At 43.0% G+C, this 57,213-nt stretch carries 49 protein-coding genes and 1 tRNA gene; 45 read left to right on the top strand and 5 right to left on the bottom strand.

Features of this window, described 5'->3' with window-relative positions; translation table 11 throughout:
- The 5 genes from QZZ43_RS03105 to QZZ43_RS03125 all read left to right on the top strand — a co-directional run.
- Window positions 1–1,978 (top strand): endonuclease (locus QZZ43_RS03105; RefSeq protein WP_291856155.1); only part of this gene is annotated, 1,978 nt, incomplete at its 5' end.
- A 431-nt stretch (window positions 1,979–2,409) separates the two neighbouring features.
- A complete protein-coding gene (locus QZZ43_RS03110; protein ID WP_291856157.1) occupies window positions 2,410–3,189 on the top strand; it encodes an MBL fold metallo-hydrolase in 780 nt (259 codons plus the stop codon).
- 267 nt (window positions 3,190–3,456) lie between these two features.
- Window positions 3,457–4,314, top strand: coding sequence for a hypothetical protein (locus tag QZZ43_RS03115; RefSeq protein WP_291856159.1), 858 nt, complete (start codon window positions 3,457–3,459; stop codon window positions 4,312–4,314).
- A gap of 266 nt (window positions 4,315–4,580) precedes the next feature.
- On the top strand, window positions 4,581–5,108 hold the full coding sequence (locus QZZ43_RS03120; RefSeq protein ID WP_291856161.1) for a TlpA disulfide reductase family protein: 528 nt from the start codon (window positions 4,581–4,583) through the stop codon (window positions 5,106–5,108).
- A gap of 49 nt (window positions 5,109–5,157) precedes the next feature.
- Window positions 5,158–5,901: an NADPH-dependent oxidoreductase gene (locus tag QZZ43_RS03125; RefSeq protein WP_291856163.1), complete on the top strand. Its 744-nt coding sequence runs from the start codon at window positions 5,158–5,160 to the stop codon at window positions 5,899–5,901.
- Window positions 5,902–6,115: 214 nt separating this feature from the next.
- On the opposite strand, the gene QZZ43_RS03130 is transcribed toward QZZ43_RS03125, so the two are convergent.
- Window positions 6,116–7,192, bottom strand: a complete 1,077-nt coding sequence (locus QZZ43_RS03130; protein WP_291856165.1) for an Ldh family oxidoreductase — start codon at window positions 7,190–7,192, stop codon at window positions 6,116–6,118.
- A 305-nt stretch (window positions 7,193–7,497) separates the two neighbouring features.
- Here QZZ43_RS03130 and QZZ43_RS03135 point away from each other — a divergent pair, with 305 nt between their 5' ends.
- Window positions 7,498–8,712: a serpin family protein gene (locus QZZ43_RS03135; RefSeq protein ID WP_291856167.1), complete on the top strand. Its 1,215-nt coding sequence runs from the start codon at window positions 7,498–7,500 to the stop codon at window positions 8,710–8,712.
- 245 nt (window positions 8,713–8,957) lie between these two features.
- Here QZZ43_RS03135 and QZZ43_RS03140 read toward each other — a convergent pair whose 3' ends face one another.
- The gene (locus QZZ43_RS03140; RefSeq protein WP_291856169.1) at window positions 8,958–9,713 is read right to left on the bottom strand and encodes an SDR family NAD(P)-dependent oxidoreductase; all 756 of its coding nucleotides are present in this window, start codon (window positions 9,711–9,713) and stop codon (window positions 8,958–8,960) included.
- 273 nt (window positions 9,714–9,986) lie between these two features.
- Between QZZ43_RS03140 and purL the strand changes: the two genes are divergently transcribed.
- The 4 genes from purL (at window position 9,987) to QZZ43_RS03160 (ending at window position 15,409) form a co-directional block, all read left to right on the top strand.
- On the top strand, window positions 9,987–12,218 hold the full coding sequence (purL, locus tag QZZ43_RS03145; RefSeq protein WP_291856171.1) for a phosphoribosylformylglycinamidine synthase subunit PurL: 2,232 nt from the start codon (window positions 9,987–9,989) through the stop codon (window positions 12,216–12,218).
- A gap of 155 nt (window positions 12,219–12,373) precedes the next feature.
- Entirely contained in the window at window positions 12,374–13,075 is a 702-nt protein-coding gene (gene ubiE / locus QZZ43_RS03150) for a bifunctional demethylmenaquinone methyltransferase/2-methoxy-6-polyprenyl-1,4-benzoquinol methylase UbiE (protein ID WP_291856173.1), read from the top strand.
- A gap of 49 nt (window positions 13,076–13,124) precedes the next feature.
- The gene (locus QZZ43_RS03155; protein ID WP_291856175.1) at window positions 13,125–13,835 is read left to right on the top strand and encodes an outer membrane beta-barrel protein; all 711 of its coding nucleotides are present in this window, start codon (window positions 13,125–13,127) and stop codon (window positions 13,833–13,835) included.
- Complete coding sequence (locus tag QZZ43_RS03160; RefSeq protein ID WP_291856177.1) at window positions 13,835–15,409, top strand: NAD(P)/FAD-dependent oxidoreductase; 1,575 nt, start codon at window positions 13,835–13,837, stop codon at window positions 15,407–15,409. Before QZZ43_RS03155 ends, QZZ43_RS03160 begins: the two co-directional genes overlap by 1 nt.
- On the opposite strand, the gene QZZ43_RS03165 is transcribed toward QZZ43_RS03160, so the two are convergent.
- Complete coding sequence (locus QZZ43_RS03165; RefSeq protein ID WP_291856179.1) at window positions 15,387–16,145, bottom strand: RNA methyltransferase; 759 nt, start codon at window positions 16,143–16,145, stop codon at window positions 15,387–15,389. The genes QZZ43_RS03160 and QZZ43_RS03165 overlap by 23 nt on opposite strands.
- 91 nt (window positions 16,146–16,236) lie before the next feature.
- Between QZZ43_RS03165 and QZZ43_RS03170 the strand changes: the two genes are divergently transcribed.
- The 18 genes from QZZ43_RS03170 to QZZ43_RS03255 all read left to right on the top strand — a co-directional run bounded on the left by QZZ43_RS03170 (window position 16,237) and on the right by QZZ43_RS03255 (window position 37,497).
- Window positions 16,237–18,561, top strand: a complete 2,325-nt coding sequence (locus QZZ43_RS03170) for a BamA/TamA family outer membrane protein (RefSeq protein ID WP_291856181.1) — start codon at window positions 16,237–16,239, stop codon at window positions 18,559–18,561.
- A 160-nt stretch (window positions 18,562–18,721) separates the two neighbouring features.
- Complete coding sequence (fbaA, locus tag QZZ43_RS03175) at window positions 18,722–19,801, top strand: class II fructose-bisphosphate aldolase (protein WP_291856183.1); 1,080 nt, start codon at window positions 18,722–18,724, stop codon at window positions 19,799–19,801.
- A gap of 81 nt (window positions 19,802–19,882) precedes the next feature.
- Window positions 19,883–21,202 carry a sodium-dependent transporter gene (locus tag QZZ43_RS03180; RefSeq protein WP_291856185.1) on the top strand — a complete coding sequence of 440 codons (1,320 nt, stop codon included), beginning with the start codon at window positions 19,883–19,885 and terminating at the stop codon, window positions 21,200–21,202.
- An 82-nt stretch (window positions 21,203–21,284) separates the two neighbouring features.
- Window positions 21,285–22,232: a helix-hairpin-helix domain-containing protein gene (locus QZZ43_RS03185; RefSeq protein WP_291856187.1), complete on the top strand. Its 948-nt coding sequence runs from the start codon at window positions 21,285–21,287 to the stop codon at window positions 22,230–22,232.
- A 298-nt stretch (window positions 22,233–22,530) separates the two neighbouring features.
- Window positions 22,531–22,722, top strand: a complete 192-nt coding sequence (gene rpsU / locus QZZ43_RS03190) for a 30S ribosomal protein S21 (protein ID WP_291856189.1) — start codon at window positions 22,531–22,533, stop codon at window positions 22,720–22,722.
- A gap of 88 nt (window positions 22,723–22,810) precedes the next feature.
- Window positions 22,811–23,695: a tyrosine-type recombinase/integrase gene (locus QZZ43_RS03195; RefSeq protein ID WP_291856191.1), complete on the top strand. Its 885-nt coding sequence runs from the start codon at window positions 22,811–22,813 to the stop codon at window positions 23,693–23,695.
- A gap of 19 nt (window positions 23,696–23,714) precedes the next feature.
- Window positions 23,715–24,014: a ribosome-associated translation inhibitor RaiA gene (raiA, locus tag QZZ43_RS03200; protein WP_291856248.1), complete on the top strand. Its 300-nt coding sequence runs from the start codon at window positions 23,715–23,717 to the stop codon at window positions 24,012–24,014.
- A gap of 356 nt (window positions 24,015–24,370) precedes the next feature.
- Window positions 24,371–25,558: an elongation factor Tu gene (gene tuf, locus QZZ43_RS03205; protein ID WP_291856192.1), complete on the top strand. Its 1,188-nt coding sequence runs from the start codon at window positions 24,371–24,373 to the stop codon at window positions 25,556–25,558.
- A gap of 56 nt (window positions 25,559–25,614) precedes the next feature.
- Window positions 25,615–25,687: transfer RNA gene (locus QZZ43_RS03210), tRNA-Trp, on the top strand.
- Between the two features lie 49 nt (window positions 25,688–25,736).
- Window positions 25,737–25,931: a preprotein translocase subunit SecE gene (secE, locus tag QZZ43_RS03215; protein WP_291856194.1), complete on the top strand. Its 195-nt coding sequence runs from the start codon at window positions 25,737–25,739 to the stop codon at window positions 25,929–25,931.
- Between the two features lie 24 nt (window positions 25,932–25,955).
- On the top strand, window positions 25,956–26,495 hold the full coding sequence (gene nusG, locus QZZ43_RS03220; protein WP_291856196.1) for a transcription termination/antitermination protein NusG: 540 nt from the start codon (window positions 25,956–25,958) through the stop codon (window positions 26,493–26,495).
- A gap of 113 nt (window positions 26,496–26,608) precedes the next feature.
- The gene (gene rplK, locus QZZ43_RS03225; protein WP_291856197.1) at window positions 26,609–27,052 is read left to right on the top strand and encodes a 50S ribosomal protein L11; all 444 of its coding nucleotides are present in this window, start codon (window positions 26,609–26,611) and stop codon (window positions 27,050–27,052) included.
- A gap of 15 nt (window positions 27,053–27,067) precedes the next feature.
- Window positions 27,068–27,763, top strand: a complete 696-nt coding sequence (rplA, locus tag QZZ43_RS03230) for a 50S ribosomal protein L1 (protein ID WP_291856199.1) — start codon at window positions 27,068–27,070, stop codon at window positions 27,761–27,763.
- 31 nt (window positions 27,764–27,794) lie between these two features.
- Entirely contained in the window at window positions 27,795–28,313 is a 519-nt protein-coding gene (rplJ, locus tag QZZ43_RS03235) for a 50S ribosomal protein L10 (RefSeq protein ID WP_291856201.1), read from the top strand.
- Window positions 28,314–28,355: 42 nt separating this feature from the next.
- On the top strand, window positions 28,356–28,733 hold the full coding sequence (rplL, locus tag QZZ43_RS03240; protein WP_291856203.1) for a 50S ribosomal protein L7/L12: 378 nt from the start codon (window positions 28,356–28,358) through the stop codon (window positions 28,731–28,733).
- A gap of 106 nt (window positions 28,734–28,839) precedes the next feature.
- A complete protein-coding gene (rpoB, locus tag QZZ43_RS03245) occupies window positions 28,840–32,649 on the top strand; it encodes a DNA-directed RNA polymerase subunit beta (protein WP_291856205.1) in 3,810 nt (1,269 codons plus the stop codon).
- Between the two features lie 83 nt (window positions 32,650–32,732).
- Window positions 32,733–37,004: a DNA-directed RNA polymerase subunit beta' gene (gene rpoC / locus QZZ43_RS03250; RefSeq protein ID WP_291856208.1), complete on the top strand. Its 4,272-nt coding sequence runs from the start codon at window positions 32,733–32,735 to the stop codon at window positions 37,002–37,004.
- Between the two features lie 163 nt (window positions 37,005–37,167).
- Window positions 37,168–37,497 (top strand): DUF3467 domain-containing protein, encoded by a 330-nt coding sequence (locus QZZ43_RS03255; RefSeq protein WP_291856210.1) that lies wholly within the window; start codon window positions 37,168–37,170, stop codon window positions 37,495–37,497.
- Between the two features lie 362 nt (window positions 37,498–37,859).
- Here the strand turns inward: QZZ43_RS03255 and QZZ43_RS03260 are convergent, their stop codons facing one another.
- The gene (locus tag QZZ43_RS03260; RefSeq protein WP_291856212.1) at window positions 37,860–38,570 is read right to left on the bottom strand and encodes a helix-turn-helix domain-containing protein; all 711 of its coding nucleotides are present in this window, start codon (window positions 38,568–38,570) and stop codon (window positions 37,860–37,862) included.
- A 208-nt stretch (window positions 38,571–38,778) separates the two neighbouring features.
- On the opposite strand from QZZ43_RS03260, the gene QZZ43_RS03265 reads away from it, so the two are divergent.
- The 3 genes from QZZ43_RS03265 to QZZ43_RS03275 are packed head-to-tail and all read left to right on the top strand — an operon-like array spanning window position 38,779 to window position 42,308.
- A complete protein-coding gene (locus tag QZZ43_RS03265) occupies window positions 38,779–39,261 on the top strand; it encodes an NAD(P)H-dependent oxidoreductase subunit E (RefSeq protein WP_291856214.1) in 483 nt (160 codons plus the stop codon).
- Between the two features lie 55 nt (window positions 39,262–39,316).
- Entirely contained in the window at window positions 39,317–40,495 is a 1,179-nt protein-coding gene (locus QZZ43_RS03270; RefSeq protein WP_291856216.1) for an NADH-ubiquinone oxidoreductase-F iron-sulfur binding region domain-containing protein, read from the top strand.
- Between the two features lie 22 nt (window positions 40,496–40,517).
- Entirely contained in the window at window positions 40,518–42,308 is a 1,791-nt protein-coding gene (locus QZZ43_RS03275; protein WP_291856218.1) for an NADH-dependent [FeFe] hydrogenase, group A6, read from the top strand.
- A 29-nt stretch (window positions 42,309–42,337) separates the two neighbouring features.
- Here the strand turns inward: QZZ43_RS03275 and QZZ43_RS03280 are convergent, their stop codons facing one another.
- On the bottom strand, window positions 42,338–43,120 hold the full coding sequence (locus QZZ43_RS03280) for a hypothetical protein (protein ID WP_291856220.1): 783 nt from the start codon (window positions 43,118–43,120) through the stop codon (window positions 42,338–42,340).
- A gap of 140 nt (window positions 43,121–43,260) precedes the next feature.
- Here QZZ43_RS03280 and QZZ43_RS03285 point away from each other — a divergent pair, with 140 nt between their 5' ends.
- The 14 genes from QZZ43_RS03285 to hydG form a co-directional block, all read left to right on the top strand.
- The gene (locus QZZ43_RS03285) at window positions 43,261–43,521 is read left to right on the top strand and encodes a (2Fe-2S) ferredoxin domain-containing protein (RefSeq protein WP_291856222.1); all 261 of its coding nucleotides are present in this window, start codon (window positions 43,261–43,263) and stop codon (window positions 43,519–43,521) included.
- 17 nt (window positions 43,522–43,538) lie between these two features.
- Window positions 43,539–45,404: a [Fe-Fe] hydrogenase large subunit C-terminal domain-containing protein gene (locus QZZ43_RS03290; RefSeq protein WP_291856224.1), complete on the top strand. Its 1,866-nt coding sequence runs from the start codon at window positions 43,539–43,541 to the stop codon at window positions 45,402–45,404.
- A gap of 20 nt (window positions 45,405–45,424) precedes the next feature.
- On the top strand, window positions 45,425–46,618 hold the full coding sequence (locus tag QZZ43_RS03295) for a SpoIIE family protein phosphatase (protein ID WP_291856226.1): 1,194 nt from the start codon (window positions 45,425–45,427) through the stop codon (window positions 46,616–46,618).
- A gap of 344 nt (window positions 46,619–46,962) precedes the next feature.
- Window positions 46,963–47,307, top strand: a complete 345-nt coding sequence (locus QZZ43_RS03300; RefSeq protein ID WP_291856228.1) for a hypothetical protein — start codon at window positions 46,963–46,965, stop codon at window positions 47,305–47,307.
- Window positions 47,308–47,450: 143 nt separating this feature from the next.
- On the top strand, window positions 47,451–47,864 hold the full coding sequence (locus tag QZZ43_RS03305) for an anti-sigma regulatory factor (RefSeq protein ID WP_291856230.1): 414 nt from the start codon (window positions 47,451–47,453) through the stop codon (window positions 47,862–47,864).
- 9 nt (window positions 47,865–47,873) lie between these two features.
- The gene (locus QZZ43_RS03310; RefSeq protein ID WP_291856231.1) at window positions 47,874–49,262 is read left to right on the top strand and encodes a [Fe-Fe] hydrogenase large subunit C-terminal domain-containing protein; all 1,389 of its coding nucleotides are present in this window, start codon (window positions 47,874–47,876) and stop codon (window positions 49,260–49,262) included.
- A gap of 39 nt (window positions 49,263–49,301) precedes the next feature.
- Window positions 49,302–49,640 carry a DRTGG domain-containing protein gene (locus QZZ43_RS03315; protein WP_291856233.1) on the top strand — a complete coding sequence of 113 codons (339 nt, stop codon included), beginning with the start codon at window positions 49,302–49,304 and terminating at the stop codon, window positions 49,638–49,640.
- Between the two features lie 2 nt (window positions 49,641–49,642).
- The gene (locus QZZ43_RS03320) at window positions 49,643–50,410 is read left to right on the top strand and encodes a PHP domain-containing protein (protein WP_291856235.1); all 768 of its coding nucleotides are present in this window, start codon (window positions 49,643–49,645) and stop codon (window positions 50,408–50,410) included.
- 71 nt (window positions 50,411–50,481) lie between these two features.
- Window positions 50,482–51,003: an ATP-binding protein gene (locus QZZ43_RS03325; protein ID WP_291856237.1), complete on the top strand. Its 522-nt coding sequence runs from the start codon at window positions 50,482–50,484 to the stop codon at window positions 51,001–51,003.
- Between the two features lie 21 nt (window positions 51,004–51,024).
- Window positions 51,025–51,423, top strand: coding sequence for a (2Fe-2S) ferredoxin domain-containing protein (locus QZZ43_RS03330; RefSeq protein WP_291856239.1), 399 nt, complete (start codon window positions 51,025–51,027; stop codon window positions 51,421–51,423).
- Between the two features lie 227 nt (window positions 51,424–51,650).
- Window positions 51,651–53,444 carry an NADH-ubiquinone oxidoreductase-F iron-sulfur binding region domain-containing protein gene (locus tag QZZ43_RS03335; protein ID WP_291856240.1) on the top strand — a complete coding sequence of 598 codons (1,794 nt, stop codon included), beginning with the start codon at window positions 51,651–51,653 and terminating at the stop codon, window positions 53,442–53,444.
- Window positions 53,445–53,477: 33 nt separating this feature from the next.
- The gene (locus QZZ43_RS03340) at window positions 53,478–55,247 is read left to right on the top strand and encodes an NADH-dependent [FeFe] hydrogenase, group A6 (protein WP_291856242.1); all 1,770 of its coding nucleotides are present in this window, start codon (window positions 53,478–53,480) and stop codon (window positions 55,245–55,247) included.
- 53 nt (window positions 55,248–55,300) lie between these two features.
- The gene (locus tag QZZ43_RS03345; protein WP_291856244.1) at window positions 55,301–55,774 is read left to right on the top strand and encodes an NAD(P)H-dependent oxidoreductase subunit E; all 474 of its coding nucleotides are present in this window, start codon (window positions 55,301–55,303) and stop codon (window positions 55,772–55,774) included.
- Window positions 55,775–55,919: 145 nt separating this feature from the next.
- Window positions 55,920–57,213 (top strand): [FeFe] hydrogenase H-cluster radical SAM maturase HydG (gene hydG, locus QZZ43_RS03350; protein WP_291856246.1); only part of this gene is annotated, 1,294 nt, incomplete at its 3' end.

Genomic DNA, 57,213 nt, shown 5'->3' on the forward strand with positions numbered 1-57,213 from the left:
TCTTTTTATGAAGCAAATTTTACTTTTATTCGGGGCGTTGTGTTTTTCATTCTTTTCCCGGGCACAAATTGTTATCAACGAAGTTGATGCTGACAATCCAAGTTATGATTATGAGGAATACATTGAACTTAAATCTGATGCTCCCAATTTCCCTCTGGATGGCTATGTAGTAGTATTGTTCAACGGAAGTAACGACGAAAGTTATGATGCCTTTGATTTGGATGGCTATTCATCTGATGCTAACGGGCTGTTTGTCCTGGGGACTGAAGGAGTTTCTCCTTCCCCAGACCTGGTATTTTCCAGTACCTCCAATGTCATTCAAAATGGAGCTGATGCGGTAGCATTATATCAGGCCAATGCCAGCGATTTTCCTTCCGGAACTCCACCAACGAAAACAAACCTCATGGATGCCCTTGTGTATGACACGAATGATTCGGACGATAGCGGTCTCCTGTCCGGACTAGGGGAATCTATCCAATATAATGAAGGTGCAAACGGAGACAAAGACAATCATTCAAATCAAAGAAAGGATGACGGAACTTATGAAGCAAAGGAACCCACTCCCGGAAAATTAAACTCAGGAGGTGGGATTCAACTTCCATCTGTGTCCATTTCAACCGAGCAAACTTCCTATACAGAAGGTGAAACATTTGATATTACATTTACCATATCCGAAAGTGTATCGGAAGATCTGACAATCAACTTCAGCCTGACCAATGGGAGTTTTGACCAAAACGATTATTCAGGAAATCTGTCAGCCATCGTTTCCGCAGGCAACTCAACATCTTCTTCCTCAATTACGATAACAGACGATGCAGAAAACGAAGGAAATGAAACCATGACTGTTTCTTTGGTAAACCTAAACGAATTTTACGAAGCCTTTAATGACAATTATTCTGTTACCATAGAGGATAATGATTTTGAAGTTAGTAATTTTGGAACCCCCATAAATCCAACATATTCAAATGTTTCTTCAACAGCTCCGGCCGACTATTACAGTACTCTTGACGGATTGTCCGGACAAGCCTTAATAGATGAGATTGTAAGCATTATTGCTAATTCGTCCGTGGTTCGTGCACAAACTTATGGAGATGTATGGGATATATTAAAAGAAGCGGATGAAAACCCTGAAAACAACAATGAAATCTGGATGCTTTATTCGGAGGCAGGAAGAGCCAAATCAGAGCAACAAGGCTCCGGGTCTAGTATCGGAAAATGGAACCGGGAACACATCTACCCGCAATCCCGGGGAGGCTTTTCAGATGGCACTTCAACCTATGCCGACGGAATAAATGTTTATATGACGACTGGCTCTTCCTATACAGCTCATGCTCATGCTGATGCCCATGCTCTGCGACCTGCCGATTCTTCGGTAAACTCTAGCCGTGGAAATGAAGACTATGGAGACGATAGTGGCGAATATACCGGATCAACAGGGAATGCGGGAAGTTGGAAAGGAGATGTAGCAAGAGGTCTGTTTTATATGGCCTTAAGATATGACGACTTAAGTTTAGTCCCAGACAATCCGGACAATTCGACAGTAGGCGAACTCGGAGATTTAGAAGACTTGCTTTTATGGGATGACACAGACATTCCGGACGATTATGAGATGCATCGCAATAATGTTGTTTACGAGTGGCAACAAAACCGGAATCCGTTCATTGATCTTCCAAACCTGGCAGACTATATTTATGGACAAAAGCAAGAACAGGTCTTTAATTTAACAACCGCTATTTATGAAAAAGGGAAATACGAATTGAATGTAAGTGTATTCCCCAATCCAGCAGCTGATAGAATAACTTTCTCAGGAATTTCGGATAACTGCAGCGTTGCTATCTATAGTATTACCGGTGAGCTGGTACTATCTGACCACCTCAGCCATCATTCATTAAACATCTCCAATCTCCTTCCAGGTATTTATTTATACAAAACTGGGGAAGCAGAAAACACATTGTCCGGCAGATTCCTCAAAGAATAAGTGGTCTAAAATTGAAAAAAAAGAGAGGCTACCCTGACGAAAAGGTAGCCTCTTTGCTTGCTATATCCCTTAAAGGATCTTTGCTTTTTTATTTCTCCTATCTTCTGCCGTAGACAAATTATATTCTACAAAAGAGAAATGCTTTGCTAATGAATGCGGACAAATTACTATTTTTATGGTTAAATCTTTTTGAACCTTACGTCGCTTGGGTATGCTATATATAATTGAAAAAAACGGAATCTGAAGAGCTCTTATGCTTATATTTGTCTGCATGATATGAGATATCGATACTAAAAATCTCGAATTTTCATTTTAAGATGCATTTTCCCTTAACGATTCCGGAATCTGAATAACCATGAATACCTGTTTTTTTGAAGAATGAGAAAACTGCACCTTCATTCATCGCTCAACAATAAAAAGTATTATTAAAAATGGGAAAAAACAACGAGGAAGATTGGTTTACGATTGAGCAAATTGATGATAATACTTTTGTGATAAGTGAATATAAGCACTGGGAAGAAACTCATTGTTACGTTTTAAATGGAACAGAAAGGTGTCTATTAATTGACACGGGACTTGGAGTTGATAATATTTGGAGCCAAGTACAAAAACTGACAGATAAACCCGTTACTGTAGTTACAACACACGTACACTATGACCACTTTGGCGGACATAAATATTTTTCTGACTTTTATGTACACGAAGCAGAAACAGAATGGATTAACGGAGGATTTCCCTTGACATTAGAACAGGTGCGCAATTTCTTGATAGAAGAGCCGTGCGATTTCCCAAAGGATTTTGATGTCAATAATTATTTTCTTTTTGAAGGAATTCCGTCAAGAGTGCTTAAAGATTACGATTTAATTGAATTGGGAGGACGGACAATACAAGTTTTGCACACACCTGGACATTCCCCGGGGCATATGTGCTTTTTCGAAAAAAGTAAAGGATATTTGTACACAGGTGATTTAGTTTATATCGGGGAATTGTTTGCGTATTACCCGTCAACAGACCCGGTTGCCTATATGAATTCAATAAAAAAATTGTTGCCGTTACCGATAAGAAAAATTTTACCAGCACATCATGACTTAATGGTTCCATTATCAATAATTAAAGACATGGACAGAGCATTCACTGACTTGTACAATATGGGTAAACTTAAACATGGAAGTGGTATCTTTTCCTATCAGAATTTTGGAATAAAACTTTAAGAAAAAAATGTAGGAAAAAGAAATGATAAAAACCAGACATTAACAGCCCCGTCCTGCCTGATGAAATCACAACGGGTTGGAGTTTTGGCTGACTGCATTGGTGCCCCGGGAAGCAGAACATCGGCACCATATTGTTCTGCATGTTGTGGTTAATATTATGAGTGATTTGTGGCCTGCATGTATGGTTTTGTAATGGAGTAAATATCAACTGTCTGTAATCCCGAATCTTCGGGATTACAGAGCATTGCAATTAAAAGTCTAAAAAAAATGAAGTTAAAAACACTAGTGTTATTCGTAGCAGTAACTTTATTAATGTCCTATAGCAGCTTCACATTGGCTAATGGGTCTTCAATAGCAGGAAGCTTTAGCATCGAAAAGGACTTATTGTTAGTTCAATTTGATTGTAAAACTGATGTGGATGATCTTCATACAGTGGCAGCCTTAGTTACTTTGATGTCCGATTCATCCTTTTACAAAATGAACTATCATGCAGTGGCGGGTGCTTATGGGATTCAGGATGGTTTGTATGTTCCTCCTAATGCATTGTTTCAGGAGGCATTTGGAAACAACTGGACCGATGCCCATGAGAATTTTGAAAAGGCTGTTGAGAAGGTCAAAGTTGTTGTGAAGCCCATCCTTGCAAACAATGGAGATATCTGGATTGCAGATGCCGGCCAATCTGATTTTTCGGCAGCTTTGATAAAAGCTATTCAGACTGATTTTCCTGAAATAAATACTTCTCAACGCTTTCATGTGGTTCAGCACAGTAGTTGGAATGAGGAAGTAACTACTCCGGAATGTCTGCAATTTGTGAAAACGAATGCTGATTATCACAAAATTCCTGATGGAAATGCCGTTGGAAACGGAACACCGGGATTCCGGTCGCTTGAAAATATTCAGTTGAATAATAGTATGATGAATCCGGAATTGCTCGAAATATGGCAACTTGCAATGGATTTAGCCAACCAATATAATGGTAAAGAGGGACGTTACAACAATGAGGCCATTGCGGCAGGGGGAATGGATTTTTCTGACCTTTCTGAAGTTTGTTGGATCCTGGGCTTGCAGGAGATTAAGGATGTGGAACATTTTTTTGAGCGTTATACTTTTTACAATAATCTTTAAAAAAACCTACAAAATTAAACGGGATTATCCATTTCAATTAATAGAAGTTTTGGAAGAGAAGGTTGCAGAACCTTTCGCCCCTTTTTCTATTAATAGACCTGCCTAGGATCTGTAGAACGGTGTCATAGCGCAATCTTCTTTCAAAAAAAATGTTTCTCCGGATAATAGTAACATTTTATCGTATTTTTGTTCGCATAATTTTTAAAACCGAATGCAATTCCGGAAACCTTTGAACAAAAAACAGGATTAAAACTGAAACAAAAACCATGAAAAAATTAATTTTTAGCTTAACCATTCTTTTTATTGCTGCAATTTTCTCATTATCTGCATTCAGCCAGAATTACGATGTTGTTAAAAAAGGGCAGCAGGTCCCTGAATTTTCGATTGACCAGAATGGGCACTCTTTCAGTATTTCCGATTTCAAGGGAAGCGTGGTGTTGATTAATTTTTTCGCAACATGGTGCGGCCCTTGTCTCAAGGAGATGCCATTTCTTCAAAAGGATGTATGGGAGAAATTCAACGATAAGAACAACTTTAAGATGCTGGCAATAGGCAGGGGCCATAACTTTGTCGAGGTTGCTGCATTTAAGGAAAGTAAAAATCTCGGATTTCCGGTGTATGGCGATAAAAATAAAAGCATCTATGAAAAGTTTGCTACCAGCTATATTCCACGTAATTACATCGTGGATGCCAGGGGTAAAATTGTTTATGCTTCGGTTGGATTTTCTGAGGAAGAGTTTAGTAAAATGGTTGATATCTTAGACCGCTTGATTTCTGCCGACGACAAGGACTAAATGTTGTATCGCGAATCTTTTTTGTAGTTTTGCACAAAAGCAATTTATTATGATGGATGTACTTCTAAATCATCGAACAATTCGTAAATATACCAACCAATCTATTGATGATGCCCTCCTGAATGAAATTCTTAATGCCGGTACCCGTGCTTCCACCACCGGAAATATGCAGGTTTACAGTATCGTGGTTACCCGTGATGAAGAAATGAAGGAAAAGCTGGCTCCCACCCATTTTGGGCAGCCTGTTTTTAAGAACGCTCCTTTATCGTTGACTTTCTGTGCCGATTTTAACCGGTTCAATAAATGGTGTCGTCAGCGCAATGCGGAGCCGGGATACGACAATTTTCAGTCGTTTGTTGCTGCGTTCATTGATGCGCTGTTGGTGGCACAAAATGTTTGTGTGGCTGCAGAATCAAAAGGGTTAGGTGTTTGTTATCTGGGGACAGTAACCTACAATGCCGATAAAATCATTGATATCCTCCGTTTGCCTAAAGGAGTGGTACCCGTGGCTACCGTCACACTTGGCTGGCCCGATGAAAATCCGGAGCAAGTGGAGCGTTTGCCATTAGAGGCAGTGGTGCATCAGGAAACTTACAAGGATTATTCTGAAAAGGATATTGACCGTCTTTATGCAGAGAAGGAAGACCTTGAGGCCAATAAGCAGTTTGTTGCCGAAAACAGCAAGGAAACTTTAGCTCAGGTATTTACCGATATTCGGTACACGAAGGCGAATAACGAACATTTCAGTAAAGTTTATCTGGACGTCCTGAAAAAACAGGGTTTTCTGAAATAGAAAAAAATAAGTCAGGGCTTCACACGCAGTGAAACCCTGACTGCTTTATTTTGCGAATTATTGTGTCGTCTGTTTTTATTGTGTGTGGCTTTAACTTTTTCACATCACAAACCCCGGTGTTATTTTGTGAAACAGCATTCCCTGATTTTTTCTACTCTGATTTCCTGGACTCTAGTCCATAACCTCCATTCTCAATCAATCTAATGTTCTTCGGTTAGTGCGAAAACCGAACCCCAATTTGCTGCCCCAGCTCTCTTAAGTCTTTTATTACAGACTCTAAAACCGGAATTCCATTGGCAAGTCGTTCCTTTTCCAGTTCACGCTCCGGATCGCCGGGTATCAGCACTTTTTGTCCGGGAATAACAGGTTCCGCATTTCTGAATGTTTCAATCCAGCGATCCATTTCTTCTTTAAATTCACCAGCCGGCCGAAATGCATCAATACGCATGGCCCCGATAAAATGTCCGATGCCTTCACCAACCTGATGAGCCGGTGGTTCCAGGAAAGCAACAAACGGAGGAACCCATGGGCCGTAATTGGCTCCCGAAAGCACTCCGGAGAAAATATCCACCATGGCACCCAGGCAATAGCCTTTATGACTGCCATGTGTCCGGTCGCTACCCAGCGGCAACATTGCTCCTCCTTTTTTTAGTACTTCCGCATCATTAGAGGAGATTCCGTCTCTGTCCTGAGCCCAGCCTTCAGGAATGTCTTTTCCCTGTCGATTTAGAACTTCCAGTTTGCCGTTGGCAACAGGTGTGGTGGCCATATCTATTACCACCGGGGGCTGATGCAGGGCAGGGATGGCTACTGCAATGGGATTGGTGCCCAACAGCCTGCTTTTAGAAAAAGTAGGGGAGACCAAAGGACTTGCATTGGTCAGAGAAATGCCTATCATGTCGTGTTCCAAAGCAAGCATGGCATGATATCCGGCAATGCCAAAATGGTTGCTGTTGCGGATAGCTACCCATCCTGTTCCTGCAACCCTGGCTTTCTCAATGGCCTTTTTCATGGCCTCCGGAGCTACCATTAAACCAGGGCCCTGGTCCCCATCTATTACTGCAGTTGAAGGGGTTTCATGAACTATCTTTGGTTCAGGGCTGGCATTCAGCCTTTTTTGCTCCCAAAGACGAACGTATCCGCTTAGCCGGGCCACTCCATGAGAGTCAACTCCCCGAAGGTCTGCAGCGTTCAGAACATCTGCAGCTCTTTCAGCCTGAGAGGGCGAAGCACCTATCTTTTTAAATATTTCTGTGGTAAATTTTTTCAGGTAAATTGAAGGAATGAGCATAAAGATTATATTTCTTGTGTCGGTAAGAAGGAGACGGTGCTAAAATACAATTATTTATAGTTGACAAACGCAACCAAATTCATTTTTTTGCATCTAATTTTTGGTTTTTAATCGCTTTTGTCCGGGGACAATTGAAAAATTGAGATTTAGATTGCTTCGGTTCACTCGTAACGACCCCATTTTAACGGGATGAGGTGGGTAATATCATTTTAATGCCTGTCATTGCGAACCAAGTGAAGCAATCTCTTTTCTTTAACCGTTCACCTGTGGTTTTTATTTATCATTTAACTTCAAAAAATACCATCATGATACGAGTATTCATCATCACACTAATGATAACATTTTTAACCGGTTGCAGCTGGTTCGATAATGATGAGGAACCTGTGAAAAAAGATTTTGACCTGAAATCACTCGAAGTATTGGAAGCTACCGACCGATTTGGGTGGGAACTCCTTGAGTCCGTTAATGCGGATGCCAAAGCGGGTGAGAATGTTGTGATCTCTTCTTTTAGTGTTGCTCAGGCTTTGGGGATGACCACCAACGGGGCTGACGGTGAAACACTTGACCAGATGCTGGAGGTGATGGATTTTGGCGAGGTGGAGACGATGAATTCGGCTTTTAAAAATATCAGGGAAGTATTGAAATCAGCCGACTCTAATGTTGATATTGAGGTGGCCAATTCGGTCTGGTATAAGGAATCTTTGCCTGCTAAAAAGGAATTTGGAGAGGTTGTTGAAAAATATTATGATGCAGCTTTTCGTGGCGTGGATTTTTCCGATAAGGAAAGGACTAAAAATCTTATTAACAGTTGGGTAAAGGATAAAACCAGGGGGAAGATTCCCACCATCATAGATGAAATCAGCGATCAACAATATATGTTTCTGGTGAATGCTGTTTATTTTCTGGGGAAATGGCAGTATCAGTTCGATAAATCGGATACACGGGACCAGGACTTCTATTTGTTCGATGGTTCTGTGGTACAGGTTCCTATGATGAATCAGGAACTGGAAATTAAATATTTTTCGGATGCTGATCTCCGGGCTGTAAAAATGCCGTACGGTGATGGTTCTTTCTTCATGATTGTAGCTCTCCCCGAAGGTGATACTACGGTAGATCAGGTGATTGAAAATATGACCACTGAGAAGTGGGCTTCCATTTCGGAAAATATGAACGAGCGAAATCTAAAACTTTTCATGCCCCGATTCGAAGTGGAATGTAAGTATCTTCTGAATTCCAATTTAATCAGTATGGGTATGGAACTCCCTTTCTCCTTATTCAGCGCTGATTTTTCCAACATGATCGATGCACCTGTTTTTATTAGCAAAGTCAACCACAAAACTTACATTAAAGTGGATGAAGAAGGTACCGAGGCAGCGGCGGCCACCAGTGTGGGTATGGTTGTTACTTCTGTAGGTCCTGAATTGCCCGAATTCAGAGTTGATCGCCCATTTTTCTTTGCTATCGGAGAAGAGAAAAGCGGTGCTATTCTCTTCTCCGGAAAAATTGAAAATCCTTTGTGATGTTCAACTGTAAGCAACTCTTAAAGGCAAGAACGATAAGTTAACTGTCACATCCCTATAATGCTTCAGGTTCCATGTCTCAAAGAGTTGCTTGCAAATTTCTTTCGCTCTTTCAGGAATCTGAATTCCTCTTAATAGGGGCATCTCAGGATTGTTCTTTTCGCAGTTCCAAGCCAGAATTATCCAACTAAGAGCTGCCAGCTACCAGCTATGAGCCATCAGCTAAGGGCTAATACCTACGGCACCTATTCCCTATGGTTATACACCGCGCTGGCCTGAGCTGTGGGCATCAGTAGCATATCGTTGACATTAACATGCGCCGGGCGGGTAATCATGAACTCCACTGCATCGGCCACGTCTTCCGCGTAGAGTGGCGTAATTCCGTCATAAACTTTGTCTGCCTTTTCTTTGTCGCCATGGTAGCGCACCATCGAGAATTCCGTTTCCACCATACCGGGTGATATGGACGACACCTTAATATTGTGTGGTAACAGGTCAATGCGCATTCCCTTGGTGATGGCGTGCACGGCATGTTTCGAAGCACAATAAACATTTCCGTTGGCATAGACTTCCGAACCCGCAATGGAACTCACATTTATGATGTGGCCTTTTTTTCGCTTTATCATTCCGGGCATTACAGCTTTGCTAACCGCCAGCAATCCTTTAACGTTGGTGTCAATCATCTGCTCCCAGTCCATCCAGTCTCCATCCTGAATGGGATCGGCCCCTGCGGCCAGTCCGGCATTGTTTATCAGAATATCTGGTGATTTCCATTCTTCCGGTAAAGACAAAATGGCATTCTCCACCGCTTCTTTGTGACGAACATCAAACACGAGTGTTTTTACTTCTACGTTATTGTTACTCAGCTTTTGTGCCAGTTCATTTAGTCGGTTTTCTCTTCTTCCGGTAATAATGAGATTGTATCCGTTTCTTGCCAGCATAGCAGCACAGGCTTTCCCGATTCCTGAGGTGGCACCGGTTACCAAAGCAATCTTATTCATAATATTGTCCAATTTGTTTTGTGGTTATTTTTTTCTATTTTCAATGTCAAATATATCAAAAATCAGAGTAATTTCGGGTGGTTTCGATAATCGTGTAAAAGAGGTGTTTTTTTGAATACCTTTGAGTCTTTAATGAATCTGAAGCATGTGGTCTCCTCGAATGCTAACATGATTTGTTTTTTTACGAATAAAAACCGGGGCTCACTATTATTTTTGAATGTTTTGCTAACTTTAACAGTCCCAACCCTCAATAATCTGAAAAATTGTATTTCTATGAACCATAAAGACCTATCTACAATTGCCGATGCGGAGTTGTTGAATATGACTTCTGAAGAATTCGAAAAAATCGAATCCATTCTCGGACGACTCCCCAATAAACTGGAATTGGAACTCTTTTCCATCCTCTGGTCCGAACATGCCAGCTATAAAAACTCAAGGAAATGGCTGGAGTTATTACCTACTAAAAGTAAAAATGTATTGGTGGAAGCGGGGCAGGAAAGCGCCGGAGTGGTGGATATTGGAGATGGTCAGGTCGCTGTTTTTAAACTCGAGTCGCATAATCATCCTTGTGCCGTTCAACCTCGTTTGGGGGCATCAACCGGAATGCGTGTTGTTAACCGGGATATTTTTTCTATGGGTGCCAAACCTATTGCCCTGTTAAATTCTTTGCGTTTTGGTAAGTCTGATCGCGATACTGCGCGGTGGCTCTTTGATGAGGTGGTAAATGGTATTGCTGATTTTGAGAAAGGATTTGGAACGCCTGTGATTGGAGGAGAAGTGTTTTTCTGCGAAGCGTTTAACACCAATCCTATTGTCAACACCATGTCGATTGGTATTGCAAACAAAGGGGGGCTGGTATCGGCTGTTGCCAAAGGAAACGGGAATCTGGTGGCAGTGATTGGTGTTCCTACCGGTCGTGATGGCATAGATAGTGACGCTTTTGTGGCCGATAAAATTTCAGATAAGGAGACGAAGAGTATTTCTTTGGAACAAATGCGGGATATTGAATCGGAAAAACACCTTTACAAGGTTTTACGAAAGCTGATTGATGATAAACTGGTGATTGGTGTTCAGACCATTGGGGCTCAGGGGATCGTTGGGGCGCTTACTGAAATGGCAGCTCGAGGAAACAGTGGTGTTGAGTTTAATGCCGATCTGGTGCCTATGCGCGAAAAGGATATGACTCTTCGTGAAATCCTGATTTCCGAAACATGGGGCAGGATGTTGATTTGTATAACCCCCGAAAATGAAGAGAAAATCAGGAAGATTGTGGAGGAAGGGAAACTGACCATGGGAATCGTGGGGAATGTGAACGATAGCCAGTTATTGAAGTGCGGAATCAACGGGACTTCTGAAATCGAATTTCCTGTGAAATATTTGGGGTTGGCCGAAATGGGCCCGGTTTATGAGCGTGAAACAGCGACGGAAAGAAAGTTTCCTGAATCCATTAAAGTGGATGACCTCCCTGAACCGGATCATTATCCTGCCGCCGTGGAAAGTATGATGAAGTCGCTTAACGTTACTTCTAAGAAATGGCTGACACGCAAGTTTTCTAAAACTTTGCGTAAAGAATCCACAAGCACCAAGTTCCCGTCCGATGCAGGAATTATTGAATTGGGAAGTAATGATAAAGCTTTGTTGGCAACTGTAGATAGCAACCCCTCTTATTTTACTTCCGATCCCTACAATGGTGCTCGTATTTCCGTGGCAGAGGCTATGCGAAACATTGTGTGTGGCGGAGGTGTTCCTTTGGCTGTTTCCGATTGTCTGAATTTTGGAAACCCTTACGACCCTGAAGCCTATGCCGATTTCGTGGATTCAGTGAAAGGTATTGCTGATGCCTGTAAATTTTTCGACATCCCGGTAGTTAGTGGAAATGTCAGCTTCTACAATCAGCGTTCTGTAGAAGGGCAAATTATTCCGGTTATCCCTTCTCCTGTTATAGGTATGGTGGGAGTGCTCAAGGATGTGAATAAGCATACAACCTTGTCCTTTAAGCATAAGGGGGATATGATTTTCCTTGTTGGGCGTTCACGCGACGATATAAATGGTTCTGAGTATCTCAGGGCAGTACATGGAGTGGATGTTTCTTTACCACCCTATTTCAGTCTGGAAGAAGAGAAAAAACTCCAGGCTATTATTAGCGATCTGGTTGATCATCAACTGGCCAGGTCTGTTCACGATATCTCCAATGGCGGACTTTTCTTCACTCTTCTGGAATCCGGAATTCCTCTCAACTATGGGTTCGACATAACTTCTGATGCTGAAGTACGTCGAGATGCCTTCCTTTTTGGAGAGTCACAGGGGCGTGTGATAGTTTCGGTATCTCCTGAGAAACAAGACGACTTTGTGGACTTTATGATGGGAAAAGATATGCCGTTTTCTATTCTGGGCCATGTAACAAGAGGTGAAATCAGGGTAGATGATGAATCCTACGGTTTTGTGGAGGAGATAAAAGCCAAGTTCGAGAACCGGCTGAAATGGTGGGCCGAAGGAAAGGTATAAAAAAAACTAGGAGGTTACTGGAAGGGACTATTGATTTTTTATTTAGGAAGATTGCTGTTGATTTGTTTTTCGCAGCACTCTTCCTATTCTAGTTTCAAAAAGGTTTGTATTTTTGGCCTCATATAATTTACAGAATGATAAAACCATATAAAAACTTGGAAAGCAGTAAAAAAGAGCAGGTTCGATCCATGTTCGATCGGATAGCGCCTCGTTACGACTTGCTCAATCGGCTGCTTTCATTTGGAATTGATAGAATCTGGCGAAAAAATGTGGTGAAATTGCTCAAAGACCTGAAAGCTCCTCTTATTTTGGATGTGGCCACAGGGACAGGTGATTTGGCTGTGGAGATTTGTAAAATAAATCCAGTGGAAGTCTATGGGATCGATTTATCTCCTCAGATGCTTGAGGTAGCCCGAAAGAAAGTTCTGCAAAAAAGACTCCACATGACCATTCAGTTGAAAGAAGCCGATTCTGAGAATCTGCCTTTCGATGACAATTTTTTTGATGCGGTAACGGTGGCATTCGGGGTGCGAAATTTTGAGAATCTGGGCAAGGGGCTTGCTGAGATGCAAAGGGTGATGCGTCCGGGTGGAAAACTGATTGTGTTGGAGTTTTCCAAACCTCATAGTTTCCCGTTTAAGCAATTGTATCATTTCTATTTTACCCGTATATTGCCATGGTGGGGCGGGATGATTTCGAATGATAAGGATGCCTATAAATATTTGCCGGCATCTGTACTTCAATTTCCCGAAGGTACCGGGTTTGAAAATGAGCTTCGCGCGGCAGGTCTGGAACCTGAGAAATCGATTCCCCAAACTTTTGGAATAGCGACCATTTATGTGTCTGTCAAAAAGTAAAAGCAATAATCTGCATGTTTTTTCCGTTAGGCTGAAAAATAATTTGCTCTTGCGACTGTTCGTGCTATTTGTTTGTTTATTGGTCTTTCAGGCCCCTTCTTTTTCTCAGATGGAGAAGAAAAAGAAGGTGCCCAATTTGCCTGCCTTTGACTATAAACCATTGCATTTTGGGTTCCTGATAGGCCTGAATTCCATGGACTTTAAAGTTCGCCACAAATTGCCGGCAGATCGCCCGGACGGATTGGAAAATCGCTACGCGGAGGTGGTCAGTTTGAATCCCGGGGTAAATATCGGTATTGTTTCCAGTTTGCGTTTGAACAAAAATCTGAATCTACGTTTTTTGCCCGGAATCAGTTTCGGGCAGCGCGATTTGCTTTACATCCAGGACGGAGAACAGGATCAGGCACCTTTGGAGATTAAATCTACTTTTCTGGAGTTTCCGTTGTTGATTAAATTCAGCGGCGATCGGATGACCAATTTTAAACCCTATTTGATTGGTGGTATTAACCCTCGTATCGATTTGGCCAAAACCGAAAACGACGGACTCAGCCTCAAATCCAACGATTTGTATCTGGAATTGGGAACCGGCGTGGATATGTATTTGAACTATTTCAGGTTGTCCACTGAGATTAAAATTTCTGTAGGTCTTAGGAATGTGCTGAATCCCGGAGGAACCGGAGAACCTGAGGATGTTTTCTATACCGATGTGCTTGACAGGCTGTCATCGCGTTTGTTTGTTTTTTCTTTTTATTTTGAATAATGAAGCAGGAAGTAGCTTTACGACTTACGCCTGAACAGGCGTCGCAGGAGGAATTCTTTAAAAATATAGCAGCCCGGAAGATGAAATTATCTCCCGGAAAAATTACCGGTTTACGGGTGGTGCGTCGCTCAATTGATGCCCGACAAAGCCAGGTGATGGTGCAGGTGCACCTGGAGGTGTGGACCGGCGAGCCGATGCCGGCCCATGAACCCGTATCTTTTCACTGGCCCAATGTTGTCAACGCTTCGGAAGTGGTCATTGTCGGTGCAGGCCCGGGAGGTTTATTCGCCGCATTGAAACTCATAGAACTGGGATTCAAACCCATTGTGATTGAAAGAGGAAAGGAGGTTTCGGAAAGAAAAAAAGATCTTGCCCTGCTCAACAGAAATGAGCAACTCAATGAAGACTCCAATTATGCCTTTGGTGAGGGAGGTGCCGGAACTTTCTCTGACGGAAAGTTGTACACACGCAGTAAAAAGCGGGGTAACTTTCGCAATTTTCTGGAAATCCTCCACTTTCATGGCGCGTCAGACGACGTCCTGATTGACGCACATCCCCACATCGGCACCGACCGGTTGCCACGGGTTATCCGGAATATAAGGGAGACCATTATTGCAGCCGGAGGTGAGTTCCTTTTCAACTCCAGAGTGGTTGATTTTCTTCTGCAGGGAGATGAGATTGTGGGAGTGGAAATTGCCGATGGAACAAAAATTACCGGGAAAGCCGTTATTCTGGCTACGGGTCACTCGGCACGCGATATCTATTGGTTGTTGAATGAGAAGGGCATCGAACTGGAGGCCAAAACATGGGCTATGGGTGTCAGGGTAGAGCATCCGCAGGATCTTATTGATCAGATTCAGTATCATTCTCCAGAAGGAAGAGGCAACTATCTTCCTGCTGCGTCTTATAGTTTTTCGCACCAGGTGGGTGAACGAGGCGTTTACTCTTTTTGTATGTGTCCCGGGGGCTTTATTGTTCCCGCAATGACCAGCGCCGATGAGATGGTGGTTAACGGGATGTCTCCATCCGGCAGGAACTCCCCCTTTGCCAATAGTGGAATGGTGGTGGAAATCAGACCGGAAGATATACCTGAATATCATCAGTATGGCGCAATGGCGGGCTTGAAATATCAGCAGGATGTGGAACGACTGTGTGCGGTTAATGGTGGTCAGGGAGTGATTGCTCCTGCTCAGCGCCTGGTGGACTTTGTTGGGAAGCGTCTTTCTTACGATTTGCCCGAATGCTCCTATGTTCCCGGAACGGTGTCGGCTCCTCTGCACTTTATTTTGCCGGAGCATATTTCCACACGATTGCAGGAAGGGTTTAAATTTTTCGGAAAAAGGGCCCACGGTTATCTGGATGGGGATGCCATTGTGTTGGGTGCGGAGTCCAGAACGTCTTCTCCGGTGAGGATTCCCCGGGACAAAGATACTTTCCAGCATATCAGCATTAAAAGATTGTTTCCTTGTGGAGAAGGAGCGGGATATGCTGGCGGAATAGCATCTTCTGCAATCGACGGCGAGAGATGTGCGGAAGCGGTTGCCCGTCAGCTCAAAGACTTGAGCCCCTCCTGAATTCGGAGCAGACGATCGCTGCTGCAATTCCCACATTTAAAGACTCCATGCCTCCATCCGAAAATGATGGAACGGTTATTCGTTGGGTTACTAATTTTGCTGTTTCAGGACGTATGCCCCTGCCTTCATTACCCATGATTATTAGTCCTGACGAAGGTAAATCCATAGTGTAGATGTTGTTGCCGTCCATGAAGGTGCCAAAAACCTGCATGTTGAGTTCTGTTACCGATTTCTGACAAAAATCAGGTAAGTCGGTATAAATGATTTTAACGCGGGCTATAGCACCCATAGATGCCTGCACCACTTTGGGATTGAAAACATCTGCAGTATCTTCGCTGCAAACGATGGTACGGATGTCAAACCAATCGGCTAGTCGGATGATGGTTCCCAGGTTGCCGGGATCCTGGATGCCGTCCAGGCAAAGAGATAACTGACTCGAGTGTTGACCGAACCTGAACTTTGGAAATGGCTTTTTGAATACCCCGAGAACATTTTGGGGTGTTTTTAGAAAACTCAGTTTTTGAAGTTCCTGAGGAGTAATCACTTCTATAATGGAGTTTGATGCCTCTGGGGATATCTGAGACGCATCGGTGGTAAAAATTAACTCCGGCTGCATTCTGCTAATCAGTAAATCATTGATTAGCTTTGGGCCCTCGGCAACAAACAGACCATGTTTATCACGATATTTTTTTTGTGAGAGCGAAGAAATCAATTTTTTTTTTGTATGTCCTACCATTTTGGCTTTTTCTTTGTTTGCAAAAATATAATTATAACCGATATATTTGGTTTCTTTGTATTGTCAGGAAAAATGAATTCCCAATTATATTGTGATTACATTTATAATTAAAAATATAGGTTTTTTCAGGAATCTTATTCCGTTTATTGTCGGATTGGTACTTCTTTTCGGTTCAGGGTGTTCTTCTACCAAATTTGTTCCGGAGGGCGAATATCTGTTGACCAATGTAAAGGTAAAGAACAGAGGGGCCGATGTCCGCAAGGAACAATTAAATCCTTATATCAGACAGCAGGAGAATACCAAACTTCTGGGAGTATGGAAATTCTACCTTGGTCTTTACAATCTTTCGGGACGTGATGGTGATAAGGGCATCAATAAATGGCTGCGCAAAATCGGGGAGGAGCCGGTTATTTTTGATCCTTTCCTGGCTACTCAATCTTCAAAACAGATTTCACTTTTTCTGAAAAATCAGGGTTATTTTCAGGCATCTGTAAGCGATACAGCTTTATACTCGGGGAAAAAGAAAGTTAAAGTGACCTATGACATTAATCCCGGTAACAGGTATTATTTGAAAGACCTTCGTTATAGAATCGAAGATGACACCATCCGGGATGAAATTTTAAGAGATTCTCTTTCTACTTTTTTGCGGCCTGGTCGTCCCTTCACCGTTAATTTGCATGAGCGTGAGAGAGAACGAATTTCTGAGAACCTGAGAAGCAAGGGTTTTTACAAATTTTCTGAAGAGTTTATTTATTTCAGATCCGATACCACAGTCGGAAATCATCAGGTGATTGATTCTATGGTGGTGGTTAGTCCCGAAGATGCTTTTGGAGAGAAACATCACCGCAGGTATAAAATCAATGATGTCCTTTTTCATATTGGTATAGGCACCTCTGATGTCTTTGATTCTGACAGCAGCAACATGGCTGTCGGAACTGATACTTTAGAATACAAGGATATATTTGTAATCTTCACAGAAGAACTTTCGTTTAAACCCGAATTGTTGTCCAGTTCAAGTTATATTCATCCCGGTGACTTTTACAATGCTCGTTTGGCCAGCAGAACCCATCAGTTGCTTAGCGGATTGAGATTGTTTAAGTACATCAATATCCGTTTTCGGGAAACCGGGCAGGTCGATGTGGATGGCACTCCGCTTCTGGATTGCCTCATCCGTCTTTCCCCCGGAAAATCGCAATCGATCTCCTTCGATATTGAAGGCACCAACTCCTCGGGCAACCTTGGTGCTGCCGGTAATCTTACCTATCAGCACAAGAACTTGTTGCGTGGTGGTGAGTTTTTTACTTTTAATACACGTTTGGCACGACAAAACCAGTTTGTACGTACTTCGTCCGAGGAGTTTAATACATTGGAACTGGGGGCGGAGGCTTCGTTGGTTTTGCCCAGGTTTTTACTACCCCTGCGTATTGAGCAGTTCCGGCAGCGATACAATCCGAAAACTAATATCGGGCTGGCATACAACTACCAGCGGCGTCCTGACTATACCCGAACCATCGCAAATGCACGCTTGGGGTATAACTGGAAATCTTCAAGGTATATTTCTCATTCCTTTTATCCGATTGAGTTCAACTTTGTGAGTATTCCCCAGGTGAATGATGATTTTTGGGAAAGAATCCGTAACACTTTTTTGAGATATACCTATGAGGATCACCTCATAATGAATATGAACTATTCGTTTCTGCTGAATCAACAGGTTCTGGGACAAAGCCGTGATTTCTGGTATTTTAGGGCTAATGTGGAATCTGCAGGAAATCTTTTGGCATCAGTCTCAGGAATGTGGAACAAGGATTCTGAACAGGATTATGATGAGCTACTGGGGGTGCGCTATGCCCAGTATATTAAATCTGATGTGGATCTGCGGTTTAATAACCGTATCGACCGTTATACTTCATTGGTTTGGCGAGTTTTTGCAGGAGTGGGCTACCCCTATGGCAACCTGGATGTGTTGCCTTTTGAGAAACGTTATTTCTCAGGAGGGGCCAACAGCATTAGAGCCTGGCCTGTAAGGGGGCTGGGGCCCGGAAGTTACAACGAAGAAGGTGCGCGCTTTTATAATCAAACCGCCGATATCAAGTTGGAATTCAATCTGGAATATCGTTTTAAGTTGTTTTGGATTCTCGAAGGGGCCTTGTTTCTGGATGTGGGAAATATCTGGAGTATCAGGGCGGATGCCAGTCCGGAAGGAGGATTGTTCCAGGTTGATAAGTTTGCTGAGCAATTAGCTGTTGGTACAGGGATTGGAACACGTTTTGACTTCAATTACTTTATTTTCCGGTTTGATGCAGGGCTCAAAACTCATGATCCGTCTCTTCCCTCGGGTGAGCGCTGGATTCCGGTTAACAGACCCTGGACGTGGAACGATGTTGGCTTTAACTTTGCTATTGGCTATCCGTTTTAGTTCATGGTGGAAATTCCTGATGGGTTGCTTTTTTTCCTATTTTATTTTTAAATTTGCACGGATTTGTAATTGATTTTGTATTATTTGATTACGTTTTGTTGCAAATCTTTATGTTTTTTAATAAGCTATTAATTTTACATCTTATCAAATAATTGTAATTATGAAAGAAAAAATTTTGGATGTTGTAAAACCAGGTGTTGCTGCAGGTAAAGACCTTCAGGAAATTTTCCGGGTTGCCCGCGAAAACCAATTTGCTCTTCCCGCAGTAAATGTTGTTGGATCCAACTCTGTTAACGCTGTGATGGAAGCTGCAAAACTTTCCAAGGCTCCTGTAATCATCCAGTTGTCGAATGGTGGTGCTGCTTTTTATGCAGGTAAGGCTGCCGATGGTGAAGGACAGGAAACTGCTATCAAAGGTGCTGTAGTTGCTGCCAAGCACGTTCACCTGTTGGCTGAATCGTATGGTGTACCTGTTGTTCTTCATACCGACCACGCTGCCAAGAAACTGTTGCCCTGGATTGACGGATTGCTTGACGAAGGTGAGAAGTTCTATAAAGAGACTGGTAAACCTTTGTTCAGTTCACATATGCTCGACCTTTCAGAAGAGCCTCTTCAGGAGAACATTGATATTTGCAAAAAGTATCTTGAGAGAATGAGCAAAATTGATATGACGCTTGAGATCGAGCTTGGAATCACCGGTGGTGAGGAAGATGGTGTTGACAATACCAATGTTGACAACGCCCTTCTTTACACTCAGCCTGAGGAAGTTGCTTTTGCGTACGAAGAGTTGAAGAAAGTTTCTCCTAACTTCACCATTGCTGCTTCTTTTGGTAATGTTCATGGTGTTTACAAGCCGGGTAATGTTGTATTGCGTCCTGATATTCTTAAGAAGTCTCAGGATTTTATTTCTAAGAAATTCGGAACAGAAGAGAAGCCGGTTAACTTTGTATTCCACGGTGGATCAGGTTCTTCAGATGCTGAAATTCAGGAAGCAGTTAGTTATGGTGTTATCAAAATGAACATCGACACCGATACCCAGTGGGCTTTCTGGGATGGTGTTCGTGCATACGAAGCCAAGCATCATGATTATCTGCAGGCTCAAATTGGTAACCCCGAAGGGGAAGATAAGCCGAATAAGAAGTATTACGATCCCCGGAAATTTCTGCGTGCAGGAGAAGAGGCTGTGGTTGAGCGCCTGAAATTGGCCTTCAAAGCCCTTAACTGTGTAGATGTATTGTAAGATGCACTTTATTTGTTCAATATTTCAAGCCCCCACGATTGTGTGGGGGTTTTTTTAGTTGTTCTTTTTTACTTTCCTACCATGCAAAACAACACACCTTCCAGAGATACTTTTTCAGGAAAATTTGGAATTATTGCTGCTGCAGCCGGCTCCGCAATCGGCCTTGGAAATATTTGGCGTTTTCCGTATGTGCTTGGCGAAAACGGAGGTGGTGCTTTTCTTCTGGTTTATTTGTTGTTTGTTATCTTGATTGGCGTGCCGGTAATGATTTCCGAGCTGTTGATTGGTCGAAATGCACAACTTAATGTATTTGGTGCTTTTCGAAAACTCGCTCCCGGTAAACCATGGTATCTGGTTGGTGTGATGGGGGTTGGAGCTGCGTTCCTGATTCTGGGGTTTTATGCGGTGGTGGCCGGCTGGACACTCCAATATGTATATTATTCTGTGACCAATGTTCTGGCCGGAAATACCCCTGAACAATTGATACAGGTGTTTGAAGGAGTTCAGTCTACTAAAGGCTGGTCTGTCTTCTGGACACTGCTTTTTATGGTTGGAACGGCCTATATTGTGAGCTCCGGTGTTGAAAAAGGCATCGAAAAATACACTAAAATTCTAATGCCTCTTCTGCTTTTGATTATTCTCATTCTAAACGTGAGAGCTGTTACCCTTGATGGCGCAATGGAAGGGCTGAATTTTCTATTTAATCCTGACTTTTCCAAGCTTAATTCTGATGTGATACTCGAAGCCCTGGGACAGGCCTTTTTCTCTCTCAGTATCGGGATGGGAGTAATCGTCACCTATGGTTCTTACATAAAAAAGAACGAAAGTCTGGGTGGTACAGCTCTTTCTGTTTCGCTTGCCGATACGCTGATTGCGGTCCTTGCGGGGGTTGCTATCTTTCCAGCTGCTTTTGCGTTTGGTATGGCTCCCAATCAGGGCCCCGGGTTGGTGTTTGTTACATTGCCCAATATTTTTAACCAAATGACAGGAGGATATATTTTTGGATTACTCTTTTTTGTGTTGTTGAGTATTGCTGCCTTTACTTCTTCAATATCTTTACTCGAAGTGGTGGTGGCTTATTTTACCGAAGAACTAAAACTTCGCCGAAAGCAGGCAACCTGGATTGCTGCAGGAATTATGTCTCTCCTGGCTATTCTTTGTGCTTTCAGTGATTCCTCATTTGGGGCATTCGATTATATTTCTTCTAATATCTTGTTACCGGTTGGTGGTTTTCTGGTGGTGGTTTTTGTGGGGTGGATCATGGAGAAGAATATGCCCCGGCTGGAAATCGAAGCCGATGGTCGCAAGGCACGTTACTATAAAGGATTTCAATTTGTTATTAAATTTTTGGCTCCCATTGCCATTGCATTGGTTTTCCTGAACGGACTGGGATGGATTTGAGATCTTCCAGGGATAAATTTTGAAAAACCAGTCTTATTGTTGATATAGTGCGGGTTATGTATTATCTTTCTCAATAAAAACCATGTGGAAAGATTGGTTAGCCTTTTCCCGACGAGAGCAATATGGTTTGGTTCTACTCAGTTTTCTGATTGTTGCGCTGTTAGCAATTCGGTTGCTTTTGCCTCTGCTTCAGGCCCGGGCTCAAATGGAAGTTGTTTCTGAAGTAGGGTTTTTTGAGGTGCTTGAAGAAACCACGGAACACAAATCTGAGAACAGGGCTTTTAAAAAAAATAAGAACTCCACCCATCACTTTGTCACCTTTGATCCAAATACCGTATCTGTCACTGAACTTTCTCAAATGGGGCTTTCGCCGTATGTGATTGTAAACTGGATGAAATTCCGTGAAGCAGGCGGTTGTTTTGCTTCTGCAGATGATGTGGGAAAAATCTATGGATTAGATTCGATGGTTTTGACCGGGATGATGACTTATGTGGATATTCCGGATGGGGGAGGGACTTTAAAAGAGGGGCGTTCATCAAACGGGTATAAAAAGAAATATTCGAATACACCCAGGAATAAGAGTAATGAGGCAGTCTCTGATTCCCCAAAGGATATTGAGATTATTGATCTGAATAAGGCAGACGCAGCGACTCTTCAAAAGCTTGATGGAATCGGACCCGTGTTTTCCCGGAGGATTGTTGATTTTCGTAATCTGCTGGGAGGGTTTTACAGTGTTGAACAACTCCGGGAGGTTTATGGACTTTCACCCGATTTGGTTGACAAAATCAGAGCGCATTTGGTGGTATTTCCAAAGGACGTGGTTAAAATAGACGTCAATTCAAATTCTCTTCGAACACTAAAAGCGCATCCCTATATTAATTTTTATCAGGCCAAAGAAATTGTGGAGTATCGCAGAAATCAAGGAGCTTTAACCGATAAAATGATTATGGAAGATTTTTCTTCTTTTGATGAAAAGGCGTTCAATAAAGTTTTGCCCTATCTCTCTTTCAAAGAGAAAAAGAAGCAGTGAAGAACAAAAAATTTGGAATTAACTTGTTTCAATCAATAATCTTCATTTTCTTTGCACCTGATTTTAAAAACACTGTTTTCCTTTATAACCAGCTAAAAGATTGGAGGTTGATTGTTTTTTTATTGAGAAAAAAGACTGATTTTACAAATATTCCCAATTAGTTTTTGCATCCAGATGAATGCGAAAAGGTTGTAATGAAATAAGTTGACCATCTAAGGCGTCAAATAATTTCGGTACAATCACTAAGTTTTGTTTTAGTTAGAAAGATTGAAGTTTAAAAATATTAAAAAATAATACCATGATCGTAGTTCCTATTAAAGAAGGAGAAAATATTGAAAGAGCTCTGAAGAAATTTAAGCGTAAGTTCGAAAAAACTGGTGCTATGCGCGAAATTCGGAGTCGTCAGGCTTTTACAAAACCATCTGTTCAGCGCAGAGAGGAATTGAAGAAAGCTGCTTATATTCAGAAGCTTCAGGAAGATTCTGAATAGACAAAAAATCTTTTTTAAAACGCCTGACTTTTCAGTGGTTTTTTCGTATATTCGTTAAAAGCAATAGTTGAAAAGTCAGGCGTTTTTTATGCAATATATCCACCCGTTTTTAAATTATCTGAAATTCGAAAAGCGTTGTTCCAACCATACATTGGTCGCCTATGAAGCAGATCTTAAACAGTTTGCTTTGTATATGGAAGAGATGGGTGTTGAGGATGAACGTATAATAAAAACACGTTTTATCCGAAGTTGGGTAGTTGCACTTCATTACGACAATCTTAAAGCACGGTCAATACACCGGAAAATTGCTTCTCTGAGAGCCTATTTTAAATTTCTTTTACGCGAGGATATAATGAAGGCTTCACCCGCCGAAGGGATTATCTTGCCTAAACTACCAAAAAATCTCCCCGACTTTGTGAAAGAAAAAGAGATGGACTTTTTGCTTGACCAGGTTCCTTTTAAGAACGATTTTGCAGGAGTCCGGGACAAGACGATTATCGATTTGTTTTACGGCACAGGAATTCGTCTTTCTGAATTGGTAGGGCTGACAGACCGGAGTTTTGATTTTTCTTCAGGGTTGGTAAAAGTATTGGGCAAGCGTAACAAAGAACGTTTGGTTCCCATGAACCAAAGTACAAAGCACAATGTTTTAAATTATATGGAGGTGCGAAATGCAGCGTTCCCGGACCGCGCCGCAAGTCCTTTCTTTTTAACAGATAAAGGGGAGGCTGTTTATAGCAAATTGGTTTATCGTATTGTAAACAAGCATTTGCGGGCTGTTACCACCATGGCAAAAAAAAGTCCTCATATATTAAGACATACGTTTGCAACCATATTGCTCAACAGAGGGGCTGACATCAATGCCATTAAAGAGTTGCTGGGGCATGCCAATCTTAATGCCACCCAGATATATACGCATAATACATTTGAGAAATTATCATCTATTTATAATCAGGCCCATCCCAGGGCCTAAATTAGTTGGAGGAGTGTCTATGAACATTACTATTGAATCGGTACATTTTGATACCGCGGAGAAACTTGAGGAGTTTATTAATCAAAAAGTTGGAAAACTTGATCAGTTCTCCGACAGCATTATTGGTGCAGAGGTGACTCTTCGCCTTGATAAAGCTGAAACATCGGAAAACAAAGTTGCTGAGGTGGAACTGGATATCCCGGGAAGCAATTTGTTCGCCAAAAAACAAAGTAAAACTTTTGAAGAAGCTGTTGATTCCACTTGCGAAGCCTTGCGCAAACAGTTGCTTAAGCGCAAAGAAAAGCTAAAAGCCAAATAGTTAAAAAAGAGTGCCGTAATATTTGGTGCTATTTGAAAAATATTATACATTTGCACACCGTTTTTGGTAGCTGGATGGCTGGCCGGAAACCATTTTAATAGGCTGGTTATATTTAATAACCAGCCTATTAAAATGAATGGGCAAAAAGATGAACTGCCTTTTTTCTGCTCGCTCAGCATAGATTGTTGTGCGGATTTTTTGGAAAAAAGAACTTCAATTGTGCATTATTGCATTGAAAATGTTTATCTTTATGGCCCAAAAATCAGGTGGTTTTGAAAAAATAAAGCCACTAAAATATTGATTTTTAGCAAATAAGTGGTTTCAATTTATATCTAATTGTCTAATAATTTCGAGTTATGGCTAAAGAAACATTTCAAAGGACGAAGCCTCACGTTAATATCGGTACCATTGGTCACGTTGACCATGGAAAAACTACTCTGACTGCTGCTATCACAAAAGTGTTGGCAAAGAAAGGTTGGTCCGAAGTAAAAGAATTTGATTCTATTGATAATGCTCCTGAGGAGAAAGAACGGGGTATTACTATTAACACTGCTCACGTTGAGTATCAAACTGGTGCTCGTCACTATGCTCACGTTGACTGTCCTGGTCACGCCGACTATGTAAAGAACATGGTAACTGGTGCTGCTCAGATGGACGGTGCTATTCTTGTAGTTGCCGGAACTGATGGTCCTATGCCTCAGACCCGCGAGCATATCCTGCTTGCACGTCAGGTAAACGTACCTAAAATCGTGGTTTTCCTCAACAAAGTTGATATGGTGGACGACGAAGAGCTTCTTGAGCTTGTTGAAATGGAAGTTCGTGACCTGTTGAACTTTTACGAGTTTAGCGGAGATGACGCTCCTATCATTCAAGGTTCTGCTCTGGGTGCTCTGGAAGGTGAAGAGAAGTGGGAAGAAAAAATTATGGATCTGATGGATGCTGTGGATTCTTGGATCCCTACACCTCAGCGTGATACTGAAAAGCCATTCCTGATGCCTGTTGAGGACGTATTCTCAATTACAGGTCGTGGAACTGTTGCTACCGGACGTATCGAAACCGGAGTTATCCATACTGGTGACGAAATGGAAATGATTGGTCTTGGAGCACATGCCAAGAAAACCGTTTGTACTGGTGTTGAGATGTTCCGTAAGATTCTTGATGACGGACAGGCTGGTGACAACGTTGGTCTTCTTCTTCGCGGTGTTGACAAAAAAGAAATTAAGCGTGGAATGGTTTTGGCCAAGCCAGGTTCAATCACTCCTCACACCAAATTTAAGGCTGAGATTTATGTCTTGAAAAAAGAAGAAGGTGGTCGTCATACACCTTTTCATAATAAATACCGTCCGCAGTTTTATGTACGTACATTGGATGTAACCGGTGAAATTACCCTTCCTGAAGGGTCTGAAATGGTTATGCCTGGTGATAATGTAACCATTACTGTTGACTTGATTTATCCTGTTGCATTGAACACAGGTCTGCGTTTTGCTATCCGCGAAGGTGGTCGTACTGTAGGTGCAGGTCAGGTAACTGAAATTCTGGAATAATCATTCCGAAACATATATTCGATGGAGAAGCCCCGTGCTTCTCCATCTTTATGAATACGGGTGTAGCTCAGTTGGTAGAGCACTGGTCTCCAAAACCAGGTGTCGGGAGTTCGAGTCTCTCCTCCCGTGCAGGATTTAATTATTACCCGAAGGTAAAGAGCTAAGTACAAAACAGAATATGAAAAAGATAAAAGCCTATTTTCAGGATGTTCATAATGAACTCATTAATAAAACATCCTGGCCTACATGGCCTGAGCTTCAAAACAGTGCTATTGTTGTTATGGTAGCTTCTGTTATTATTGCTGGAATTGTTTATGCGATGGATTATTCGTTTGACAATGCCTTGCAATGGATTTATCAGCAATTGTATTAAAAACTGGAAGAAGGAATTATTCCGATGAGTGATATTCAAAAGAAATGGTATGTCGTACGGGCTGTTACCGGGAAGGAAAAAAAGGCTAAGGAATTCATTGAAAGTGAAATATCCAGCCGCGACCTTCAGGATTACGTTAGCCAGGTATTGATACCTACTGAAAAAGTTTACCAAATACGGAACGGGAAAAAGATTAATAAAGAACGTACTTTTTATCCCGGATATGTATTTATTGAAGCTGCATTGGTCGGAGAAATTCCTCATATTCTTAAAGGTATTACTCATATTATTGGTTTCCTGGGAGGAGATAACCCTGTTCCAATGCGTGAGTCAGAAGTCAACCGGATGCTTGGGAAAGTGGATGAGTTGACCGAGAATGAAGAAGAAATCAGCATCCCGTTCTACGTCGGGGAAACCGTCAAAGTTGTTGACGGCCCCTTTAATGGCTTCAACGGGGTGATAGAAGAGGTGAATCAGGAAAAACGTAAACTCAAAGTAATGGTAAAAATCTTTGGACGTAAAACACCTCTTGAATTAAGTTTTTTGCAGGTAGAAAAAGAATAATTTCCGTTCATCGAGCAGCGGAGCTTCCAGGGCAATTTTTAATTGCCTCTGCAGGTGAAAAATGAAATGTTCTTGATTATCCTGATTATTAATAACCAACACGAATTGCTACGATGGCTAAAGAAGTAGAAAATTTAATCAAACTTCAGATTAGAGGTGGCGCAGCAAATCCATCACCTCCGGTAGGACCCGCATTGGGTGCCAAAGGGGTGAACATTATGGAATTCTGTAAGCAATTCAACGCTCGTACACAGGAAAAAGCCGGCAAGGTTTTACCTGTTGTCATTTCGGTTTACAAAGACAAATCTTTTGATTTTGTTGTTAAAACTCCCCCGGCTGCTGTGCAGTTGATGGAGTTGGCTAAAATAAAATCTGGTTCTGCTGAACCCAACCGTAAAAAAGTTGCTTCAGTATCATGGGATCAGGTTAAAGCTATCGCTGAAGACAAAATGAGTGACTTGAATTGCTTTACAGTCGAATCTGCAATGAGGATGGTTGCTGGTACTGCCAGGAGTATGGGAATTACCGTTGATGGTGATTTTCCGGTTAACAATTAAAATCCGTTTGCAACAATGACAAAACTAACAAAGAATAAAAAGTTAGCGTTAGAGAAAATCGATGCCGGAAAGCAATATCCCATTGAAGAAGCTGCTCAGTTGGTGAAGGAAATCACCAATACTAAATTTGACGCATCTGTTGATATTGACGTTCGTTTGGGAGTTGATCCCCGAAAAGCCAATCAGATGGTGCGTGGAGTGGTAACCCTTCCTAATGGTACTGGTAAAGAGACTAAAGTGCTCGTACTTTGTACCCCCGATAAGGAAGAGGAAGCTAAAGCAGCTGGTGCCGATCATGTAGGGCTTGATGAGTATATTGATAAAATCAAAGAAGGCTGGACCGACGTTGATGTTATCATTACTATGCCCAGTGTCATGGCCAAGGTTGGTGCTTTGGGGCGTATCCTCGGACCTCGTGGTCTGATGCCTAACCCCAAAAGTGGTACTGTAACCATGGATATTGCTAAAGCTGTCAGCGAAGTGAAGGCTGGTAAAATTGACTTTAAAGTGGACAAATATGGTATTATCCATTCCACTGTTGGTAAAGTCTCTTTTTCGCCCGAAAAGCTTACAGAGAATGTGCGTGAATTTGTAGGAAATATTATTAAGCTGAAACCTTCAGCTGCTAAAGGTACCTACATTAAAAGTATCGCGCTTTCTAGTACCATGAGTCCCGGTATTCGCATTGAACCCAAATCGGTTGAGGTTTAATTTTAATGTTAACTGAAGAGTATTAGGAATCATGAAAAAAACAGATAAAAGCGCACTGATTAAAGAGCTTTCAGAAAAAATCAATGAGTACAGTCATTTTTATGTGGCTGATACCCTTGGGTTGAATGCCTCTCAAACCAGCGATTTACGTCGTGCTTGTTTCAAGAAAGACGTCAAGATGATGGTGGTGAAAAACACCCTCTTCCAATTGGCTCTTGAAAAAAGCGACAAGCAGGTGGAAGGTATGGAGGAAGCCTTTAAAGGTACTTCTGCTGTTCTTTTCTGTAATACAGGAAATGTTCCTGCCAAGCTTATCAAAGAATTCCGCAAAGCTACGGAAAAGCCCGTTTTAAAAGGGGCTTACGTAGAGGAATCTGTGTATATGGGCAGTGATCAGTTAGAGACACTTAGTACCATTAAATCTAAGGAAGAATTGCTTGGCGATGTTATCGGTCTGCTGCAGTCACCTGCGAAGAACGTTATTTCCGCTCTGCAATCCGGAGGAACCAAAATTCATGGCATTCTCCAAACCCTTAGTGAGAAAGAATAAATTTTTACAAACTGAAACTGAAATTATTTAATACCTAGAACAATGGCAGATATTAAAAAACTTGCAGAAGAATTAGTGAATTTGACTGTGAAAGATGTTAACGAGCTTGCTGAGATTTTGAAAGATGAATATGGCATTGAACCTGCTGCTGCAGCTGTTGCTGTTGCCGGTGGTGCTGCTGCCAGTGAAGGTGCTGCTGTTGAAGAGCAAACCGAATTTGACGTAATTTTGAAGTCACCAGGTGGTTCTAAACTGGCTATCGTTAAACTGGTTAAGGAAATGACCGGTGTTGGACTCAAAGAAGCCAAAGAAGTTGTTGACAAAGCACCTGCTCCTATCAAGGAAAAAGTATCAAAAGAAGAAGCTGAAAGCCTTAAATCTCAATTAGAAGAAGCTGGAGCAGAAGTTGAACTTAAGTAAACAGGAACAATATACCTGAAAAATGGTTACGGTTTAGGAACCCATGATTATGGGATCCTAAACCTTTTTATGCTTATATGTTTAAGTTCAAATAATTCGTTGATAGATGACTCCAATTACTACCGAAAGGATTAGCTTTGCTACCATCAAAAACCAGCTGGACTATCCTGACTTCCTGGAAATTCAGCTGAAATCTTTCCGTGAATTTTTCCAGATGGGAACAACCCCCGAGGAAAGGAAAATAGAGGGGTTATGGCAGGTTTTTATGGAGAACTTCCCAATTACAGATACCCGGAACAATTTTGTGCTCGAGTTTCTTGATTTTGGTATTGATCCATCCCGTTATACCATTGAAGAATGCATCGAAAGAGGACTGACTTATTGTGTCCCCCTGAAAGCCAAACTTAAACTTTATTGTACCGATCCCGAACACGAGGATTTCGATACAGTTGTTCAGGATGTATATCTGGGTACTGTTCCGTACATGACCGATAAAGGTAGCTTTATTATTAATGGTGCCGAAAGGGTCATCGTTTCGCAGTTGCACCGTTCGCCCGGTGTTTTCTTCGGGCAAAGTGTTCATGCAAATGGAACAAAGTTATATTCAGCCAGAATTATTCCTTTTAAAGGGTCCTGGATTGAATTTGCCACAGATATTAATAATGTGATGTATGCTTACATCGACAGGAAAAAGAAATTACCTGTTACTACATTATTGAGGGCTATTGGGTATGAGAGTGATAAAGAAGTTCTGGAAATTTTTGACCTGGCCGATGAAATAAAAGTTTCTAAGACTGCCCTGAAAAAGGTGGTTGGACGTAAACTTGCTGCTCGTGTTCTTAAAACCTGGATCGAGGACTTCGTTGATGAAGACACCGGTGAAGTGGTCTCTATTGAAAGAAACGAAGTGGTTATCGATCGGGAGACTGTTTTGGAAGATGAGCACATCGAAGAAATCATTGACTCCGGAACCAAAACCATTCTATTGCATAAGGAAGATCAGAATCTTTCTGATTTTGCTATTATATACAACACGCTTCAAAAAGACCCGTGTAATTCGGAAAAAGAAGCGGTTGTTCACATCTATCGACAATTACGTAATGCCGAACCACCTGATGAGGCTACTGCCCGTGACGTTATCGACAAGCTTTTCTTTTCTGATAAACGTTACGATTTGGGTGATGTGGGTCGTTACCGTTTGAACAAGAAACTGAATCTTAATATTGATCTGGATACCAAGGTACTGACACGTGACGATATGATCGCCATTATTAAGTACCTGATTGAATTGATCAATTCTAAGACTGAGGTGGATGATATTGACCACTTGAGTAACCGTCGGGTTCGTACTGTCGGTGAACAAATGGCCAACCAGTTTGGCGTTGGTCTGGCGCGGATGGCGCGGACTATTCGGGAAAGAATGAATGTTCGCGACAATGAGGTGTTTACACCTATTGACCTTATCAACAGTAAAACGCTTTCTTCTGTTATTAACAGTTTCTTCGGAACAAATGCGTTGTCTCAGTTTATGGATCAGACAAACCCATTGGCCGAGATTACTCATAAACGACGGATGTCTGCGCTTGGACCTGGTGGTTTGTCACGTGAGCGTGCAGGTTTTGAGGTGCGTGACGTGCATTATACACACTACGGACGTTTGTGCCCTATTGAGACTCCTGAGGGCCCCAATATTGGTCTGATTTCGTCTCTTTGTGTATTTGCCAAAGTAAACACCCTTGGTTTTATTGAAACGCCTTACCGGAAAGTTGAAACCAGTAAGGTCGATTTAACCAATGAAGGGGTATTTTACCTTACCGCTGAAGAGGAAGAATCTAAAATTATTGCACAGGCTAATGCACCTCTTGATGAAAGTGGCGTTTTTGCCAACAACAAGGTGAAGGCTCGTCACGATGGCGATTTTCCGCTGATTGACAGAGAGGAAGTTGACCTTATGGACGTTGCACCAAACCAGATTGCTTCGGTTGCTGCTTCGTTGATTCCATTCCTTGAGCATGATGATGCCAACCGCGCCCTGATGGGATCGAACATGATGCGCCAGGCCGTACCATTGCTGCGACCCGAAGCGCCTATTGTTGGTACCGGACTGGAAGGTAAGCTGATTCGTGATTCACGAACACAAATTGTCGCTGAAGGCTTTGGTGTTGTTGAATATGTCGATGCTCAGGAGATTGTCATTAGATACGATCTTACTGATGAGGAGAAGTTTGTTAGTTTCGAGCCTGAAACAAAGAGATACAAACTGACCAAATACAAGAAAACCAACCAGAGTACCACCGTGGATATGAAGCCTCTTGTGAAAAAAGGCGATCGTATTGAGCCGGGGCAGATTATGACAGAGGGGTACTCTACCCAGAAAGGTGAATTGGCTCTTGGACGTAACCTTAAAGTGGCGTTTATGCCCTGGAAAGGATACAACTTTGAGGATGCTATCGTGATTTCAGAAAAACTCGTGCGGGAGGATGTATTTACATCAGTCCATATTGATGAGTATTCTCTGGAAGTTCGTGACACTAAGCGGGGATTGGAAGAATTAACTTCTGATATTCCCAATGTTAGTGAGGAGGCCACCAAGGAATTGGACGAAAATGGTCTGATTCGTGTTGGTGCTCATGTGAAACCGGGTGATATCCTGATTGGAAAAATCACTCCGAAAGGAGAGAGCGACCCTACACCTGAAGAAAAGTTGCTGAGAGCCATTTTTGGTGAAAAAGCAGGTGATGTGAAAGATGCTTCTTTAAAAGCTTCTCCATCTCTTTCAGGTGTTGTTATAAATAAAAAACTGTTCTCTCGTGTCGTTAAAGACCGGAAGAACAGGACTAGTGATAAACCTGCACTGGCTAAGATTGATCAGGAATTTGATCGTTCTATCGAGGAAATTAAAGGACGATTGGTTGATAAGCTCTTTTCTCTGATTAATGGCAAAACCAGCCAGGGTGTTAAGGATTATTTGGGTGCTGACCTTATTTCCAAGGGAACTAAGTTCACCCAGAAAATTCTTCAAGAGCTGGATTATCTTGCAGTAAATCCGAATAAATGGACTACTGATAAAGATAAGAACGAACTTGTACAGAGGGTAATTCATAATTACCGGATGAAGCATAAACAGCTTGAAGCCAAAGAGAAGAGACAGAAATACAATCTGACCATTGGGGATGAGCTTCCTGCCGGTATTGTTCAGTTGGCTAAAGTTTATATTGCCAAAAAACGGAAAATTACCGTTGGTGATAAAATGGCCGGACGACATGGTAATAAAGGTATTGTGTCACGGATAGTGCGTCAGGAAGATATGCCTTTCCTGGAAGACGGAACTCCTGTGGATATTGTTTTGAACCCGCTGGGTGTGCCTTCAAGGATGAACCTGGGACAGATTTACGAAACTGTTCTTGCCTGGGCCGGTGATGTGCTTGGTGTGAAATTTGCAACTCCTATTTTTGACGGTGCTTCCAATGAAGACCTGACAGACTGGACACGTAAAGCCGATGTGCCAGACTTTGGTAAGACATATTTGTATGACGGTGGTACCGGAGAGCGTTTCCATCAGCCTGCTACAGTTGGTATTATCTATATGCTGAAGCTTGGTCACATGGTCGAGGATAAGATGCATGCACGTTCTATCGGACCATATTCTCTCATTACTCAACAGCCGCTTGGTGGTAAAGCACAATTTGGTGGTCAGCGTTTTGGTGAGATGGAGGTATGGGCTCTTGAGGCATTTGGTGCTTCTCACATATTGCAAGAGATTCTAACAGTGAAATCTGATGATGTACTTGGACGTGCCAAGGCTTATGAGACCATTGTTAAAGGTGACCCGATGCCAATGCCGGGTATCCCTGAATCACTCAATGTTTTGCTGCATGAAATGCGCGGCCTTGGATTGAGTGTGAATCTTGAATAGTAAGTACTCTGGCGGTGTGCTTCTCTAAAAAGGAAGTATACAATGCCTCTCTTTTAGTTTAAACTCTTAATACTCGGCTATATATGGCATTCAGAAGAGATCAGAAAGTCAAGAGTAATTTTTCCCGTATTACCATCGGGCTGTCTTCACCTGAGGAAATTCTTGAGCGATCAAGTGGTGAGGTCCTAAAACCCGAAACAATCAATTACCGTACTTACAAGCCTGAACGGGATGGCTTGTTCTGCGAGCGCATTTTTGGGCCTGTAAAGGACTATGAGTGTCATTGCGGAAAATATAAAAGAATTCGTTACCGGGGCATCGTTTGTGATCGCTGTGGTGTGGAAGTGACCGAAAAGAAAGTTCGTCGTGAACGAATGGGCCACATCTCACTGGTTGTTCCTGTAGCTCATATCTGGTATTTCCGTTCTTTACCCAACAAAATTGGGTATTTATTGGGATTGCCTACCAAGAAACTGGATTCTATTATTTATTATGAGCGTTATGTCGTTGTTCAGGCTGGTGTTACAGCTACTGACGGTGTAAAATATATGGATTTTCTTACTGAAGAGGAATATCTTGATATTTTAGACAGTTTGCCTAAAGACAATCAGCATCTTGATGACGATGATCCTAATAAATTTATCGCCAAGATGGGGGCTGATGCATTGCATATGATTTTATCCCGCCTCAATCTCGACGAATTGTCTTATGATTTGCGTCACAAGGCCGATACCGAAACGTCTCAGCAACGTAAAAATGAAGCTTTGAAACGTTTGCAGGTTGTGGAGTCGTTTCGTGAATCAAAAGGGATTAATCGTCCTGAATGGATGGTGGTAAAAGTGGTTCCTGTAATTCCCCCGGAGTTAAGACCTCTTGTTCCACTGGATGGCGGTCGTTTTGCAACATCCGACCTCAACGATCTTTACCGCAGGGTGATTATTCGAAACAACCGTTTGAAGCGTTTGATTGAGATTAAAGCTCCTGAAGTAATCCTTCGTAACGAGAAACGTATGCTTCAGGAATCGGTAGATTCACTCTTCGACAACTCTCGTAAATCAAATGCAGTAAAAACAGATGCCAACCGTCCGCTGAAATCGCTTAGCGATAGTTTGAAAGGTAAGCAGGGACGTTTTCGTCAAAACCTGTTGGGTAAGCGTGTTGACTATTCTGCCCGTTCTGTAATTGTGGTTGGTCCTGAATTGAAGATGCACGAGTGCGGTATCCCTAAAGATATGGCTGCTGAACTTTACAAACCTTTTGTTATCCGTAAACTGATTGAAAGAGGTATTGTAAAGACTGTTAAATCGGCCAAGAAAATTGTTGATCGTAAAGATCCTGTTGTTTGGGATATCCTGGAAAATGTGTTGAAAGGACATCCGGTAATGTTGAACCGGGCCCCAACACTTCACCGATTGGGTATTCAGGCTTTTCAGCCTAAATTGATTGAGGGTAAGGCTATTCAGTTGCACCCGTTGGCTTGTTCGGCATTTAACGCCGACTTTGACGGTGACCAGATGGCGGTTCACCTGCCTTTGGGTAATGCGGCTATCCTTGAAGCCCAGATGCTTATGCTGGCAAGTCAGAACATCCTGAACCCTGCCAACGGAGCACCGATCACAGTTCCTTCTCAGGACATGGTACTTGGATTGTATTATATGACCAAAGCCAGGCCCGGAGCTAAGAATGAAGGTCTTGTGTTCTACTCTCCGGAAGAAGCTAAAATTGCTTACAATGAGAAGCAGGTTGAACTTCACTCTAAAGTGAAGGTGAAAACCATGGATCTTAATGAAGATGGCGAGTTGGTGGAAACCATGATTGATACAACTGTTGGGCGTGTCTTGTTTAATGAGTTTGTTCCAGCAGAGGTAGGTTTTATTAATACCTTGCTTACCAAGAAATCATTACGTGATATTATTGGAAAGGTTCATAAGGTTTGTGGTTCTCCCAGAACGGCAGACTTCCTTGATGATATCAAATCCTTGGGATACCGTTTGGCATTCGAAGGTGGATTGTCATTTAACCTGCAGGATGTAATTATCCCTGCAGAAAAAGTGACTTTGGTGGATGAGGGATATGCTGAAGTTGATGAGGTGATGAATAACTACAATATGGGTTTCATTACCAACAACGAAAGATATAATCAGATTATTGATATCTGGACACACGTTAATGCCCGTTTGACTCAGACACTGATGACCCAGTTGAGTTCAGACAAAGACGGTTTTAACTCTGTTTACATGATGCTTGACTCAGGGGCGAGGGGTTCGAAAGAGCAGATTCGCCAGTTGTCTGGTATGCGTGGTTTGATGGCTAAGCCGCAGAAGTCCGGAGCTGAAGGTGGACAAATTATCGAAAACCCGATTTTGTCTAACTTTAAAGAGGGACTTTCTGTACTTGAGTACTTTATTTCTACCCACGGTGCCCGTAAAGGTCTTGCTGATACAGCTCTTAAAACTGCCGATGCAGGTTATCTTACACGTCGTTTGGTAGATGTTTCTCAGGATGTTATCATTAATGAAGTTGACTGTGGAACATTACGTGGTTTGACAGCTATGGACATTAAGAGCAACGAAGAAGTTGTCGCCTCTCTTTATGAGCGTATTCTCGGACGTGTTTCTGTTCACGATGTTTATCACCCCAATACAGGGGAGATTATTGTGAAGAGTGGGGAAGAGATTACTGAGATTGAAGGCCGCATTATTCAGGATTCTCCTATCGAGCGAGTTGAAATTCGGTCGGTACTGACTTGTGAATCCAAGAAGGGTGTTTGTACCAAGTGTTATGGTCGTAACCTTTCAACCGGGAAACTGGTTCACAGAGGTGAGGCTGTTGGTGTAATTGCCGCCCAGTCTATTGGTGAGCCTGGTACTCAGTTGACACTGCGTACATTCCACGTTGGGGGTACTGCTTCCAACGTAACGTCCGAAAACAGTATGCTTGCCAAATATGAAGGCAAAGCTGAATTTGATGAATTGCGGACAGTGCCTTATACTACTGATGAAGGAACCGAAGTGGATGTAGTGATTGGCCGTTTGGCTGAGTTACGTATTGTAGATAAAAATACAAATATTGCCCTTACTACACAGCCTATTCCTTATGGTGCCAAACTTTATATTAAGAATGGAACCGATTTAAAGAAAGGCGACCTGATTTGTGAGTGGGACCCATTTAATGCCTTGATTATTACCGAAAAAACCGGTAAGGTTTCTTTCGAGAATATGATAGATGGGGTTACTTTCAAAGAGGAGTCGGATGAGCAAACCGGATATCGCGAGAAGGTTATTATTGAGACTCGTGATAAGACTAAAAACCCCGGATTGCATGTTTTGGACTCTAATGGTGAGGTGCTGAAAACATACAACCTTCCTGTAGGGGCCCACATCTCAGTGGATGAAGGCGACGAAATTAAGCAGGGTGAAACAATGGCTAAGATTCCTCGTGCCATGGGACGTTCCGGTGACATTACCGGTGGTCTGCCCCGTGTTACTGAGTTATTTGAAGCTCGTAACCCGTCCAATCCTGCAGTAGTGTCGGAGATTGATGGTGAGGTTGCTTTTGGAAAAATAAAACGTGGTAACCGCGAGATTATTGTTACTTCCAAGAACGGTGAAGTGAAGAAATACCTTGTATCTCTTTCCAAGCAGATTCTTGTGCAGGAGAACGATTATGTTCGTGCAGGCACGCCGCTTTCCGATGGTGCTACCACACCTTCTGATATCCTTGCTATTAAAGGACCTACTGCAGTTCAGGAATACATTGTGAATGAAGTTCAGGATGTGTACCGTCTGCAGGGTGTGAAAATCAACGACAAGCATTTCGAGATTATCGTTCGCCAGATGATGCGTAAAGTTGAGATTGCCGATGCTGGTGATACTCGTTTTCTTGAACGTCAGATAGTGGACAAGATCGAATTCATGGAAGAAAATGATGAGATCTGGGGTAAAAAAGTGGTTGTTGATGCGGGTGATTCACCAACCTTGCGTCCCGGGCAGATTGTTAATGCCCGTAGATTGAGGGATGAAAATTCTCAGTTGAAACGCAAAGACCTGAAGCTGGTTCAAATTCGCGACGCAGTGCCTGCTACCTCAGGTCAGGTGTTGCAAGGTATCACCCGTGCCGCATTGCAGACCAAGAGTTTCATGTCCGCTGCTTCCTTCCAGGAAACAACGAAGGTGTTGAATGAGGCTGCCATTCAGGGTAAAATTGACAGACTTGCTGGTCTTAAGGAGAACGTTATCTGCGGACACCTTATTCCTGCTGGTACTGGTTTGCGTGAGTATGACAAGATTATTGTTGGTTCTCAGGAAGAATACGATAAGCTTGTTAATAAACGTGAGTCTGAAGCAGTTAAATAATTGACTTACATATCTCCTGAACTTCGGGAAATAAGTAATATTTATATTGAAGCGCAACTCCGGAAAATCCGGAGTTGCGCTTTTGCTTTGTTTACCGGGTGTTTTTTCCTTGAAAATCGCCCTATTTTCAATACCTTTACTCATCAAATTAAAATGAAAGAAAATGGAAGACCAAAACAACAAAAAGGGACAGGTTAAAATTGAATTGAATCAGGAAGTTGCACAGGGAATTTATTCAAACCTTGCAATTATCAGCCATTCTCCTTCCGAATTTGTAATAGATTTTGCAAGGGTTATGCCCGGTGTTCCGAAAGCTTCGGTGAAATCACGTGTGGTTTTGACCCCGGAACATGCCAAAAGATTGCTTCAGGCATTGAAAGATAACATTGCCAGGTTTGAGGAGATTCATGGCCCCATAAAAAATATTGCGGGTCCTAATGATCATGGCAGTGGGTTTCCGCCGATGAATTTTGGTCCTACAGGACAAGCTTAGGATTTTCTTCAACACAATTCCTTATATTCACAATAAAATGTAGGGAGCAAAGATTCTTTTCACGCCCTGATGGACGGTTTCACCTATTATTTGGAAATGGTCTGGTACTGGAACAGATCCAAAACGAAATGACAGAAGAAGCCGAAAGCAGAGCGTCATGGACTGAAGATTTGGTTGAATGCAAGCTCTTGCTTCAGAAAAATATCTTTTGTTTCTATAGCGGATGCTCAATACTTTGCAATCTTTTTGTAACTGACTGGGGCTAAATTGTTTGTTGATAAAACAGAAATTGGCTGCAGCTTTTTAATAGTAAAAAATATGCGTTGTTGTTCTGCGTTTAGTCTTTTCAGAGGGCTAGGGTTCTAAGGAACAAGCCTTTTCTTGGATTGATTTGAGTCAGAAAATGTCTTTTTATTTTCTTCCTTTTTTCGCTGTATCGACGGTTCTCTCAGAAAATAATATGCACCATTCTCTGTGAGTTTGATGTCAATAATGCCTAAAACAATAAGATTAACCAGGGTATTCTCTGCCTTTTTCCTTGAAATGCCGGCGATGCGGGAAAATTTTGAGTGGGTTATATATTGGTCCTCATTGTTGAGCCAGGTTAAAAGAAGCTGTTCGGGTTCCTTGAGTTGAAAAAACGTGCCTTTATTTTTTCGTTGTCTCATCCATACTTTGAGCAAAATCTGATTGGCCAGGAGATTTTGGTCCTTTACGCGTACATAAACTTTATATTTGCCGTCTTTAGTCGGGGCTTTATGTGGCTTCTTATCACTTCGGGGAACAATTATCTCCACAACCGTTTTGCCGTCAAGTTCATGCTCGCGGGATTCGAAAACCACAGGAGGTCTGCAAAATCTTTTGGCAGCAGCATCTACCATATAAAACTCCTCATCCGAAGAAACGCCTGCAATACGGCCGTTGTCTTTAACACCCACCAATAATCTTCCACCTTCTGTATTTGCAAATGCAGCAAGGGAACGAGCTATCTTCCGGCTGTCGTTGATGGCATACTTGAAATCCTGTCGTATGTGTTCGCCTTCCGAAATCAGATTCTTCAAATAATTCTTCACGTCCAAACTCCTTTTATGAAACAAATTTCGTTAAAAATAGGGGGAATATGAAATAAACATCAATGTTCTTAATTCAGTGTTTAGAATCAATAAAAATTTAGTGGCTATCTCTGTATTATGACAAAAGTCATAGGTATCGTCTGTTTAATATGTCAATTTTAATAAAGAAAAAAATCTTCAATAATGTGTTTTTCTTAAAATCAGTATTATGCCACATACCGGTGAGTACATTAAAAAGCTTGCGGAACGTCACGGCCGCCGTCTTGAAAGTTTGCTTCCTATACTGGAAAATGTTTATGAAGACCATCACATTATACCCGAAGATGCAATGGTCGAAATCGCCAGGGAATTGGATGTTTCTGCGGCAAAGGTTTATGGCACCGCCACCTTTTACTCGTTTCTTGAAACTTCAAAGGGTGGAAAGTACGTGATAAGAGTCTGCAAAACTATTACCTGCATGATGCATGGTAAAAATCAGATAATAAAAGAACTCGAGGAGTTGTTGAAAATAAACCTTGGAGAGACCACGCCTGACGGTTTGTTTACATTGAAAGAGACCAATTGTCTTGGGCAGTGTCACCGGGGACCGGCAATGCTGATTAACGACACTCCATATACCGAACTTACTCCCTCGAAAGTGAGAGATATTATTAACGAATACAGGTTGATTGCCCAAAAGTCTGCTTCCTGAATATTGAGTTTTTTTGTCTTTTTGGTAATCCACTACTTATTGAAAAATCCAGGTTATGAAGAAAGGTCTTAAACGTCTCGATTTAATATTTAAGAATGAACATGACTGTGATGTTATTCTGAAAAAGTCGTTAAACCGTTCCAATGAGGAGTTGGTTGAGGATTTGATTAGCTCAGGCCTGAAAGGTCGGGGAGGTGCCGGTTTCCCCACCGGCTTAAAATGGAAACTTACGGCTGAAGCACCGGGCGACGAAAAGTATGTTATCTGCAATGCCGATGAGGGAGAGCCCGGCACTTTTAAAGACCGCGAGATTCTTTCCAGTGTTCCTCACAAAGTATTGACAGGAATGGCTATCTGTGGACGCATTGTTGGTGCACAGCGAGGGTTTATTTATTTAAGGGGAGAGTATAAGTTTTTAATCCCCGAACTTCAGAAAGCCATCAACGACTTTCATGAGCTTACGGATAAGATGAAACTGCCGTTCCGGGTTGAAATATTTACGGGTGCAGGTGCTTATATATGTGGAGAGGAGTCGGCTCTGTTCGAAAGTATGGAAGGACACCGCGGTGAACCTCGGAACAAACCACCGTATCCTACCGATGCGGGCTACCGGAACCGACCTACCGTTATAAATAATGTGGAGACGCTTGCTCATACTTATTCTATTTTAAAATACGGTCCTGAGAAGTTCCGTGATCTGGGTGTTAAAGATAGTCGTGGAAGTAAAGTCTTTTCGGTTAGTGGGGATACGCCCATTCCCGGAATTTATGAATTGGAGTTTGGAATGACTCTTCAAAAGTTTGTGGACGACTTCGGTGATGGAGATGCAAAGGCGGTACAGGTTGGAGGAGCAGCAGGATTTTGTGTGCCCCGGAAGAAGTTCGACAAAACAGTAATCGGGTATCAGGGGAAACTCACCGGTATTAGTTTGCCTACAGGGGGTTCTATGATGATTTTTAATTCATCGCGCTCCATGTATAATGTTTTGCACAATTATCTTGATTTTTTTGTGGAGGAGAGCTGCGGACAGTGTACTCCCTGCAGGGTTGGCACTCAACAATTGCTGTTGGGGATAGAAGCTGTCAAGCGGGGCGATAAATCCTCGCAATATCTTGAAAAGCTGCTGGAACTTGCCGAAACCATGAGGGTTACTGCAAAGTGTGGGTTGGGACAATCGGTAGCCAACTCCTTTAGTTCCATTGTCGAAAATTTCCGTGAAGAAATGATTTATTAATCAGGTTAAATCCGGTTTTGTTATGGACGAGAAAGTAAATCTTAAAATAGACAATCTCAGTGTTTCAGTTGATACAGGGACTACCATACTGGAAGCTGCCCGAAAAATTAATATCCGAATTCCCACATTATGCCATCATGAGGATTTGTGTGTGGCAGGAAACTGCAGGGTGTGCGTGGTGGAAGAGAGCGGAATGGGGCGTTTGCAGCCGGCTTGTGCGATTCCCGTTAGTGAAGGGATGGAAATACATACCAATAGCATGAAAGTGCGTAATGCCCGTAAGCAAATTATTGAGTTACTGATTTCTGAGCATCGGGCCGAGTGTACTACCTGCTACAAAAACGGGAAATGTGAACTCCAGGCTCTTTCCAATGAGTACATCGTGGGAGAAAGTGGCTTTCTTCCCCTGGTGCCATTGAAAGGGTATACCATAGATGAGTTTTCTCCTTCCATCATCAAGGATGACTCTAAATGCATTCGTTGTCAAAGGTGTGTTAGAACCTGTGACCAGCTCCAAAGTGTGGGTGCTTTAACAGTTGCTCATAAAGGGGGGGAGATGAAAATTTCCACCTTTTTCGACAAGCCTATTTATGAGGTGGTTTGCACCAATTGCGGGCAGTGTGTGAATCGTTGCCCTACAGGAGCGCTAACCGAAAAGACTTACATTAATGAGGTTTGGAATGCCATTGACAATCCTGAAAAATTTGTGGTGGTTCAAACTGCCCCAGCTGTGAGAATTGCGTTGGGTGAAGCGCTCGATATGGAACCCGGCGAAATTGTTACCGGAAAAATGGTGGCGGCACTTCGTCGGATGGGTTTCAATGCTGTTTTGGATACCGACTGGTCCGCCGACCTGACCATCATTGAAGAAGGAAATGAACTTCTTCAGCGGCTGAAAAGAGTATTGAAAGATAAGGAGCCGGGTGTGAAGATTCCCATGACTACTTCCTGCTCTCCTGGTTGGATAAAATTCATTGAACACACATTTCCAGATTTTCTGGAACATCTATCCACCGCCAAATCGCCACAACAAATGTTTGGAGCATTGGCCAAAACTTTTTATGCCGGCAAAATAGGCGTTGAACCTTCTAATATGGTAAGCGTATCGGTAATGCCCTGCACCGCTAAAAAGTTTGAAGCCAACAGACCTGAAATGCGTGCAAGTGGCTATCAGGATGTGGATTTTGTGGTCACTACCCGCGAGTTGGCCATGATGATAAAACAGGCAGGAATTGATTTCCGTTCGTTGCCCGACGACGACTACGACACCATTATGGGTGAGAGCACGGGAGCCAGTGTGATTTTCGGGGCTACCGGTGGTGTGATGGAAGCTGCTTTAAGAACTGTATACGAAGTAGTTACAGGTCGTGAAATTCCCTTTGACGGACTGAATATCATGCCGGTTAGAGGAATGGAGAACGTTAGAGAAGCTTCCCTGAAAATTGAAAATCCTTTGCCCGAATGGGACTTTTTGGATGGAGTGGAAGTGAAAACCTGTGTAGCTCACGGTTTATCCAACGCCAAAAAGGTGATGGAGCAGGTAAAAAATGGAGAAGCTGACTACCACTTTATCGAAATTATGGCCTGTCCCGGTGGATGCCTGGGAGGCGGCGGTCAACCGTTGCCAACCTCCCCTGAAATAAGGAAAAAGAGAGCTGAAGCTATTTACAGGGAAGATGCCGGCAAGAAGATTCGGAAATCTCATGAGAACCCGGAAATCATTCAGGTTTATGAGGAGTTTTTAGTGGAACCCCTGGGGCACAAGTCCCATGAGTTGCTTCATACCACATATACCCCACGGAACAGGTATTAGTGATTAAACAAGATTATATGGTTTAACATTTACCCGCAGGGTACATACAAATCATGAAGGGGATTGACAAAAAGAACCGGGGTATTGCCCCGGTTTTTTAATAACCGGATTTCCGGTGGTCCGGTAAATACATACTCCGGGGAGTTGAGGCGCGTGGCTGGTAGCACCAAAAGACTATCCCTTGAGTTTCCCGCCATTTCAATGGCTTTTGAACGTGCTTCTTTTCTTTTGCATCCTGCAGGGCAGGTTTCGAAAACCACATTTGACTGGTTGAACAGATTTCTGATAAAGGCAAGATTTCTTTGCAGGTACTGTTTGGTGGTTTTATTTCTGAATTCCGGATGAATAATGTGTAGTCTGCCCTGATGAGTTCTGGTCCAGAATCCGGCCCAGGCAGAGGCTTCTTTTTCCCCATCTTGCAGGCACACAGGAAAAAATATGTTTTCGGGACACCACCCGGAGTCAGGGGCATCGGGCAATACCAGATAGGGTACTTTCAGGCTTCTGAATTTTGCGAAAAAGTGAGTGGCTTTATTTCGGCTTTTCAGGTTGATTACCTTGGGAGTCAACACCACCAGAGTTACATCGTGTTCTGTGGAATTCAGAAAGGAGTAGATGGTATGGAAAAAATTCTTGTCGGAATGCTGTACGGTAACCGATGCATGAACGAGTGGGTTTCTGACTTCTTTTTCGGATTTGTTGTAGGTGAAAGGAATTAATTGATAATCGAGATTTCTGGCAATCCGGGTGCCTGCCGACATTAGTTGGGCCGCGTCATCGTCAGGTGAAATGGGAAGTAACAGGCTTGCCATAAATATAGAGTTTTTTGCTAATTTTTAATCCCTACAAATAGAGGAACGGTTGTTTGGGATGAGTTAAAAATATGTAATTTTAGTGAGATGGCAATTGTTGTTGAATTGTTCATCCGGAACAACGGCTAAAAATAGAAGCCATGAGCAATGAAATAGATATGACTATATGTCTGGGGAGCTCTTGCTTTTCGCGAGGGAACCGTTATACCATGGAGTTGATAAAGAGTTATCTAAAAGAACACGACCTGCAGGACAGGGTATTCTTTCATGGTGACCTTTGCGACGGGCTTTGCGAACAGGGTCCTGTTTTAAAAATAAACGGAGAGGTATTCCGGAATGTTACCTCAGACAATATTTATGAAGTTCTCAATGATTTTTTCTCTCGTGAGGATATTGGTTAAAAACGAATTTGATTTTTATGGCTCAGTTGATTCATGTCGACCCCGAAAAGTGTAATTTAAGTCTTACCTGCATCCGGGTTTGCCCTGCCAAAGCCATTCGCATTGTTGACAAACATGCAGAAATAATGCCGTCACGGTGTATTGGCTGTGGAAATTGCGTGACTATGTGCGCTCAGAATGCCATTGAAGTACGGGACGAGAAACAACGCGTCCGGAATCTTCTTGACGGAGACACACCCGTGGCTGCAATCTGCGACCCTACTATCTCTGCTGAGTTTGTGGATATCTCCGATTACAGGAAGTTTGTTGGAATGATTCGTTCTCTCGGTTTTTCTTATGTTATGGAGGGTGCTTTTGGGGTGGATTTGGTTTCTTTTCGTTACCGGGAGTTGCTCTATAACTTCCAGGGGAAATATTACATCAGTACCAACTGTCCGCCTGTTGCTTTACATGTTGAGAAGTACCATCCCGAACTGGTGGATAATCTGGCCCCCATTGTGCCCCCGTATGTAGCTATGGCAAAGGTTACACATAAGATCTACGGAGCAGGTACTAAAATTGTTTACATCAGCGCTTGTGCTGCAGCCAAAGATGATGTCCGGTATTTTAAAGGTGACGGCAAAACCGATGCTGTGCTTTCTTTTTTGGAGTTGCGGGAGATGTTCGCGGAGAATCATGTGACCGAAAACTCGGTTAAATTTAGCGACTTTGACCCGCCAATCGGCAGAAAAGGAGGATTGTTTCCCATCAACCGGGGATTGCTGCAGGCGGTAGATATCAATCAGGACTTATTGAGTGCGAGTATCATTATGACGGAGGGGCGCAACAATTTTCTGCAGTCTCTTCAGGAGTTTAAGACTGAAAAGGGGCTGCAGCAGCATCTTGATCTTTTTTATTGTGAGGGATGTATTATGGGACCATGTACCTCTCCGGGAGGGAAAAAGTTTTACCGGCGTTCTCAGGTGATTAAATATGTCAATAAGCGCTTGAAAGATTTTGATTACGAAACATGGCAGAAGCAAATCGAATCATTCAGGGATTTGGATTTGAGCAGATCATTTAAGGAACTGGATCAACGGTTGCCTTACCCTGCCGAAAGTGAGATTCAACGGGTGTTGCATGAAATGGGTAAAGGCAAAGTGGAAGACCAGCTGGGTTGTGGTGCCTGCGGGTATCCATCCTGCCGCGAATTTGCTGTGGCATATTGTCAGGGATTGACCAATTATGAGATGTGCTATACTTATACCATTCATAAGATGCATACATACATTGGAAAACTAAATGCGACCAATGAAAAACTCAAAAAAACAAAAGAAGCTTTAAAGCAGAGTGAAGAGAAGGCAAGGGAGGAGGAAAAACTAGCTCGTCTGGCTGCCGAAACAACTACCGCAATGCTTAATAAAATCAGGGCCGGGGTGGTAATTGTGGATGCAAATATGAAAATCATTGAGTCGAATAACAGTTTTGTTGAAATGCTTGGCGAAGATGCCCGGCAGATAAACGAAACTATTCCCGGACTCAAAGGCGCTGAGCTGGCTGCCCTGGTGCCATTTCCCAAGCTCTTTTCCTCAGTTTTGCAGTCGGGGCAGGATTTACTCAACCGAGATACCTCTGTTGGTGACTCAATTGTGAATGTGTCGGTCTTTACCATTGAGAAAAATAAGATTGTAGGAGGCATCATTCGTGACCTCACAGCTCCTGAGGTAAGAAAGGAGGAAGTGGTAACCAGAGCCAGAGAGGTGATTCGGGAAAATCTTGAGACTGTGCAGCAGATTGCCTTTCTTCTGGGCGAAAGTGCTTCTAAAACTGAAAAAATCCTGACCTCCATTATTGAAGCGCAAAAGTTGGGAAGTAGGGATGATTCAGGCATCACTAATAAATAATAATTTGATTTGTCCCTGTCATGCATTTACCAGAACAGAATATTTATTTGGATATTTTTTGCGAACAGCGTGATCACGAGGGCGAAGCCATCTGTGGGGACGTTTTTCTTTCCCGGAGGGTACGTGAGGAGGGGAGAACTATCGTTGTATTGTCCGACGGAATGGGCTCTGGAATTAAAGCCAATGTTTTGGCCTCTCTGACTGCTTCCATGGCCATAAACTTCACTATTGAACACAGGGAAGTGCGGAAAACTGCAGAAATAATAATGAATACTCTGCCGGTTTGTTCCATTCGGAAAATTAGTTACTCCACATTTACGATTGTAGATATGGAAGACAACGGACAGACCACTATTGTGGAATACGACAATCCATCATGCCTGTTGCTTCGGAACAACCGTGAGTTCGACCCGGGCTGGGAAAACCTGGAGCTGGAATCGGAACGTCACAAGGGGAAGATTATTCGAACCTGCAGTTACATGGCCCAGAAGGAGGACCGAATTGTGTTCTGGACAGATGGAGTTATTCAGTCAGGAATGGGCACACGTTCTTTCCCTTTTGGATGGGAACGCCGCGGAGCTGTTGGGTATGTGATGAAAATCCTTGGTAATGAGCCTTATATTTCTGCAACTAAAATGGCCAGAAAAGTCACCAATATGGCCGGGCTGCATGATGGCGAAAGTCCCAAAGATGACACTTCTTGTGGTGTGATTTATTTCAGAGAACCCCGAAAATTATTATTGGTGTCAGGGCCCCCCTTTGATGAACGTCACGATCTGGATTTTGCTTTAAAAGTTCAGCGTTTTAGCGGGAAGAAAATTATTGCTGGAGGAACCACTGCGGAGATCGTGGCCCGAGAACTTGCCCTCAGGTTCGACGCCGGCATGGAGTCTACAGATCCCGAACTTCCGCCTGTCTCTTATGTGGAGGGCATAAATCTGGTGACTGAAGGGATTCTTACCCTGGGTAAAGTGGCTCGCATTATGGAGAACTACCACCGTGACACTAAATTGGGAAATGGTCCGGCCGACCAGATTATCAGAATGCTTCTTGAAAGTGACCGGATTCATGTGTTGAATGGTACCCGGATTAATGTTGCCCACCAGGATCCCAGTTTGCCTGTAGAACTTGAGATTCGGCGTTCGGTGATTAAGCGTATTGTTCATCTTCTTGAGGAGCGCTTTTTAAAAGAAGTGGATTTAGAATTTATGTAGCATTGGCAAGAAAATGCCAAATACTTTTGGCAGGTTTAAGAACAGAGTTTGCTTCATTGTTTTCGCGATGATGGGACTGTGATTATTTGAATGAATTGTTAAATAGTTTTAAGTTTGGAAAGAGACTTATTTTTCCGTTAAATAGGATTTTGTTAATGTTATTCTTCATTCCTGCAATAATTTAGACTAGATATATATTACAAAGCGTGCTTTTTTTTATTTTTTATAGTCGTTAAAAATTGTAGTTTCGTGTATTAATTATTGAAAAAATTCTTTAATCAATCAGGTGTCTGTTATGTAATTGATTGTCAGGCACATATTGTAGTTTTGATGTTGCTTTTTAAATGAAAATAAGTAGATTACTTGAGGTATTGGACGGAGAACTCGTCTGCGGCGAACGGTTTCTGGATAATGAAGTGTTGTGGGGATTCGCAAGTGATTTGATGAGTGATGTTTTGACGCTGGATACGGATAAATTGGTTCTGGTAACCGGATTAAACAATTTACAAACGATAAGAACTGCTGAAATGGCAGATATTGAGTGTGTTGTGTTTGTCAGAAATAAGAAGATTCTCCCGCCTATGATAGAAATTGCCTCGGAGCATGAGATGGTTTTGATTGAGTGTCGCTTTTCCATGTTTGGAGCGATAGCCCGGTTGTATGAGGCCGGGCTGAAGCCTGTTTATTGATTTAGCAATATGAAGCAATAGCTGTTGGTTTTTGGCAAAACCCTTTGGGTTAATTGTTTTTGTTTTAAAGTGTGATTGAGCGAAGATGGTTGATGTCAATATGATATAGCTAATCTAGCGTCTAAAAATTTAACCATCTATTGATGAAGTTTAAATATGAAATAGAAGGGGGTAATTTTTCCAAAGCGGGAAATGCCAGTAGTGCAGTAAAAAAGATTCTGAAGCAATTGAATGTTCCGCCTGCCATTATCAAAAAACTGGTGGTTGCGCTTTATGAAGGGGAAGTGAATGTGGTAGCCCATGCCTGGAACGGATGCATTCATGTAGATATAGAGGCTGATCGAATTTTTGTATCAATTGAAGATGAGGGACCGGGTATTCCGGATATCGAACAGGCCATGCAGGAGGGATATTCTACTGCTTCTCAGGCGGTGCGGGAAATGGGTTTTGGAGCTGGAATGGGATTACCCAATATGAAAAAGAACGCGGATTACCTCAATGTTAAAAGCGAGGTGGGAAAAGGCACCACGGTTGAGATAATAACATTTTTAAAGTAACAGAGATCAATGGTTGAAAGCGGGTTTTATCATGCATTAAAGGTTGATGAGGACAAGTGTTTTGGTTGTATCCATTGTATGAATGTTTGTCCTACTGCTGCCATCCGAATTCTTAAAGGCGTAGCGTCCATCAGGCCCGACTGGTGTGTGGATTGCGGTGAATGTATGCGGGCCTGTCCGGTAGATGCCATTTTTGTGGAACAAGACGATTTCGATAAGATATTTCAATACAAGTGTCGTGTGGCTTTGGTTCCTGCCGTTCTCATCGGACAATTCCCGGAAAAGGTCACCGAAGCAGAAATTTTCTCCGTAATGCGCGAGCTGGGCTTCACACATGTTTTCCAGACAGAGCATACCACAGGAGTAATAACGCGGGCTATGGTTGAGGCTGCCCGCGATGCCGAGGAAAAACCGGCTATCTCCTCTTTTTGTCCGGCCATCGTGCGATTGGTTCAGATTAAATTTCCCTCTTTGCTGGATCAGGTGTTGGCCATAAAGCCGCCTATTGATGCGTCTGCCGTCTATTTCAGGAAAAGGTTGGAAGATGAGGGTATCCCATCCGAAGATATTGGTATTTTTTACATTACTCCGTGTGCTGCCAAAATTGCTGCAGTAAAAAGTCCTGTAGGAGAAGAGAAATCGCCTATCAATGGTGTCATCAATATGAAGTTTATCTACAATAAGATATATAAACTCATTAAATCCAGAAATGAAACCAGCAGTATTTCTCCTGGGGAGATGCTGCCATTGTTGAGCCCGGGGGCTATAAAATACAGCCTGACCGGCGGTGAAGCTTCCCTGATGGAGGGACGATGCCTGGCCATTGATGAAATCCATAATGTTATTGAATTCTTAGAAAAACTGGAGCATGATGAAATTGAGGGGGTTGATTTCTTGGAACTCAGAGCGTGCGACCAAAGTTGTGCCGGCGGAGTTTTGGTAGGGGGAAACCGGTTTTTAACCACCGAGCGGCTCAATAAACGGGCAAAAAGGTTTGAAGGGGTTGCTGATATTCCCGCGGATATCAAAGCCTACACGCATTTTATGGCCAATAATCTGGATATAGGACCGCTGGAACCGCGCTCCATGATGGCGCTGGATCAAGACATGGGGGAAGCTATGCGGAAGATGCAACAAGTGCGTCATTTGATGTGCTTTTTGCCGGGAATTGATTGTGCGGCCTGCGGAGCCCCTAATTGCCAGAGTCTGGCCGAGGATATTGTGCGAAGAGAAGCTCAGCTTTCTGCATGTGTCTTTATTCAGAGAATGATGGAGAAGCACAGCAAGTTAAGTGGTGAACATGCACTGAAGATTATTGAAAAGATATGGGGCAAAAACCGGCTGGATAAGGATTGTAAGAAAAAAGGGGCCGAAAACGAATCGAATATGGAACTCTGATTCTTTGAAATGTATAGTGACAATCTTAAAAATAGTCTTATGACTGTAAATGATATCGTTGGTAAATTGAATTTAACCGTTTTTGGAGGAGATAAAGGTCTCAATCGGGAAATTACCGGAGGTTACGTGTCCGACCTGCTGAGCGATGTGATGGGAAATGCCTCTGAGGGAGAGGTCTGGGTCACGCTGCAAACGCATAAAAATGTGATGGCTGTGGCTTCTCTTAAAGATGTGTCAGCAGTAATCCTGGTGAAAGGACTGAAACCGGATGAGGATATGCTGGCTCAAAGCAATGAAGAGGATATTCCTGTTCTGGGTACTGAGATGGAGACCTTTGAACTGGCAGGTCAACTGTACGGATTGATAAAGAATAGGTAGATATGTTGAAGGAATTTCGTGCCGATTTGCATGTTCACACGGTGCTTTCGCCCTGTGGAAGTCTGGATATGAGTCCGGCACGAATCATTTCCGAAGCAAGACAAAAGCACATTGACATACTGGCCATTACCGATCACAACTCAACCCGTCAATGCAGGGTGGTAATGGAATTGGGCCGTAAAGCCGGAATTACTGTTTGGGGTGGTGCTGAAATCAATACACGTGAGGAGGTGCATTGTCTGGCATTTTTTGAACAAGAGACGGCCCTTGAAGAGTTCCAGCAATGGCTCGACCGATGGTTGGTGAAAATAAAGAATAAGTCCGGCTATTTTGGCGATCAGGTTTGGGTTGATGCAAAGGATAATATTTTGGGAGAGGAAGAGTGGTTGCTTATTGCAGCATTAGACAGAACCATTGACCAAAGTTATGAGGAGGTACACCGCCTGGGAGGTGTTTTTGCTCCGGCCCACATCGATAGGAAAAGCAACAGCCTGAACAGCCAACTGGGATTTGTTCCACCGGATATCCGGGCCGATGCACTGGAGATAAGTCCCTCGGCCACATTGGAATTGGTGAGAATGAATGGCTGGAATAAAATAAAACCGCTGATCGCCGGTTCGGATGCCCATCAACCTGAGAGATTAGGATTGAATATGACACAATTGAAAATGAAAAATACCAGTCTTGGAGAGTTTAAAAAAGCATTGATTGAAGTGGATGGACGAAGTGTTATTCCTGAAAGATTGCAGGAAACTCCAGGTTGTCAGTGACCGACCCTGGATGGTGAACTGAAACCAGGTTTTATGAAGTTTATTTGAAAATCCAGTTTTTAAGAAATACCATGAAGGATTTATCTATGCATCTACTTGATATTGCTGAGAACTCCATTAAAGCCGGCGCAAAGCAGGTAGAAGTGGAACTCCGGTATGCTGATAATCGTCTGGTTATGACCATCAGCGACAATGGATGCGGCATGGATGAAGAGATGGTTAACAGAATTACCGACCCATATATCACTTCGCGCACTTCGCGAAAAGTGGGGTTAGGATTACCCTTTTTGAAGATGAATGCAGAGCAGACAGGAGGAAACATAATGATTTCATCAGAGCAGGGCCGCGGCACCACTGTGAAAGCAGTGTTTTTGACCGACCACATTGATTGTGTTCCTCCGGGCGATCTGGCTTCGTCGCTTTCGCTTTTGATGACCGGCAATCCGGAGATCAATTTTGTTATACGATTGATTAAGGACGATGATGCCTTTGAGGTTTCATCGAATGAAATAAACGAAGTGTTGGAGGGAATTCCCATTTCACACCCAAAAGTCGGGGTGTTTGTCAGAAATATGTTGAAAGAAGAGTTTTAAGCGTATTAAATACAGTGTGTTATGAGCAAAGTGAAAAATCTTCAGGACCTCAAAAAAATGAGGGACGAACTCAAAGGCAAAATCAACCTTAGAGAAAAGAGTGACCATCCTGAAAGCATGGTGCAGATTAAAGTTTCGATGGCGACCTGCGGCATAGCCTCAGGCGCGCGTGAAACGATGAATTATATGATTGATGAACTGGACAGTCAGGCCATTGATGCCGTTGTTACTCAAACCGGTTGCATGGGGTATTGTTATGCCGAGCCTACCATTGAAGTGACTATGCCCGGTGAAAAACCGCTTGTTTTTGGTAATGTAAATACTAAAAAGGCTTCCGAAATCATTGAAAAATATATCAAAAATGGCGAATTGGTGGACGGGATTATTCCTGATAGCTACGAAACCATTGATGGTAAATAGTCTTTGCAAGGGGCTGTCTAAAAAGTCACTGTAGCTTTTACATTGCGCGGGTGGTTGTCTTTTATGTTGCATATAATGAGGTCCTTAGCTGTGTTTGGAATGACAAAAAACACGAAATCCATGACTCTCCTGACAACCCCCTGGTTTTGAGTAAGTTAACTTCCAAAAATAAAGTAGAGAAATTTATCCTTTAATGCCTAATATGGTTTTAAAATAATATAATTGCTATGGCCAAATACAAAAATCATATCCTTGTTTGTGCAGGTACCGGTTGCCGGGCCTCTGAGAGCGAAGCCATTGCCGTCAATCTGAAACGTTCAATTGACGAAAACAATCTGGAAAACGACGTTCAGGTAGTGCGTACCGGTTGTTTTGGCTTTTGCGAAAAGGGACCTGTGGTAAAGATGGTACCCGACAATACTTTTTATGTCCAAGTGACTCCAGACGATGCAGAAGACCTTGTGCTTGAGCACCTGATAAAAGGACGGAAAGTGGATCGCTTACTTTATGTGGATCCCGAAACCAAAGAACAAGTGAGTGATTCCAAACACATGGATTTCTATAAGAAACAGATTCGCATTGCGCTCAGAAACTGCGGTTTTATCAATCCCGAAAATATTGACGAATACATAGCCCGCGACGGTTACAGTGCGCTGGGTACTATTCTGGATGAGATGTCGCCCGAATCAGCTATTAAGATAATTAAGGACTCGGGTCTTCGGGGAAGAGGAGGTGGTGGTTTTCCAACAGGCCTTAAGTGGGAAATTACCCGGAAATCGGAATCTGATCAGAAGTATGTGGTTTGTAATGCTGACGAAGGGGATCCAGGGGCATTTATGGATCGCTCTATTCTGGAAGGCGACCCCCATTCAGTATTGGAAGCGATGGCAATTTGTGGGTATTGCATTGGTGCCGATTCCGGGTTGATTTACATCCGTGCGGAGTATCCGTTAGCCATCAAACGTTTAAAGGTTGCCATTAATCAGGCCCGCGAATATGGCTTGCTGGGGAACGATATCTTCGGTTCAGGATTTTGTTTCGATGTGGAAATCCGTTATGGTGCCGGAGCTTTTGTGTGCGGTGAGGAAACGGCACTGATTCATTCTATGGAAGGGTTGCGTGGAGAACCCACCGTGAAACCGCCTTTCCCTTCGGTTAGTGGCTATAAAGGAAAACCCACCAACGTCAACAATGTGGAGACTTTTGCCAATATCCCTGCCATTTTTCTGAAGGGGGCTGATTGGTTCAGACAGATTGGAACGGAGAAAAGTTCCGGAACCAAGGTTTTTGCGTTGGCGGGAAAAGTCAACAATGTGGGACTGATTGAGGTTCCGATGGGAACTACTTTGCGCGAGGTGATTTTTGATATCGGCGGAGGCATCAAAGGCGGAAAGAAATTTAAAGCGGTTCAGACAGGAGGTCCGTCAGGTGGCTGTTTGACTGAACATCACCTGGATTTGCCTATTGATTATGACAGTTTGATTGCCAGCGGTTCCATGATGGGCTCGGGAGGCATGATTGTGATGGACGAGGACGACTGCATGGTTTCGGTAGCCAAGTTCTATCTTGATTTTACCGTGGAAGAGAGTTGCGGTAAATGTACCCCCTGCCGTATTGGAAACAAGCGACTTTACGAATTGCTCGAAAAGATAACCCTGGGTAAAGGGGATGAGGGAGATTTGACCCGGTTGCGTAATCTGGGCAATGTAATTAAGGATACGGCGCTCTGTGGATTGGGCCAGACATCACCTAACCCGGTACTTTCGACCATGGACAATTTCCCCGAGGAATATGAAGCTCACGTGAAGGAGAGTAAATGTCCTGCCGGTCAGTGCCGGGCGCTGATGCAATATGTTGTCAGTCCCAAGCTTTGTACCGGTTGTACATTATGTGCACGTGTTTGTCCGGTGGATGCCATTTCGGGTGATAAGAAAATGCCGCATTTTATCAATACTTCCATCTGTATAAAGTGTGGTGCCTGTATGGATAAGTGTAAGTTTGGTGCCATCAGCATTCAATAAATCGGGTCTGAAATTTTGAAAAAATAACGAGTTATGAACTTAGCTAAGTTAACCATTGATAATAAGCCGGTAGTTGTGGAAAAGGGAACTACGGTTCTTGAAGCTGCCAAATCTATCGGCATCAAAATTCCATCTTTGTGCTATATGAAGATGGACGATATGAATTTTGAGAATAAACCGGGTGGTTGCCGGGTTTGTGTAGTCGAAGTGGAAGGACGACGCAATCTGGCTCCTGCCTGCAAAACCGAATGTACCGACGGTATGGTGGTCAATACGCATACGGTTCGGGTGGTAAATGCCCGTCGTACTGTTGTGGAATTGATATTGTCCGACCACCCCGCGGAGTGTCTTACCTGTGCCAAATCCGGGGAGTGCGAACTGCAGGACCTCGCGCAAAATCTTGGTATCCGTGAAATTCATTATACAGGAGAACAGTCGCATTACAAAGGCGACCAGTCGCCTGCCATTATTCGCGAGATGGACAAATGCATCATGTGCCGCCGATGTGAGACTGCTTGTAATGAGGTTCAGACCGTGGGTGTTTTGTCGGCCGTGAACCGTGGATTCGAATCGGTTGTGGCGCCGGCTTTTGAAATGGACCTTGACCATTCAGTTTGCACATACTGTGGTCAGTGCGTAGCTGTTTGTCCCACCGGGGCATTGACCGAAAGAGATTATACCTGGAAAGTTATTGAGGCTTTAGTCAACCCCAACAAAACGGTGGTGGTGCAAACGGCTCCTGCCGTTCGTGCCGCGTTAGGAGAATCATTCGGGATGGAACCCGGCTCTTTGGTTACCGGAAAGATGGTTTCCGCCCTTCGAAAATTGGGATTTGATTATGTTTTTGATACCGATTTTGCAGCCGATTTGACCATTATGGAAGAGGGAACCGAACTGCTGGACCGCCTGAGCCGCCATTTGAGTGGAGATAAGGAGGTTAAACTACCTATTCTGACCAGTTGTTGTCCCGGTTGGGTGAAGTTTTTTGAGCATCAGTTTCCTGAAATGATGGATGTGCCATCTACAGCCAAGTCGCCCCAGCAGATGTTCGGCTCCATTGCAAAGTCTTATTTTGCAAAAAAAATGAACAAGAAGCGCGAGGATTTAGTGGTGGTTTCGGTAATGCCTTGTCTGGCAAAAAAATATGAGTGTACCCGCGAAGAGTTCTCTGTAAACGGCGATCCCGATGTGAATGTTTCTATCTCAACAAGAGAACTGGCTCAGCTTATACGTAATGCCAATCTGGATTTTGCTTCACTTCCGGATGAAGACTTTGACCAGCCTTTGGGCGAATCTTCAGGAGCAGCGGTGATTTTCGGAACAACAGGAGGGGTTATTGAGGCAGCGGTGCGAACTGCTTATGAGTTGCATACCGGAAAACATCTGGAAAAAGTTGATTTCAAAGAGTTGCGGGGAATGGAAGGTTCACGGAAAGCGACTGTCGATTTTGACGGTTTAAAACTCAATATTGGTATTGCTCATGGATTAGGAAATGCCCGAAAGCTGCTGGAAGAAGTCAAGTCCGGAAAGTCGGAGTTCCATGCCATCGAAATTATGGCGTGTCCCGGCGGTTGCATCGGCGGAGGCGGTCAGCCTTATCATCACGGAAATGTGGATATTCTTAAGAAACGTCAACGGGCTATTTATGAAGAGGATAAAGGGAAACCTATACGTAAGTCGCATGATAACCCGTTTATTCAGGTTTTGTATAAAGAATTTCTGGGGAAACCAATGAGTGATTTATCACACGAATTACTACATACACACTATTTTGACCGTAAGAAAAAAGCTGAAGTTGAATAGGTTTGTAACGAGTTGATAACTGTTCATTGATAATTTGATAACTGAAAAATGTTATGGCAAAAATAAAAATACCCGAAAATAAGGTTCAGGAATTGAAGGACTTGTGCGCCCAATTCAAAAATGAACCCGGCGAATTGATTAACGTATTGCATGGAGCCCAGGGAATGTTTGGCTACCTGCCTGCCGAAGTGCAGGAAATTGTGGCAGAGGGAATGAATGTCTCTTTAGCCCATGTGTATGGTGTGGTTACATTTTATTCGTTTTTTTCAATGTTGCCCAAAGGAAAACATCCCATCTCCATTTGTATGGGAACTGCCTGCTATGTGAGGGGAGCGGAAAAGGTGTTGGATGAGTTTAAGCGTCATTTGGATGTGAAAGTTGGCGATACCACTCCTGACGGGAAATTCTCCCTGAGTTGTTTGCGTTGCGTGGGAGCCTGTGGACTGGCCCCGGTGGTGACCATCGGAGAGCGCGTTTACGGACGTGTTTCGCCGGAAGATGTAAAAGGGATTCTCGGAGAGTATTAAATTTCAGGAGCGGCGAAGTAGGAGTGGCGGATTCCGGTCTGCCTTTTGCTACTGCGGATCGGAACCCGCCGCTCCTATAAAAAACCGTAAAACCTTTCCGAAAACACCACATTCATCGTACCTTTAATCCCTTAAAGGTTTTGTTATGTCCGTAATTTATCATCCTCAGAAATATAAGATTGATGATCGTCCCATGCAGAATTTTATTGATTCTGATGAGATTTGGGAGACTCTGAAGCGGAATGAGAATCCCGCAAGGGAAAGGGTGCGTGAGGTCATTGCCCGTTCGCTGGATAAGCATCGTTTGTCGATGGATGAAACGGCCGTATTGATCAATGCCAATACGCCCGAACTCATTGAAGAAATTAAGAATGGTGCTCGTGAGCTGAAAGAGCGGGTTTACGGAAAGCGGATTGTCTTGTTTGCACCTCTTTACATCGGAAACCTTTGCGTAAATAATTGTGCGTACTGTGGCTTCCGTACTGAAAATAAGAAGCAGAAGAGGATTACGCTATCTTCCGATGAAATCAGGGCAGAGGTGGAAATGCTGGAGAATTCCGGTCATAAGCGTTTGATACTTGTTTTCGGAGAACACCCCAAATACGATGCTGAATTTATTGCCGAAACGGTACGCAATGTGTATAGTGTAAAAAAAGGCAATGGAGAAATCCGGCGGGTCAATATCAACGCCGCCCCCATGAACTTGGAGGATTTCAAAATTGTGAAGGATGCAGGAATCGGTACTTATCAGGTATTCCAGGAGACCTACGAGCGCAATGCTTATCTGAAAGTGCATTTGGGCGGAAAGAAACGTGATTATGACTGGCGGATTACTGCATTGGACCGTGCCCAGGAAGCCGGAATCGACGATGTGGGAATTGGTGCCTTGATGGGGCTTTACGATTGGCGATTCGAGGTATTGGGCTTGTTGAGACATGTCAACCACTTTGAGGCAGTTTATAAGGTGGGGCCCCATACCATATCATTTCCACGCCTCAAGCAGGCTTCCGGTTTTGATGTGAAGCCGGAATTCGAGGTAAGTGATGAGGAGTTTACCCGTCTGGTGGCCATTCTTCGTCTGGCAGTTCCTTACACAGGATTGATTCTTACCGCCCGCGAACCTGCACACATTCGTGATGAGGTTCTTCAATATGGCGTATCACAGATAGATGGCGGTACCAACATTGAGATGAAGGGCTATTCGTCCCGAAAAGACAAACAGGATCTTGACCATGAGCAATTTACTATTGGGGATAACCGCACCTTGAATGAAGTGATGGAAGAACTCCTGGGGCATGGTTATTTGCCCTCGTTTTGCACTGCTTGTTACCGGTTGAAACGAACGGGGGAGCATTTCATGGAATTTTCTGTTCCTGGGTTTATTAAGCGCTTTTGTCAGCCCAATGCCATGCTCACTTTGGCCGAATATCTGGAAGATT

Origin of the sequence: Marinilabilia sp. (assembly GCF_016278715.1) — a bacterium.
Taxonomy (GTDB): domain Bacteria; phylum Bacteroidota; class Bacteroidia; order Bacteroidales; family Marinilabiliaceae; genus Marinilabilia.

Bases quoted from the DNA above. Each gene is read 5' to 3' on its own strand.
- QZZ43_RS03110 (WP_291856157.1), top strand. From the start codon at position 2,410: ATGGGAAAAAACAACGAGGAAGATTGGTTTACGATTGAGCAAATTGAT.
- QZZ43_RS03115 (WP_291856159.1), top strand. From the start codon at position 3,457: ATGAAGTTAAAAACACTAGTGTTATTCGTAGCAGTAACTTTATTAATG.
- QZZ43_RS03120 (WP_291856161.1), top strand. From the start codon at position 4,581: ATGAAAAAATTAATTTTTAGCTTAACCATTCTTTTTATTGCTGCAATT.
- QZZ43_RS03125 (WP_291856163.1), top strand. From the start codon at position 5,158: ATGATGGATGTACTTCTAAATCATCGAACAATTCGTAAATATACCAAC.
- QZZ43_RS03130 (WP_291856165.1), bottom strand. From the start codon at position 7,192: ATGCTCATTCCTTCAATTTACCTGAAAAAATTTACCACAGAAATATTT.
- QZZ43_RS03135 (WP_291856167.1), top strand. From the start codon at position 7,498: ATGATACGAGTATTCATCATCACACTAATGATAACATTTTTAACCGGT.
- QZZ43_RS03140 (WP_291856169.1), bottom strand. From the start codon at position 9,713: ATGAATAAGATTGCTTTGGTAACCGGTGCCACCTCAGGAATCGGGAAA.
- purL (WP_291856171.1), top strand. From the start codon at position 9,987: ATGAACCATAAAGACCTATCTACAATTGCCGATGCGGAGTTGTTGAAT.
- QZZ43_RS03160 (WP_291856177.1), top strand. From the start codon at position 13,835: ATGAAGCAGGAAGTAGCTTTACGACTTACGCCTGAACAGGCGTCGCAG.
- QZZ43_RS03165 (WP_291856179.1), bottom strand. From the start codon at position 16,145: ATGGTAGGACATACAAAAAAAAAATTGATTTCTTCGCTCTCACAAAAA.
- fbaA (WP_291856183.1), top strand. From the start codon at position 18,722: ATGAAAGAAAAAATTTTGGATGTTGTAAAACCAGGTGTTGCTGCAGGT.
- QZZ43_RS03180 (WP_291856185.1), top strand. From the start codon at position 19,883: ATGCAAAACAACACACCTTCCAGAGATACTTTTTCAGGAAAATTTGGA.
- QZZ43_RS03185 (WP_291856187.1), top strand. From the start codon at position 21,285: ATGTGGAAAGATTGGTTAGCCTTTTCCCGACGAGAGCAATATGGTTTG.
- rpsU (WP_291856189.1), top strand. From the start codon at position 22,531: ATGATCGTAGTTCCTATTAAAGAAGGAGAAAATATTGAAAGAGCTCTG.
- QZZ43_RS03195 (WP_291856191.1), top strand. From the start codon at position 22,811: ATGCAATATATCCACCCGTTTTTAAATTATCTGAAATTCGAAAAGCGT.
- raiA (WP_291856248.1), top strand. From the start codon at position 23,715: ATGAACATTACTATTGAATCGGTACATTTTGATACCGCGGAGAAACTT.
- tuf (WP_291856192.1), top strand. From the start codon at position 24,371: ATGGCTAAAGAAACATTTCAAAGGACGAAGCCTCACGTTAATATCGGT.
- secE (WP_291856194.1), top strand. From the start codon at position 25,737: ATGAAAAAGATAAAAGCCTATTTTCAGGATGTTCATAATGAACTCATT.
- nusG (WP_291856196.1), top strand. From the start codon at position 25,956: ATGAGTGATATTCAAAAGAAATGGTATGTCGTACGGGCTGTTACCGGG.
- rplK (WP_291856197.1), top strand. From the start codon at position 26,609: ATGGCTAAAGAAGTAGAAAATTTAATCAAACTTCAGATTAGAGGTGGC.
- rplA (WP_291856199.1), top strand. From the start codon at position 27,068: ATGACAAAACTAACAAAGAATAAAAAGTTAGCGTTAGAGAAAATCGAT.
- rplJ (WP_291856201.1), top strand. From the start codon at position 27,795: ATGAAAAAAACAGATAAAAGCGCACTGATTAAAGAGCTTTCAGAAAAA.
- rplL (WP_291856203.1), top strand. From the start codon at position 28,356: ATGGCAGATATTAAAAAACTTGCAGAAGAATTAGTGAATTTGACTGTG.
- rpoB (WP_291856205.1), top strand. From the start codon at position 28,840: ATGACTCCAATTACTACCGAAAGGATTAGCTTTGCTACCATCAAAAAC.
- rpoC (WP_291856208.1), top strand. From the start codon at position 32,733: ATGGCATTCAGAAGAGATCAGAAAGTCAAGAGTAATTTTTCCCGTATT.
- QZZ43_RS03255 (WP_291856210.1), top strand. From the start codon at position 37,168: ATGGAAGACCAAAACAACAAAAAGGGACAGGTTAAAATTGAATTGAAT.
- QZZ43_RS03265 (WP_291856214.1), top strand. From the start codon at position 38,779: ATGCCACATACCGGTGAGTACATTAAAAAGCTTGCGGAACGTCACGGC.
- QZZ43_RS03270 (WP_291856216.1), top strand. From the start codon at position 39,317: ATGAAGAAAGGTCTTAAACGTCTCGATTTAATATTTAAGAATGAACAT.
- QZZ43_RS03275 (WP_291856218.1), top strand. From the start codon at position 40,518: ATGGACGAGAAAGTAAATCTTAAAATAGACAATCTCAGTGTTTCAGTT.
- QZZ43_RS03280 (WP_291856220.1), bottom strand. From the start codon at position 43,120: ATGGCAAGCCTGTTACTTCCCATTTCACCTGACGATGACGCGGCCCAA.
- QZZ43_RS03285 (WP_291856222.1), top strand. From the start codon at position 43,261: ATGAGCAATGAAATAGATATGACTATATGTCTGGGGAGCTCTTGCTTT.
- QZZ43_RS03290 (WP_291856224.1), top strand. From the start codon at position 43,539: ATGGCTCAGTTGATTCATGTCGACCCCGAAAAGTGTAATTTAAGTCTT.
- QZZ43_RS03295 (WP_291856226.1), top strand. From the start codon at position 45,425: ATGCATTTACCAGAACAGAATATTTATTTGGATATTTTTTGCGAACAG.
- QZZ43_RS03300 (WP_291856228.1), top strand. From the start codon at position 46,963: ATGAAAATAAGTAGATTACTTGAGGTATTGGACGGAGAACTCGTCTGC.
- QZZ43_RS03305 (WP_291856230.1), top strand. From the start codon at position 47,451: ATGAAGTTTAAATATGAAATAGAAGGGGGTAATTTTTCCAAAGCGGGA.
- QZZ43_RS03310 (WP_291856231.1), top strand. From the start codon at position 47,874: ATGGTTGAAAGCGGGTTTTATCATGCATTAAAGGTTGATGAGGACAAG.
- QZZ43_RS03315 (WP_291856233.1), top strand. From the start codon at position 49,302: ATGACTGTAAATGATATCGTTGGTAAATTGAATTTAACCGTTTTTGGA.
- QZZ43_RS03320 (WP_291856235.1), top strand. From the start codon at position 49,643: ATGTTGAAGGAATTTCGTGCCGATTTGCATGTTCACACGGTGCTTTCG.
- QZZ43_RS03325 (WP_291856237.1), top strand. From the start codon at position 50,482: ATGAAGGATTTATCTATGCATCTACTTGATATTGCTGAGAACTCCATT.
- QZZ43_RS03330 (WP_291856239.1), top strand. From the start codon at position 51,025: ATGAGCAAAGTGAAAAATCTTCAGGACCTCAAAAAAATGAGGGACGAA.
- QZZ43_RS03335 (WP_291856240.1), top strand. From the start codon at position 51,651: ATGGCCAAATACAAAAATCATATCCTTGTTTGTGCAGGTACCGGTTGC.
- QZZ43_RS03340 (WP_291856242.1), top strand. From the start codon at position 53,478: ATGAACTTAGCTAAGTTAACCATTGATAATAAGCCGGTAGTTGTGGAA.
- QZZ43_RS03345 (WP_291856244.1), top strand. From the start codon at position 55,301: ATGGCAAAAATAAAAATACCCGAAAATAAGGTTCAGGAATTGAAGGAC.